The following is a 57,146-nucleotide window of genomic DNA, read 5'->3' as shown; positions in this document are numbered from 1 at the left end:
AGCCGCTGCTGTGCCACCGTCAGGAGCATTTCCGGCGAACTGTTGCGGGTCGCCGTGACCGTGGCGTTAATACCGCCGCCCTGCGCGCTAATGGTCTGATACGACACGCCGTTAAGCCGTTGCTCCCATTCCGCTGCGCGATCGCCGCCGAACACCAGATGGGTGTGGCAATCGATCAGGCCGGGAGTAACCAGACGCCCGTCGAGATCGACACACTGACGATGCCCGGAGGGGATCTCGGCTTCAGGAATAACGGCCGCAATCGTCTGGCCGCGCACGACGAGGGCATGTTGTTCTTTCAGGCCGTAGGGTTCCGGCTCACCTGTCGCCAGGGTCGCCAGTCGCGCATTTCGCCATATCACATCATCGGGATGAAGCTGCTGCATGTGCCTTCCGCTTGTCATGAGTTGTATAGACATTTATTTTCATCTGTCACCTGCTGTCAACCGCCTTGCAGGAAAATGTTATTTATTTGTGATGACTTTCCCGTCGCCTGCGGGCAAAAATGCAACTTTTCCCGTTTTTATCTTCCCGTTTCGCTCAACTTAGTATAAAAAAGCAGGCTATTTCGTCTATTCAGATAAGACTTGCATACCCAGGAGCATTACCTTGAATATTTCCAGGATTTCCCGTCTGGCGTTGGCACTCGCCTTTGGCGTGACTTTATCCGCTTGCAGTTCAACACCACCGGATCAGCAACCTTCTGAGCAGGTTGCTCCGGGCACCGCTTCCCGTCCGATCCTGTCAGCGGCTGAAGCGAAGAACTTCACCCGTGCGCACTATTTCTCGGCGATGGATCCCAATGCAGCCCCATGGACGCCTTCTTCTATTAACCTGCCGAAACAGCCAGACTTCGTTGTCGGCCCGGCCGGAGCAGAGGGCGTTACGCACACCTCAATTCAGGCAGCTGTTGATGCCGCAATCACCAAACACAGCGCATCTCGTCAGTACATTGCCATCCTGCCGGGTGAATACGAAGGAACCGTTTATGTTCCGGCTGCACCGGGAAGCATTACGCTTTACGGACTTGGCGAAAAAGCGGTCGACGTGAAAATTGGCCTGGCGATTGATTCAGAGATCGACAGCACCACCTGGCGCCATCTGGTGAACCCGGCCGGTAAATACATGCCAGGTAAACCGGCGTGGTATATGTTTGATAACTGCCAGCGCAAACGTGCCGCCACCATTGGCGTGATGTGCTCGGCAGTATTCTGGTCACAGAACAACGGCCTGCAATTGCAGAACCTGACCATTCAGAACACCCTGGGCGACAGCGTTGACGCCGGTAATCACCAGGCCGTGGCGCTGCGTAGCGATGGCGACAAGGTACAGATTAACAACGTCAATATCCTGGGCCGCCAGAATACCTTCTTCGTGACCAATAGCGGCGTGCAGAATACCCTTCAGAACAATCGTCTGACGCGTACTCTGGTCACCAACAGCTACATTGAAGGCGACGTGGATATGGTCTCCGGTCGCGGCGCGGTGGTATTTGATAACACCGACTTCCGCGTGGTGAATTCACGTACGCAGCAGGAAGGTTACGTCTTTGCCCCGGCCACGCAGTCCAATCTGTTCTATGGCTTCCTGGCCGTGAATAGCCGCTTTACTGCTGCTGGCGATGGCGTGGCGCAGCTTGGCCGCTCTCTGGACGTGGACTCCGCCACTAACGGCCAGGTCGTGATCCGCGACAGCGTGATTAACGAAGGCTTTAACATGGCGAAACCGTGGGCGGATGCGGCGATCTCGAAACGTCCTTTCTCCGGCAACACCGGCACGGTGGATGATAAAGACAACGTGCAGCGTAACCTGAACGACGCTAATTTCAACCGCATGTGGGAATACAACAACCGCGGTCTGGGTAGCAAAGTGGTTGCTGAACCGAAGCAGTAAAATGCCTGCTGCCGGGTGGCGGCTACGCCTTACCCGGCCTACCTCATGCATTAACCACGCATAAAAAAACCTCGCATGTGCGAGGTTTTTTTTCGTCTACGGATCAGTGAGCGTTAATCACAACCCACATCGGCCCTTGTCCGACCGCATAGCGTCCTTTCTCTTCCAGTAGACCCTGCACGCCTTTGATTTCATAGAGCGCGATGTGGTGGGATTTCTGCCCCGCCGCAATCAGGTATTTGCCGCTGTGATCGACATTAAAGCCGCGCGGCTGGGTTTCTGTCGGCTGGAAGCCCTCAACTGCCAGAACGCTGCCGTCTTCTGAGACGCTGAAGATGGTGATCAGACTGGAGGTACGGTCACAGGCATACAGGTGGCGGCCATCCGGCGTGATGTGAATGTCTGCCGCCCAGCGTGTGTCGGAGAAATCAGCTGGCATCATGTCCAGCGTCTGTACGCACTCGATCTGCCCGTTAGGATCGTTCAGCTCCCAGACATCTACCGAGCTGTTCAGCTCGTTAACGACATAGGCATACTGCTGATTCGGGTGGAAGACCATATGGCGCGGGCCTGCGCCTTCCACGGTGGTGACTTCCGCCGGGCTCTGCGCGACCAGATGACCGTCATCGCTCAGGGTAAACAGGCAGATGCGATCCTGCTTCAGCGCTGGCACCCACAGCGTGCGGTTATCCGGCGAAATGTTGGCGGAGTGGCAACCTTCAAGCCCTTCTACCACGTCGACGGTTTCAACGGGAATACCGTCTTCCAGGCGGGTGACGCTCACGCAGCCTGCATTGTAGGAGCCGCTGAAGATAAAGTTGCCTTTATGGTCGGTAGAAATATGGGTCGGGCTGCCCGGCAGCGGCGCTTCTGCGGTATAGGTCAGCGCGCCGTCATCCGGGGAGATGCGGTATGCGAGTACGCGGAATTCCGGGCGTACCCCGACATAAAGAAAACGTTTATCCGGGCTGACGACCATCGGCTGCACCTGGCCTGGCACATCAACAACCTGAACCAGCGTAAGCGAACCTTCTGTATTCAAACGCCAGACATGGATCTGCTGACTTTCAGGACTGGCGGTATAAACGGTTTGTTTCATGAATACTCCTGATTATTTTTAACGGTGAATGCTGAATTGTAGTCCGGGATTTTGCAGGGTTCCGCTCTCGGTGTACCATCCCGACAGACCTTAAATTCAACATTAACCCGGAAGAAAAAATGACCTCGCGAGTGATTGCCCTGGATTTAGACGGAACACTGCTTACCCCTCAGAAAACCCTGCTCCCCTCTTCTCTTGAGGCCCTCAAACGAGCCCGGGAAGCGGGGTATCAACTTCTCATCGTAACGGGTCGACATCACGTAGCCATTCATCCTTTTTATCAGGCACTGGGCTTAGATACACCTGCAATTTGTTGTAATGGCACTTATTTGTATGATTATCAGGCAAAAAAGGTTTTAACCTCTGATCCGCTTCCCGTTCCGCAGGCGCTGCAATTGATTGATTTACTGGATGAGCACGCGATTCACGGCCTGATGTATGTGGATAACGCCATGCTGTATGAACGCCCTACCGGCCATGTGATCCGCACCAGCAACTGGGCCCTGTCTTTGCCGGAAGCGCAGCGACCGGTGTTCACTCAGGTTTCCTCCCTGCGCCAGGCGGCGGAAGACGTCCAGGCAATCTGGAAATTTGCCCTGACCGATGAAGACACCGCCAAACTGAACACCTTCGCAAAACATGTCGAGCATACGCTGGGTCTGGAATGTGAATGGTCCTGGCACGATCAGGTGGATATCGCCCGTAAAGGCAACAGCAAAGGAAAGCGTTTGACCCAGTTCGTTGAGCCACAGGGCTGGTCAATGCAGGACGTGATTGCCTTCGGCGATAACTATAACGACATCAGCATGCTGGAAGCGGCCGGAACGGGCGTGGCGATGGGCAACGCCGATGATGCGGTGAAAGCGCGTGCTAACGTGGTGATTGGCGATAACACCACCGACAGCATCGCGCAGTATATTTATACCCACCTGCTGTAATCAGGCGGTGATAGAGACGCTCTTGATTTGCGCGTAAAGCCACAGGCCAGGCTTGATGCCCAGCTCATCCCTGGCCCACGGGCTGATGCGCGCCCACAGCGTTCTGTTGCCCACTTCCAGTTGCACTTCTACCTGGCCGTTATCATCAAAACACTGCGCCACTTTTGCGCGCAAAATATTGCGGATACTGGTTTGCAGCGGCGGTTGCAGCACCAGGGAGACATCCGACGCCTGAATGCGGATCCGTAACGTGGACTGAATCGGCGTATCGATTTTATTCACCCACAAATGCTGGTCACCCAGCGCCAGCGCGGTCATCGCATAATGTGGATGGTGCTCCAGCACGCTCACCTTCAGAATGCTGCTCTGCTGCTCCTTTGGCAGCCACGGATGCATAACGCTGCTGCCCCATACCTCTTCCAGATTGCCGAATGCCTTCACCCTGCCCGCCTCCAGCACCAGCACTTTGTCGGCCAGATGTAAGATCTCATCCAGCGAATGGCTGACGTACAGCATGGGCACGTTGATTTCCCGCGCCAGACGTTGCAGATACGGCAGCAACTCGCGCTTGCGCGGAATATCCAGCGAGGCCAGCGGCTCATCCAGCAGCAACAATTCCGGCGCGGTTAACAGGGCGCGGCCAATTGCCACGCGCTGTTTTTCACCACCCGACAGCGAAGACGGGAGACGATCGAGCAGCGGTTCGATGCCCAGCAGCGCCACCAGCTTATCGAACTGTCCGGCCATGCTTTTTGACATGCCATAGCGCAGATTTCCGCGCACGCTGTAGTGCGGAAACAGGCGCGCATCCTGAAACACATAGCCGATGCGGCGCTTATCCGGTGACAGGCAGACCTTCTTCTCCGCGTCGTTTAAGACGCGGTTATTTAACACAATTCTGCCAGACTGGGGACGCGTCAGGCCGCTAATCGCATTAATCAGCGACGTTTTCCCTGCCCCGGAAACGCCAAAAATGGCGGTGATACCGCTGGCAGGCAGCGTTTCGTTAAGCGTCAGAGTGTGGCTGCCCAGGGTTTGCGTAAAGTTGAGTTCCAGCATCACGGTTTCCCCATCCGTTCACGGCTAAGGCGCGCCAGCCATTCAGACACCAGCAGCGAGACCAGGGCGAGTACAATCGAAATAATACACAGCCGGGCCGCCGCACCTTCGCCACCCGGGGTTTGAATCAGGGTATACATGGCCGACGGGATGGTCCGCGTCTCGCCGGGAATGTTGGACACAAAGGTGATGGTCGCGCCGAACTCACCCAGTGAGCGGGCGAAGGCTAACACCGTACCGACGATAATGCCCGGTAAGGTGAGCGGAAGCGTAATGGTCAGGAATACCCGCCAGCGGCCTGCACCCAACGTGCGGGCGGCCTGCTCTAGCCGGATATCCACCCCTTCCAGCGCCAGGCGGATAGCGCGCACCATTAGCGGGAAGGACATTACTGCCGCGGCCAGAACCGCGCCGCGCCAGCTGAAAGCAAAGGTCAGGCCGAACCAGTCGTACAGCCATTCGCCGATAAAACCGCGTCGCCCCATGGAGATCAGCAGCAGATAGCCGACCACCACAGGCGGTAACACGAGCGGAAGATGGAGAACACTGTCGAGCAGGGCTTTGCCTGGAAACTTCACGCGAACCAGTAACCAGGCAAAGAACACCCCAAAGGGCAAACTCAGCGCAACCGCCAGGGAAGAGACTTTCAGGCTCAGCAGCACGGCCTGCCATTCAGGTTCGGTCAATATCATTCGTGAGTCGTAAATCCGTAACGTTTAAAGATAGCGGACGCTTCAGGCCCCTTCAGGTAGTCAACGAAGGCCGTCACGGTCGCATTTTTATGTCCATCAACTATCGCAACAGGATATTCTACTTTCTTATGCGAGTCTTCCGGGAAGGTACCGACCACCTTCACACCTTTACTGGCGACGGCGTCGGAGCCGTAAACGATCCCGAGTGGCGCTTCGTTACGCTCCACCAGCGCCAGCGCGCCGCGCACATCTTCTGCGGGAGCCAGCTTCGGTGATAAGGTCTCCCATGCGCCCAGTTTTTGCAGCGCTTCTTTCGCATAAATCCCGGCAGGAACATGCTCCGGATCGCCCACCGCCAGACGGCCACCGTTGAGCAGACGGGTCCAGTCCGTCTGTTTGTTGATGGCGATGTCGCCCTGCTTGCTGTTTGCGGGCGCGACCACCACCAGGCTATTTCCCAGCAGGGTTTCGCGGCTAGCCGTATCAACAGATTTTTTCTCCACCGCGTAGTCCATCCATTTCTGATCGGCAGAGATGAACAGATCAGCCGGAGCCCCCGCTTCGATCTGGCGGGCCAGCGTCGACGAGGAGGCAAACGACGAAACGACCTCGACGTTTTTCTCTTTTTTGTATACCGCAGCAATATCCTGCATCGCGTTAGTCAGCGACGCCGCCGCAAAGACCGTGATTTTTCCTTCATCCGCCAGCGCGTGGCCGGTGAGTGAGAGAGTCAGCGTTGCTCCTGCGAAAAGGCGTACCCATGAACGTGCCATTTGAAGCTCCTGTGCGTATCGTTATATACAAATAAATATAACGACATATCGCAGGTGTTCCTAGCGCTAAATCGTACCCATTAATGCGTAAACTCAAGGAACGTTGTAAAAGATATCGGCGGGAGAGGAATAAACTTGAGAGCAAAACGCCCGGGCTGGCCGGGCGTTTTGGAGGAAATCATTGCTGCTTTTTAGGCTGGTCACGACGATGACCAATATTCGAAAAGACGTTGAACACTTCACCCAGGCCGTAGATGGCACCGAGGATGATAGCCATCACTACTGGCACCATGATTACCGCGAATACCAGACTTTTCAACAACTCTAACATGGTTTTCTCCAGATCTTGTGAACGGCTTATTCTACCCTGAAAAGTAAGAAAAACATCCCCTTTTGTGCGGTGCGCTTTCCGCCCCCGGACATTTGGGTCACAATAACCTTTTTGCCGGGACATTGTTATGCAGGCCGAAATTCTCCTCACCCTACGACTTCAGCAGAAGCTTTTCGCCGATCCGCGACGCATCGCCCTGTTAAAACAAATAGAACAAACTGGCTCGATTAGCCAGGGAGCCAAAAACGCCGGCATCAGCTATAAAAGCGCCTGGGATGCGATTAACGACATGAACACCCTGAGCGAACAAACGCTGGTAGAGCGCGCCACCGGCGGAAAAGGCGGCGGCGGTGCCGTGTTGACGCGTTACGGGCAACGCCTGATCCAGCTCTATGACTTACTGGCGCAGATCCAGCAAAAAGCATTTGATGTGCTGAGCGATGACGACAACCTGCCGCTGGACAGCCTGCTGGGCGCCATCTCCCGTTTCTCTTTGCAGACCAGCGCCCGCAACCAGTGGTTTGGTACGGTGACGGGGCGCGATCATTCGCAGGTGCAGGAGCATATTGAGATCCTGCTCGCGGACGGCACAACGCGCCTGAAAGCCGCCATCACCGCGCAAAGTGGTCAACGCCTTGGGCTGAACGAAGGTCAGGAGGTGCTGGTATTACTCAAAGCGCCCTGGATCAGCATCACGCTTAACCCTGAGCAGGCCTCCGAGGCCGACAACCAGCTACGCGGGCGTATCAGCCACATCGAGCGCGGCGCAGAACAGTGTGAAGTGCTGATGACCCTGCCGGATGGACAGTCGCTCTGCGCCACCGTTCCGGTGAACGACGCGACCGAATTAGATGAAGGTGCTGTGGTGACCGCATATTTCAATGCAGACCGGGTAATTATCGCCACATTGTGCTAAGCGCATTGACAACCCCACCAACACTGAGTATCCCTGACATCTGTTGCTGCAAAAAATGGGATAACACATGTCATCATTGCATATTTCGCAAGGCACGTTTCGTCTTAGCGATACCCGTACCTTATCGCTGCCAGAGTTAACCCTTCGCGCCGGAGAAAGCTGGGCGTTTGTGGGCACGAATGGCAGCGGAAAATCCGCGCTGGCCCGCGCTCTGGCAGGCGAATTAACCCAGCTGAAGGGTGAGCGTCAGTGCACCTTTACCCGGCTGACGCGCCTTTCCTTTGAACAGCTGCAAAAGCTGGTCAGCGATGAGTGGCAGCGTAACAATACCGATTTGCTCAGCCCCGGCGAAGAAGATACCGGCCGCACGACGGCGGACATTATCCAGGATGAGATAAAAGATCCTGCCCGCTGTCAGCAGCTGGCGGAGCAATTTGGCATTACCGCCCTGCTTAACCGCCGCTTTAAATATCTCTCTACCGGCGAGACGCGCAAAACGCTGCTGTGCCAGGCGCTGATGAGCGAGCCGGAACTCCTGATTCTGGATGAACCGTTTGACGGACTGGATGTGCAGTCCCGCGCGCAGCTGGCAGCGTTGCTGGCGTCGCTTAACCAGCAGGGATACACCCTTGTGCTGGTCCTTAACCGCTTTGATGAGATCCCGGATTTCGTACATTACGCGGGCGTGCTGGCGGACTGTAGCCTGACCGAAACCGGCGAGAAAGCCGTACTGCTCCGGCAGGCGCTAATTGCACAGCTGGCCCACAGCGAGAAACTGGACGGTATTGCGCTGCCGGAGCCGGATGCCCCTTTTGCACGCCACGGGCTGGATCCTGACCAGCCGCGCATTGTGCTGCGCGATGGGGTGGTTGCTTACGACGATCGCCCTATTCTTAATCATCTCAGCTGGACGGTTAATCCTGGTGAGCACTGGCAGATCGTCGGCCCCAACGGGGCGGGTAAATCCACGCTGCTAAGCCTGATCACTGGCGATCACCCGCAGGGTTACAGCAACGATTTGACCCTCTTCGGCCGCCGCCGCGGCAGCGGGGAAACCATCTGGGATATCAAAAAGCATATCGGTTATGTCAGCAGCAGCCTGCATCTGGACTACCGGGTGAGCACTACGGTGCGAAACGTGATCCTCTCTGGCTTCTTCGATTCCATTGGTATTTATCAGGCGGTATCTGACAAGCAGCACAAGCTGGCGCAGCAGTGGCTGGATATTCTGGGTATGGACAACCGGGTAGCCGATGCGCCATTCCACAGCCTGTCGTGGGGGCAGCAGCGGCTGGCATTGATCGTCCGCGCGCTGGTTAAGCATCCTACGCTGTTGATTCTTGATGAACCGTTGCAGGGGCTGGATCCCCTCAACCGTCAGCTGATCCGCCGCTTTGTGGATGTCCTGATTAGCGAAGGTGAAACCCAGTTGCTGTTTGTCTCCCACCATGCTGAGGATGCCCCATCCTGCATCACCCATCGGCTGGAATTTGTGTCTGACGGCGAGCATTACCGCTACCTGCTGAGCAAAATCGATTAACGCGTGGAGGGCGCTGCCCTCCGCTTTTCAGACAACCTGCAACAATACATCTCTATCTCTTTGATCTACAATGCACTCAGTCTGTGAAAAAGCGCCTGTGAAAACCAGTGTAAACGATACCACTATTTTATCCCATGTCACACTTTTCGCGTCTCTGATATGCTATGGTTAATTCATACCATAAGCCTAATGGAGCGAAATATGCGAGTTCTGGTAACAGGTGGTAGCGGTTACATAGGAAGTCATACCTGCGTACAACTTCTGCAAAGCGGCCACGATGTCGTCATTCTTGATAACCTGTGCAACAGTAAGCGCAGCGTGCTGCCGGTCATTGAACGCCTTGCGGGTAAACAGCCGACTTTCGTGGAAGGCGATATCCGCAATGAAGCATTGATGACTGAAATCCTTCACGATCACGCGATTGAAACCGTTATCCACTTCGCGGGCCTGAAAGCGGTGGGCGAATCGGTAGCAAAACCGCTTGAGTACTACGACAACAACGTCAACGGTACCCTGCGTCTGATCTCCGCCATGCGTGCGGCGAACGTTAAAAACTTTATCTTCAGCTCTTCCGCGACCGTCTACGGCGATCAGCCAAAAATTCCTTACGTTGAAAGCTTCCCGACCGGAACGCCACAAAGCCCGTATGGCAAAAGCAAGCTGATGGTAGAGCAGATCCTGACCGACCTGCAAAAAGCCCAGCCTGAGTGGAGCATCGCGCTGCTGCGCTACTTCAACCCGGTTGGCGCGCATCCGTCAGGCGACATGGGTGAAGATCCGCAGGGCATTCCAAATAACCTGATGCCGTATATCGCGCAGGTTGCCGTAGGGCGTCGCGACTCCCTGGCGATTTTTGGTAACGATTATCCCACCGAAGACGGCACCGGCGTGCGCGATTACATTCACGTGATGGATCTGGCCGACGGCCACGTGGCGGCGATGCAGCAGCTGGCGGATAAACCGGGCGTGCATATTTACAACCTCGGCGCCGGCGTCGGCAGCAGCGTGCTGGATGTGGTGAATGCCTTCAGTAAAGCCTGCGGCAAGCCAGTGAAGTATCACTTCGCGCCGCGTCGTGATGGCGACCTCCCGGCTTACTGGGCCGATGCCACCAAAGCGGATAAAGAGCTTAACTGGCGTGTTACCCGCACGCTTGATGAAATGGCACAGGATACCTGGCACTGGCAGTCACGCCATCCGCAGGGTTATCCGGATTAAGGATTTGTCATGACACAATTCAATCCCGTTGATCACCCGCATCGTCGTTTTAACCCGCTCAGCGGGCAATGGATTTTAGTTTCACCGCATCGCGCCAAGCGCCCCTGGCAGGGGGCGCAAGAGACGCCTGCCAAACAGTCGCTGCCGCAGCACGATCCGGACTGCTTCCTCTGTCCGGGCAACACGCGCGTGACGGGCGATACAAACCCGAACTACAAAGGCACCTTCGTTTTCACTAACGATTTTGCGGCGCTGATGACCGACACGCCGGACGCGCCGGAAAACCACGACCCGCTGATGCGCTGTGAAAGCGCCCGCGGCACCAGCCGCGTGATCTGCTTCTCTCCCGATCACAGCAAAACGCTGCCGGAGCTGAGCGTTGAGGCGCTGAAAGAGGTGGTCAGCACCTGGCAGGCGCAAACGGCGGAGCTGGGCCAGACCTATCCGTGGGTGCAGGTATTTGAAAATAAAGGCGCGGCGATGGGCTGCTCTAACCCGCATCCGCACGGCCAGATCTGGGCGAACAGCTTCCTGCCGAACGAAGCCGAACGTGAAGACCGGCTGCAAAAAGCCTATTTCGCCCAGAACGGTTCGCCGATGCTGGTGGATTACACCCAGCGTGAACTGGCGGACGGCAGCCGCACTGTGGTGGAAACCGAGCACTGGCTTGCGGTAGTCCCTTACTGGGCGGCGTGGCCGTTTGAAACGCTGCTGCTGCCAAAGGCCCATGTTCAGCGTATTACGGACCTCAGCGACGCCCAGCGAGACGACCTTGCCCTGGCGCTGAAAAAACTGACCAGCCGCTACGACAACCTGTTCCAGTGTTCCTTCCCCTACTCCATGGGCTGGCACGGTGCGCCGTTTAACGGCGAAGAGAATCAACACTGGCAGTTACATGCACACTTCTATCCGCCGCTGCTGCGTTCTGCGACGGTACGTAAATTCATGGTGGGCTATGAAATGCTGGCGGAAACCCAGCGCGACCTGACGGCGGAACAGGCGGCAGAACGCCTGCGTGCCGTTAGCGACGTCCATTACCGCGAATCAGGAGTTTAAAAATGAGTCTGAAAGATAAAACACAATCCCTGTTTGCTGAAAAATTTGGCTACCCTGCCACCCATATTATCCAGGCGCCAGGCCGCGTTAATCTGATCGGCGAGCACACCGACTATAACGACGGTTTTGTCCTGCCGTGTGCCATCGACTACCAGACGGTGATCGCCTGCACGAAACGTTCAGATCGTAACGTGCGAGTGATCGCCGCGGATTACGGCAACGAAATTGACGAATTTTCCCTTGATGCGCCGATCGTGACCCACGACAGCCAGCAGTGGTCGAACTATGTTCGCGGCGTGGTGAAGCATCTTCTGAAGCGTAACAAGAATTTCGGCGGGGCCGATCTGGTGATCAGCGGCAACGTGCCGCAAGGGGCGGGATTAAGCTCTTCCGCATCGCTGGAAGTGGCGGTCGGCACCGTGTTCCAGCAGCTTTATCATCTGCCGCTGGACGGGGCGCAAATCGCCCTCAACGGTCAGGAAGCGGAAAACCAGTTCGTGGGCTGCAACTGCGGCATTATGGATCAGCTGATTTCCGCGCTGGGCAAGAAAGAACATGCTTTGCTGATTGACTGCCGCTCCCTGGGGACCAAAGCGGTTCCACTGCCAAAAGGTGCGGCTGTGGTGATCATCAACAGCAACTTCAAACGCACACTGGTGGGGAGCGAGTACAACACCCGCCGCGAGCAGTGTGAAACCGGCGCGCGCTTCTTCCAGCAGCCAGCCCTGCGTGATGTCTCACTTGACGAATTTAACAAGGTTGCCCACGAACTGGATCCGGTTGTCACGAAGCGCGTGCGTCACGTGCTGACGGAAAATGCCCGTACCGTAGAAGCCGCCTCCGCGCTGGCGAAAGGTGACCTGAAACGGATGGGCGAGCTGATGGCCGAATCGCATGCCTCCATGCGCGACGATTTCGAAATCACCGTGCCACAAATCGACACCCTGGTTGAAATTGTGAAAGCCACGATTGGCGACAAAGGCGGCGTGCGTATGACCGGGGGGGGATTTGGCGGCTGTGTCGTCGCCCTGGTGCCGGAAGAGCTGGTCCCTGCCATTCAGGACGCGGTGGCTAAACAGTACGAAGCCAAAACGGGCATCAAAGAAACTTTCTATGTCTGCAAAGCATCACAAGGAGCCGGACAGTGCTAAACGAAACACCTACTCTCGCACCGGATGGTCTGCCGTATCGCCTGTTAACCCTGCGCAACAGCGCCGGGATGGTGGTTACGCTGATGGACTGGGGCGCAACGTTACTTTCTGCCCGCGTACCAATGCCTGACGGCAGCGTGCGCGAAACCCTGCTCGGCTGCGCATCGCCCGAGCAGTATATCGAGCAGACCGCTTTTCTGGGCGCATCCATAGGCCGCTACGCCAACCGCATCGCCAGAAGCCGGTTTACGCTGGACGGCGTAACCTATTCCCTGCTTGCCAGCCAGGGTGAAAATCAGCTGCACGGCGGCCCGGAAGGGTTTGATAAACGTCGCTGGAAGATTGTGCAGCAAAATGACGGTGAGGTCTGGTTCTCTCTGGACTCCCTCGACGGAGACCAGGGCTTCCCGGGCAATCTCACCGCAACCGCACGCTTTACCCTGACCGAAGATAATCGTATCGCCATTGAGTACCGCGCGACCGTCGACAAGCCGTGCCCGGTCAACCTGACTAACCACGCCTATTTCAACCTTGACGGCAATCAGACCGATGTCCGCAGCCACAAACTCCAGATCCTGGCGGACGCGTATCTGCCGGTCGATGAGATGGGGATCCCTTATCAGGGGCTGAAACCGGTAAGCGGTAATAGCTTTGATTTCCGTCAGCCGAAAACCATCGCCCAGGATTTCCTGAGTGATGACGATCAGCGCAAGGTGAAAGGCTACGACCACGCTTTCCTGTTGCAGGCGAAAGGCGATCTTTCTCAACCTGCCGCACAGGTCTGGTCTGCGGATGAGAAGTTACAGATGACGGTCTACACCACCGCCCCTGCCCTGCAGTTCTACTCCGGTAATTACCTGGAGGGGACCACGGCGCGTGAACATAACGACTACGCCGCCTGGCAAGGTCTGGCGCTGGAGAGCGAGTTCCTACCGGACAGTCCTAACCATACTGAATGGCCGCAGCCGGACTGCGTGCTGCGTCCGGGTGAAGAGTACGTAAGCGTCACAGAGTATCATTTCATTCCGCGCGCATAATGTCCGGCGGCGCTACGCGTGCACGGGCCTACGAATGTAGGCCGGATAAGCGAAACGCCATCCGGCAAAAAGCCTGGCCCTCACCGCGAGGGCTTTTTTCCGCTCAGCTTGCTGAAAATAGCGGCGATCGCAGACAAAATCATAACCCTGGATTCACATGCATCTTACACTCTCGAACTATTTTCGCTATGGTTAGGGTTAAGCGTTGCTGCTGGCACAGTCACGGCAATATAATGAGAATTGTTATCATTCAAAATGCTTGAGGAGTAAGAAATGGCTAATACTAAGCTTGTCCTGGTGCGCCACGGCGAAAGCCAGTGGAACAACGAAAACCGCTTCACCGGTTGGTATGACGTTGATCTGTCCGAGAAAGGCGTGAGCGAAGCAAAAGCGGCAGGTAAACTGCTGAAAGAAGAAGGCTTCACCTTTGACTTTGCTTACACCTCTGTGCTGAAACGTGCCATCCATACCCTGTGGAACATTCTGGACGAGCTGGATCAGGCCTGGCTGCCGGTTGAGAAATCCTGGAAACTGAACGAGCGTCACTACGGTGCGCTGCAAGGTCTGAACAAAGCAGAAACCGCAGAAAAATACGGTGACGAGCAGGTTAAGCAGTGGCGTCGTGGTTTTGCGGTCACGCCTCCAGAGCTGAGCAAAGATGACGAGCGCTACCCGGGCCACGATCCGCGTTACGCGAAGCTGACTGAGGCTGAACTGCCGCAGACCGAAAGCCTGGCGCTGACCATCGACCGCGTTGTGCCTTACTGGAACGAAACCATTCTGCCACGCCTGAAAAGCGGCGAGCGCGTCATTATCGCTGCTCACGGTAACTCCCTGCGTGCGCTGGTGAAATACCTGGACAACATGGGTGAAGATGAAATCCTCGAGCTGAACATCCCTACCGGCGTGCCGCTGGTGTACGAGTTCGACGAAAACTTCAAGCCAGTTAAACATTACTACCTGGGTAACGCCGACGAAATCGCTGCAAAAGCGGCGGCCGTGGCGAACCAGGGTAAAGCGAAGTAATTTTCGCCGGACATAAAAAAAGCGTGGAGCAATCCACGCTTTTTTATTGCCCGCGATAAACTTAACCGCGACGCGCTTTTACCGCATCCGCCAGCTGACGCAGGATCGCATCGGTATCATCCCAGCCAATGCAGGCATCCGTCACGCTCTTACCGTAGACCAGCGGCTCGCTGCCCTCCAGATTCTGATTGCCTTCCACCAGATGGCTCTCAATCATCACCCCAATCACTGCGCGTTCACCGTTGGCGATTTGCTGACAAACGTCTGCACCAACTTCCATCTGCTTTTTGAACTGTTTGCTTGAGTTCGCATGGCTGAAATCGATCATGATCTGCGGCGCCAGTCCCGCTTTCTCCAGACCCGCCTTCACTTCCGCTACGTGTTTAGCGCTGTAGTTAGGCTCTTTACCGCCGCGCAGAATGATATGGCAATCGCCATTACCGCTGGTATTCACGATAGCCGAGTGGCCCCACTTAGTCACCGACAGGAAGCAGTGCGGCGCGCCAGCCGCATTGATGGCATCAATAGCGACTTTGATGGTGCCATCAGTGCCGTTTTTGAAACCCACCGGGCATGACAGGCCAGACGCCAGCTCACGGTGAACCTGCGATTCAGTCGTACGCGCACCAATAGCGCCCCAGCTCATCAGGTCAGCCAGATACTGCGGGGTGATCATATCGAGGAATTCTCCGGCAGCAGGCAGCCCGCTGTCGTTAATCTCCAGCAGCAGCTTACGCGCAATACGCAGGCCGTCGTTGATCTGGAAACTGTTGTCCATGTGCGGATCGTTGATCAACCCTTTCCAGCCCACGGTGGTACGCGGTTTTTCGAAATAAACGCGCATCACAATTTCCAGTTCGCCCTTCAGCTCTTCGCGCAGGGTGAGCAGACGTGACGCGTACTCTTTGGCCGCAGCAGGATCGTGAATGGAGCACGGTCCGATGACCACCAGAAGACGATCGTCGCTACCTTTCAGGATCTTGTGGATCGCCTTGCGGGCATGAGACACCGTGTTGGCGGCATTTTCGGTGGCGGGGAATTTTTCAAGGAGCGCTACGGGAGGTAATAACTCATTGATCTCTTTAATGCGTAAATCGTCGTTCTGATAATTCATCTTCTTTCCGGCTCTGCCATATCTTTAGTAATGAAAGCAATGCTTTCAATCTAACTTGTCGGTCACGAAGTGTAAACGGGCTTTTACACTTCGCGCAGATAATTCCTGGAATTCGCCTAAAATACGCAACAAAATAGCGAAAAATGAGATCTCGCCTAAGCTTTTTACTTGTAACGACTGTTTTTAAATATTTATACGCGATTCCATCCTGACATAATTCAGGAATCTGGGATCTTTCGCCACTGAACAAGATGCACTGTTGGAGAATGTTATCCAGCGTAACGATAAGAACAGGAGCACCATGATGAAAATGACGAAACTGACTACGCTTTTCCTGACGGCAACCCTTACCCTGGCAAGCGGTAGCGTACTGGCAGCCGATACAGGCTCCTCCGGCAGCAACGGCGACGCGAATGCCGCTGCCGAAGCGGGCCAGGTTGCGCCGGATGCAAAACAGAATATCGCGCCAAATAATGTTGATAACAGTAATATCAACACGGGCAATACCAACACCGGCGGTACGAATACCGGCACGATGAACCATGACGGTATGAGCACTGACGAAGTTCACAAAAACTCAATGTGTAAAGACGGGAAATGCCCGGACCCGAATGACAAAGTGGGCAGCGATGCCAATACCAAAACGGACGGTACTACCCAGTAACCTTCCGTAAGGTAAAAGAGGGAGAGCGAATGCTCTCCTTTTTTATTTAAGCTCTTAAAAACGCTACACTAAAAATAATAATAAATCAGGAACGATACCATGGCGCACTCCCACTCCCATTCCCACTCCACTGGCGATGAAAATGCCAAACGGCTTCTGCTGGCTTTTGGCGTCACTGCCACCTTTATGATTATTGAGGTGACAGGCGGACTGATCTCCGGATCGCTGGCGCTGCTGGCCGATGCCGGGCATATGCTGACCGACGCTGCCGCGCTCCTGTTTGCTCTGCTGGCCGTGCAGTTTGCCCGTCGCCCTCCCAATGCCCGCCACACCTTTGGCTGGCTCAGACTGACCACACTTGCTGCGTTCGTGAATGCGATTGCACTGGTGGTTATTACCATTCTTATCGTCTGGGAGGCGTTTCAGCGCTTTCGTCATCCACAACCGGTAGCCGGAACGACGATGATGGTGATTGCTATTGCCGGGTTGGTCGCCAATATTCTGGCATTCTGGATATTGCACCGCGGCAGCAGCGAAAAAAATCTGAACGTACGGGCCGCGGCGCTTCACGTGCTGGGCGATCTGCTGGGTTCCGTAGGTGCCATCGTCGCCGCGCTGATCATTATGGGTACGGGCTGGACCCCCATCGACCCGATTCTTTCCGTGCTGGTATCGTGCCTTGTATTACGCAGTGCCTGGCGGCTGTTGAAAGAGAGCGTGAATGAACTGCTGGAAGGCGCTCCCACGTCGCTGGATATTGGCGAGCTAAAACGCAATCTGTGTCGTTCCATTCCTGAAGTCCGTAACGTTCACCACGTTCACGTCTGGCTGGTGGGTGAGAAACCGCTTATGACGCTGCACGTTCAGGTTATTCCGCCCCACGATCACGATGCGTTGCTTGAACGTATTCGGCACTTCCTTGAGCATCACTACGAAATTGCGCACTCCACCATCCAGATGGAGTATCAGCCTTGTAACGGGCCAGACTGTCACCTGAACGAGGCGCAGTCCGGCCACTCACACGAGCATCACCATTAGCGGGAAAGCGCGCGAGAGCCACGCTCACGCGCGCTGTTGATCCACATGCGGCTACCGTTCAGGGCAATGACGGTCAGCAGCATATACTCCAGCGACATGGCATAAACGCCCTGACGGGCAAAAATCACCACGCTAATCACGTTGATGACCACCCACAGCAGCCAGTTTTCAACGTATTTACGGGTCATCAGGATCATTGCGGCAATCGAAAGCACCATCATGCAGGAATCCCAGAACGGGAAGGCATCAGGCTGAAGCTCAGGCATCGTCACGTTTAATCCCAGACCCGACATGACCGAGACCGCCACGCGCGTCAGGAAGGCAAATACCGGGTCAATAAAGACGGTCATAAAGCCGATTGCCACCACGCAGGCCGCGAGCCAGGCAATGGCTTTTGGCAACGGCAGCCAGCGGATTTGCAGCTCCGCCTCCTGCTGACTGTTTTGCCGCGACCAGGCGTACCAGCCATAGATATTGGCCGCGAAGAAGAACAGCTGCAGAAGCAAGCTGGCGTAGAGCTGGATCTGGAAGAAGATGATCGCAAACAGCGTGACGTTTATCAGCCCGAACGCATAGTTACTGATCTTCTCAAGGCTGGCCAGCCAGATACAGAGTAAACCGGCCAGCGTACCTACCGCTTCAATCCACGACAGGTCATAGCCGCCCGCACCAATCGGGATATGAACCAGGATGTTCTGTGTGCTAAAAAAATCCATTTTTTCTCCGGGGCGTAATAAGTTAAGTACGTAGTGTAGCCGCAAAATCCAGCATACGGTTAAGCGGAATTAACGCGCCTTCGCGCAGGGCGGCGTCTACGTGGATCTCATGCGCTGCGCCCCCGATCTCCAGCCCCTCCGCTATCGCCTTAAGTCCATTCATCGCCATCCACGGGCAGTGCGCGCAGCTTCGACAGGTCGCCCCTTCTCCGGCGGTTGGCGCTTCGAGCAGCTCTTTTTCTGGTACGGCCTGCTGCATTTTATAGAAGATACCGCGATCGGTCGCCACGATGAGCTGCTTGTGCGGCAGGGTTTTTGCCGCGTTTATCAACTGGCTGGTTGAGCCGACGGCGTCCGCCATCTCAACAATCGACTGCGGCGACTCCGGATGCACCAGAATTGCGGCCTGCGGGTATAAGCGTTTCATCCTGGTCAGTGCCTGGGTCTTAAACTCGTCGTGAACGATACAGGCGCCCTGCCAGCACAGTACATCCGCACCGGTCTGTTTTTGTACGTAGTTTCCCAGGTGACGATCGGGCGCCCAGATGATTTTCTCCCCCAGGCTGTCCAGATGTTCAATCAGCTCAACGGCAATACTGGACGTTACTACCCAGTCTGCCCGGGCTTTCACCGCCGCAGACGTATTGGCATAGACCACCACGGTACGGTCAGGGTGGGCATCACAGAAGGCGGTGAACTCATCAATCGGGCAACCGAGGTCAAGAGAACATTCGGCATTCAGCGTAGGCATCAGAATCGTTTTTTCCGGGCTGAGGATTTTTGCCGTTTCACCCATAAAACGAACCCCCGCGACCAGCAGCGTGGAGGCTGAATGCTTAGCACCGAAACGCGCCATCTCCAGGGAGTCTGAGATACAGCCGCCCGTCTCTTCTGCCAGCTGCTGAATTTCTGGGTCGGTGTAGTAATGCGCCACCATCACCGCATCACGCTCTTTAAGCAGGCGCTTAATTTTTTCACGATAGAACTGTTTTTCATCCCGGCTTAGCGGAGCGGGCTTCGGCGGGAAGGGATAGATTGCGGTTTCGGGATCAAACATCACACTCATTATGGCTTCTCGTTTTACTGGCTTAACAATATTGCCTTTGTTTTGCATGAGATAACAAAAATGAGGCAATGGTGTTTTGTATACTAAACAAGATAGCGAATTTGAGGGGGAATGTCATCGGGAATTGATGCCGGTAGCATCTGTCGGGTGGCGGCTTCGCCTTACCCGACCTACAAGGCACTGGCGAACGACAGATAGCAAAAAGGCGCCTTTAGGGCGCCTTTCTACACTGGTGGGTCGTGCAGGATGACTCGGCTTCGCCTCGCCCTTCGGGCCGTTGCTAAAGCAACGTTATCCTTCACGTGTAATATCTGAGTAAGACATTAAAATTGGTGGGTCGTGCAGGATTCAAAATCCCGACCAATTGATTAAAAGTCAACTGCTCTACCAACTGAGCTAACGACCCATTCGGGTGTTGCCTGAATTATCACTCGGAACCAATAAAATTGGTGGGTCGTGCAGGATTCGAACCTGCGACCAATTGATTAAAAGTCAACTGCTCTACCAACTGAGCTAACGACCCATTCGGGTGTTGCCTGAATTATCACTCGGAACCAATAAAATTGGTGGGTCGTGCAGGATTCGAACCTGCGACCAATTGATTAAAAGTCAACTGCTCTACCAACTGAGCTAACGACCCGAGTGGTGGGTGATGACGGGCTCGAACCGCCGACCCCCTCCGTGTAAAGGAGATGCTCTACCAACTGAGCTAATCACCCACTCTGTACTGCCGGAACTGCTTTAAGTGGTGGGTCGTGCAGGATTCGAACCTGCGACCAATTGATTAAAAGTCAACTGCTCTACCAACTGAGCTAACGACCCACTTTTGCGCTGCTTTCACGTTGTTTGATATCCCGTGGCAACGGCGGCATATATTACTGATTTAAGAATTCTGCGCAACAAAAATTTCGATGAAGATCACTTAACTGCTTAGGAATCATGCTGCACGACCAGAAATAACGCGATTTCTGGTCATGCGATAATCAACCCATCGAACTCAAACGTTTTTGCGCTTGTTTGGCGCCGTCTGTACCCGGGAATTTCGCAACCACCTGCTGATAAACCGCTTTGGCTTTTGCAGTGTCGCCTTTGTCCTGCATGATCACGCCGACTTTATACATCGCATCAGGTGCTTTCGGTGATTTCGGGTAATTTTTCACCACAGAGGCAAAATAAAACGCCGCATCATCCTTTTTACCCTTGTTGTAATTCAACTGACCCAGCCAGTAGTTCGCATTTGGCTGGTAAGTAGAATCAGGGTACTTCTTAACGAAGTTCTGAAACGCAACGATAGCATCGTCCTGGCGCGATTTGTCCTGTACCAGGGCAATGGCCGCGTTATAGTCCGTATTCGCGTCACCGCTCTGTACAGGCGCACCTGACGACGCGGAGGCATCTGCCGCAGGTGCAGGCGTCGCCGCACCGCTTTGATCGCCTGCTGCGGGCTGTGCAGCCGCACCGCCGCTGCTCAGGCTATCCATCTGCGACAAGATTTGCTTCTGGCGTTCCACAACCTGATTAAGCTGATACTGACTCTCCTGGATCTGACCACGAAGGGAATCGATATCGTTCTGGTTGTCAGAAAGTTGCTGCTGGAGTTGAGTTAAAAGCTGGCTGTGAGCGTTAGAGATACGCTCGAGTTGAGTGACCCGGTCTTCTACCGAGCCTGAGCCGACACTACTGATTGGTGCCTGAGCAAAAGCGGCCCAGGGGGCCGCTATTCCAACCAGTAACGACAGACTCATCAGATGATGTCTGAAGTTACTGCTCATGCAATTCTCTTAGTAAACGAGTACGGCACGACGGTTTTTGGAGTAAGCCGCTTCGTCGTGACCCAGTACTGCTGGTTTTTCTTTACCGTAAGAAACGATGGAGATCTGGTCAGCAGAAACGCCTTTACCCTGCAGGTACATTTTAACAGCGTTCGCACGACGTTCACCCAGGGAGATGTTGTACTCTGGAGTACCACGTTCGTCCGCGTGACCTTCTACGGTGACTTTGTAAGACGGGTTGCTACGCAGGAAGTTTGCGTGCGCATCCAGCATTGCAGCGAAGTCAGAACGGATGTCGTATTTATCCAGATCGAAGTAAACGATGTTGTTCTGCTGCAGCTGCTGCATCTGAAGACGCGCTTGCTCTTCAGAAGACATGTTGCCATTGCCGTTAGCGTCCATACCGGTGCCGGCACCCATCATGCCTTCGCCGCTCTGGTCATTGCTTGCGTTCTTGTTAGAAGAACACGCTGCGATTGCCATTACAGGCAGAGCGATCATCAGCCCCTTCAGCACTTTGTTCAGTTGCATTTCTAAGATTCCTTTAGTAATCAATTAATTATTATTACAGATACGGCGACCAGGCAGGTGATTTTACCTGTCCATCAGTTGCCGGAAGACGCGCTTTGAAACGCCCATCTGTAGAAACCAGATTCAGCACGGATCCCATCCCCTGAGAAGAGCTGTAGATTACCATGGTGCCGTTAGGTGCCAGACTTGGCGTTTCATCCAGGAACGTTGACGACAGTATTTGTACGCCTCCCGTTACCAGATCTTGTTTGGCAATGTGCTGCTGACCACCCGCAGTGCTGACCATTACCATTGTTTTACCATCGGCACTGACGTCAGCATCCTGGTTCTGAGAACCTTCCCAGGTAATACGCTGCGCTGCTCCGCCGTTGATATTCACTTTATAAACTTGTGGACGACCCGCCTGGTCGGACGTAAAGGCCAGATTCTGGCTGTCCGGGAACCAGGTTGGTTCAGTGTTATTGCTACGACCATCCGTGACCTGACGGATCTGACCAGAACCAATATCCATTACGTACAGATTCAGGCTACCGGTTTTAGACAGGGCAAACGCCAGTTTGGTACCGTCCGGAGAGAACGCAGGTGCACCGTTGTGACGTGGGAATGACGCAACCTGACGAACGGCACCGTTAGAGAGCGTCTGGATGACCAGCGCGGAGCGGCCGCTTTCGAAGGTCACATACGCCAGCTTTGAGCCGTCCGGAGACCATGCCGGAGACATCAGCGGCTGCGGTGAACGGTGTACGGTGAACTGGTTGTAACCATCGTAGTCAGAGACGCGCAGCTCATAAGGGAACTGGCCGCCGTTGGTCTGTACCACGTACGCGATACGGGTACGGAACGCACCTTTAATACCGGTCAGCTTCTCAAACACTTCGTCACTCGCCGTGTGGCCTGCGTAACGCAGCCACTGCTTGTTCACTTTATAGGTGTTTTGAGCCAGAACGGTACCCGGCGCACCGCCGGTATCCACCAGCTGATAAGCGACGTTATAGCCGCCGTCTGGCGCAGGGGTAACCTGCCCGACAACCACGGCATCAATACCCAGCGCAGACCATGCAGCAGGCTGAACGTCCTGCGCAGTACCCGGCTGCTGAGGCAGACGAGAACGATCTAAGGGGTTAAATTTACCGCTGTTACGCAGGTCAGCGGCAACGATGCCGCCAATATCTTCAGGCGCAGCGCCCGGGCCTGCCCACTGGAACGGAACGACACCAATCGGACGCGCCGAGTCCACCCCTTGGGTGATTTCGATACGTACTTCTGCGTGCAGTACAGCTGCCCACAGCATTAAAAAACTAACTGCTACACGTAATGCCTGCTTCATCATATCTCCCTTATCTGGGTAACCTTACCCACGATAATTTAGCAGAATGTTAACAAACTCAAATAGACAAAACTACTTATCCTGCTTACGACCATAGACTGTTTTTCATACTTCCGTTAGAAGAGTTGATTACAGCTTAAAGTCCAGTTTGGCATCTTTTATCCTTTCATAAACAGCCTCGCTGGGCGGTTTAGGAATGTTCGCCGATCTGGCTGCGGCCAGCGCAGCCTGACAGAGCGCAGGATCGCCCCCTTCAGACGTCACGCTTTTCAACCTGCCGTCTGGCGCAAGATTGATGTGCAGTACGCATTGCTTGCCCTGATACAGGCCTGCATCAAAGAGTCGGCTCTGAATCGCAACCTGGATCTGTTTGGCATAAGCACTGATATCTGCACCTGTTGCCCCACCGTTGGCTCCGGAGGTACCGCTGTCTTTTGACGGCTGTCCATTTCCTTTCGCCCCACCGCCCGTTTTCGGTGCATTCTTACCGGAACTCAGGTCGCCCAGCAGATCGTCAACTCCTGCGGCTGCGGCAGCTTTCTCAGCGGCAGCGGCCTTTTTAGCAGCGGCTTTTTCGGCTGCTGCTTTCTTATCGGCAGCGGCTTTCTCAGCTGCAGCTTTTTTATCAGCAGCGGCTTTTTCTGCCGCAGCTTTCTCAGCGGCAGCCGCTTTTTTCGCAGCATCAGCAGCCGCTTTCTTCTCGGCTTCCTGCGCAGCTTTTTTAGCGGCTTCCGCTTCGGCTTTCTTCTGTGCGTCGGCAGCAGCCTTTTTCGCCGCTTCCGCTTCTGCTTTCTTCTTCGCATCAGCAGCCGCTTTCTTCGCCGCCTCGGCTTCCGCTTTCTGCTGAGCATCAGCAGCCGCTTTCTTCGCCGCTTCTGCGGCTAACTTAGCCTGAGCATCTGCCTGCGCCTTCGCATCTGCTGCGGCCTTGGCTGCCGCCTCTTCCGCTTGCTTCTGCTGTTCCTGAGCTTTCTTCGCGGCGGCTTCAGCCTGTTTCTGCTGCTCCGCCTGCTCTTTCGCCGCTTCCTGTGCCTGCAAACGCTCTTTCTCAAGCTGCTTCAGACGCTCCTGCTCGGCGGCCTGCTTTTCACGTAGCTCTTCCGCCTGCTGTTGCGCCTGTTTTTCACGCTGTTCTTCCGCACGTTTTGCACTCGCCTGCTGCTGTTGCTGGCGATTATAGTTCTGCACTACCGCACCGGGATCCACCATGACGGCGTCGATGGACGAGCCCCCACCGCCGCCTGATGCATCAAGGTGCTCATCGAACGAACTCCAGATCAGCGCTGCAAAAAGAATCACGTGCAGCACTGCGGAGACGATTATCGCTCGCTTAAGCTTGTCGTTCTGTTCGGTTGCCTTTGACACTATCGGTTCCCAAAAACTACGCAGATGATCAAATAGGCTGAGTCATTAAGCCAACTGACTTAACGCCCGCGCTATGTAGCAAGTTCAGCGCTTTGATAATTTCATCATATGGTACGTCTTTCGCACCACCGATTAAGAAGACCGTCTTCGGATTTGACTCCAGGCGTCGTTGCGCTTCAGCAATAACCTGCTCGGGCGGAAGCTGATCCATACGATCTTTCTCGACCACCACGCTGTACTGCCCTACGCCGGAAACCTCAATGATGACCGGAGGATCGTCATTGGTGCTTACCGCCTGTGATTCTGTCGCATCCGGCAGATCAACTTCTACGCTCTGGGTGATGATGGGGGCTGTCGCCATAAAGATCAGCAGCAGCACCAGCAGCACGTCCAGTAACGGAACGATATTGATTTCGGACTTGAGCTCGCGACGACCTCGTCCACGCGATCTGGCCATGGTTTACCCCTTGTTGCTCTCGGTGCTGGTAAACGCCTGACGATGCAGAATCGCGGTGAACTCTTCCATAAAGTTGTCGTAGTTCAGTTCCAGTTTATTCACGCGCTGGTTCAGACGGTTGTACGCCATTACCGCCGGAATTGCCGCGAACAGACCGATTGCGGTCGCGATCAGTGCTTCTGCGATACCCGGTGCCACCATCTGCAAGGTTGCCTGCTTCACCGCCCCCAGGGCGATAAAGGCGTGCATGATCCCCCACACCGTACCAAACAGGCCGATATACGGGCTGATGGAGCCAACGGTACCGAGGAAAGGAATATGCGTTTCAAGATTTTCCAGTTCGCGATTCATGGAAATGCGCATCGCACGCGACGCACCTTCTACCACGGCTTCCGGCGCATGGTTGTTAGCACGGTGTAAGCGAGCGAACTCTTTGAAACCACTATAAAAAATTTGTTCGGAGCCTGAAAGGTTATCACGGCGTCCCTGGCTTTCCTGATAGAGACGAGAAAGCTCTATACCCGACCAGAACTTATCTTCAAACGCTTCGGCTTCGCGGCCAGCGGCATTGAGGATACGCGTTCTCTGGATGATGATGGCCCAGGATGCGATTGAAAAACCAATCAAAATCAACATGATAAGTTTAACCAGAAGGCTTGCCTTCAGGAACAAATCAAGGATATTCATGTCAGTCACTGCTTAAACTCCGCGACAATAGACTTAGGAAGCGCACGAGGCTTCATTATGGTTGGATCAACACAGACAATCAGGACTTCAGCTGAGTTCAGTACCGTGTTCTCTGCATTGACTATCCGCTGCGTGAAAACCAGTGAAGTTCCGCGCATTGATGTAATTTCTGTTTGGACTTCGAGCATATCGTCGAGTCTGGCAGGCGCAAAATACTCAAGCGTCATCTTGCGTACCACGAAGGCAACTCGCTCAGCCAACAGCACCTGTTGACTAAAGTGATGATGGCGCAGCATCTCTGTGCGTGCCCGTTCATAAAAAGCAACGTAGCTGGCGTGGTAGACCACACCACCGGCATCGGTATCTTCGTAATAGACACGTACCGGCCATCGAAACAGCGTTGTATTCACTTTACATCCCGGTAATACAAGAAAAGTTGGAGCTTTCAAACTTCGCTACTATACGCGCGGGAATGATGGTTTGGAATGGGGGAAAGTAAACGGAGAGTAAATTTTTATGGGCTCGGGTAAGCCCATATCATTAACGGACATTTCTTATTCAGAAGAAGAAGAAAATCAAACCGGCGAGAAGAACCAGATCGGCAATCAGCGGGCAGAAGATGCCCTGCCAGTGAAGCGCTTTCGGACGAAAGCCGACACCGTGAATCACACCTGCACACACCGCCCACATAATCAAGAAGCCGTGCCAGATCTCAAGCTCGCTGGTTTTAGCCGCGAAGCGCGACGGGTCCCAGAAGATACAGCCCGCCAGCAGTAATGCCATAATGAGGGAAAGCGCCCGCAGGGGGCGCTTGTCCATTACCGCATATAACGTTGCGATAATATTCATTAGTGCTTATCTTCACCTGCTTTAGACGCTTCTACATGCTCAAGCGCCAGGGCAGTGATGACACCAAATGCACAGGCAAGAAGCGTCCCTAAAATCCATGCGAAATACCACATATTCAGCTCCTTACTTAATACATAGAGTGGGTGTTGCTTTCGATATGTTCTTTAGTGATGCGACCGAACATTTTCCAGTAACACCAGGCGGTGTAGAGCAGGATAATCGGCACGAACACGCAAGCAACGTACGTCATCAGGTTCAACGTCAACTGGCTGGACGTTGCATCCCACATGGTCAGGCTAGCATTCATCATGGTGCTGGATGGCATCACGAATGGGAACATAGCAATACCTGCCGTCAGGATAATGCACGCCAGCGTCAGGGAAGAGAACACGAACGCCATAGCGCCTTTCTCCAGACGAGACATTAACACTGTCAGCAGTGGCAGCAGCACACCCAGAGCAGGGATAGCCCACAGCGCAGGCATATTGTTGAAGTTCACCAGCCATGCGCCAGCCTGACGCGCCACCTCTTTGGTCAGCGGGTTAGACGGTGCGGTATGGTTAATGGCGGAGGTCACCACGTAGCCATCAATACCGTACACGACCCACACGCCTGCCAGCGCGAAGCAGACCAGCGTCACCAGCGCCGCCACCTGAGCGGTCGCACGGGAACGCAGGTGCAGTTCACCTACGGTACGCATCTGGAGATAGGTTGCGCCCTGGGTGATGATCATCGCCACGCTCACCACGCCCGCCAGAAGACCAAACGGATTCAGCAGCTGGAAGAAGTTACCGGTGTAGAACAGACGCATATATTCGTCGACGTGGAACGGTACGCCCTGTAACAGGTTACCGAACGCCACACCAATGACCAGCGGTGGAACGAAGCTACCAATGAAGATGCCCCAGTCCCACATGTTACGCCAGCGGGTGTCTTCAATCTTGGAACGGTAGTCGAAACCCACCGGACGGAAGAATAAAGAGGCCAGCACCAGAATCATCGCCACATAGAAGCCGGAGAACGCAGCCGCGTAAACCATCGGCCAGGCAGCGAACAGCGCGCCGCCTGCGGTGATCAGCCACACCTGGTTACCGTCCCAGTGCGGGGCGATGGAGTTGATCATGATTCGACGCTCGGTGTCATTACGACCGAGGAAACGGGTGAGCATGCCCACGCCCATATCGAAACCATCGGTGACCGCAAAACCAATCAGCAGAACGCCGATCAACAGCCACCAGATAAAACGCAATACTTCATAATCGATCATTTGATGACTCCTGTCTTAGCGTGCCGGCTGAGTAGTCGTAACAGACTGCTCGTAGTGGTAGCGACCGGTTTTCAGGCTGCTTGGGCCAAGGCGCGCGAACTTGAACATCAGGAACAGTTCAGCCACCAGGAACAGGGTGTACAGACCGCAAATCAGCAGCATGGAGAAGATCAGGTCGCCTGCGGTCAGGGAGGAGTTCGCTACCGCTGTTGGCAGCACCTCACCGATCGCCCATGGCTGACGGCCATATTCCGCAACAAACCAGCCGGACTCGATAGCAATCCATGGCAGTGGGATACCGTACAGCGCGGTGCGCAGCAGCCATTTTTTCTCACCGATACGGTTACGAATGACTGACCAGAACGAGGCCGCGATGATCAGCAGCATGATAATGCCGCAACCCACCATGATGCGGAACGCGAAGTACAGCGGCGCAACGCGTGGAATAGAGTCTTTGGTTGCCATCTGAATCTGCGCTTCCGTCGCGTCGGAGACGTTCGGGGTATAGCGTTTCAGCAGCAGACCGTAACCGAGGTCTTTCTTCACGTCGTTAAATTGATCGCGAACGGCCTGGTCGGTAGAGCCGGCGCGCAGCTGTTCCAGCAGCGAGTAGGCTTTCATCCCGTTACGGATACGCTCTTCATGCTGCACCATCAGATCTTTCAGGCCAGTCACCTGTTTGTCGACGGAGCGCGTGGCGATAATACCCAGAGCGTAAGGAATTTGAATGGCGAAGCGGTTTTCCTGCGCTTCCTGGTCAGGCACGCCGAACAGGGTAAACGCTGCCGGTGCCGGCTGGGTTTCCCATTCAGCTTCAATTGCGGCGAGTTTGGTTTTCTGCACGTCACCCATTTCGTAACCGGATTCATCACCCAGAACAATAACGGACAGAATCGCGGCCATACCGAAGCTTGCTGCGATAGCGAAAGAACGCTTGGCGAACGCGAAGTCACGGCCGCGCAGCATATAGTAGGAGCTGATGCCCAGCACGAACATCGCGCCGCACACATAGCCAGACGCCACGGTGTGCACGAATTTAACCTGGGCAACCGGGTTCAGGACTAGCTCAGCGAAGCTGACCATCTCCATACGCATGGTTTCGAAGTTGAAATCAGATGCGATTGGGTTTTGCATCCAGCCGTTCGCCACCAGGATCCACAGTGCGGACAAGTTGGAGCCTAATGCCACCAGCCAGGTTACCGCCATATGCTGGACTTTACCCAGACGGTCCCAACCGAAGAAGAACAGACCTACAAAGGTGGATTCGAGGAAGAAGGCCATCAGACCTTCAATGGCCAGCGGCGCACCGAAAATATCCCCTACATAGTGGGAATAGTAAGACCAGTTTGTCCCGAACTGGAACTCCATGGTCAGACCGGTTGCCACGCCCAGCGCAAAGTTGATACCAAACAACTTGCCCCAGAACTTGGTCATATCTTTATAAATCTGTTTGCCGGAGAGGACGTAAACCGTTTCCATGATGGCCAGCAGGAACGCCATACCGAGCGTCAGCGGCACAAAAAGGAAGTGGTACATCGCGGTCAAGGCAAACTGTAAGCGCGACAGTTCGACTACGTCTAACATTATGACTCCTTGCTCATCGCATGAAGACTCCGAGAGTGAACCCCGTTAGATAAGGATCCACACGCATGCCCCAATACAAAGTTATCTGCTTCCCTTCTTCGTTGCTTATTCTCTACAGGAGGAAAAAGCAATGATGAAAGGTTACAAATACGTTAAGAAAAAACCAAATTGATCCCGTAAATATAATACGCTGCAAAACCCTTACAATAAACAGGTTTTTATTCGAACAGATTTACGTTTTTCGACGGCGATCAATTTATAGCAAAATTACCACTTTTCGGCCATTTTGATCGGGAACAATTTAACGCCTTTTGGAGCCTTTTTCCAAGGATTAAACATTGATTTAAATCAAAAACAGCCGGCACTGTTAATGATGTTTCTTTGTGACATGGATAGTAAAAACCTTGTTAATAACATGTATATTTAAAGGCATTAATGGTTATAAAAGCCAGAAGATAATATAAACAGTTGTGATTTTTATTAACGCGTGTGAAAAAAGACCTTTTTGCAGGAAGAGAAACATATAATGTTATCCGCTTCACAGTATTTTTCTTTCGTTTTACTACCCGCCTAAAAGATTACATTTCATTCACCTTCGCTAATCTTAAAATTAACACCCTTTAGTGACTATTTGATGAAATAAAGGCCGCAGGGGATGCGGCCTTGATATTGTTCTTGAGATTACCTTTCAATTTTTATGCTGAAGGTCCGTGACTGGCCTGGCCTGAAAGGCCCCGTAATGGCTGAGCCCTCCTCCCCTTGCGCTTTGCACACCTCATTCATGTCCGTTTCGCAACAGGCCTGGACCTCACGGTTCACAGACAAAGCCACGTCACAGGAGCGGGTCTCCGAAGGGTTGTACAGACGAAGAATCATCTCGTCACGATCCTCCGCTTTTTTCAGCGCACTGAGTACACATCCGTTAGGCGCCAGCGTTAGCAGGCTATAGCTACAGGGTGTGGTGAAAGAGGCACGGTTAAGCTTCATCGCATCCCACGGAATTTTGTTATAACAGTGCACTGGCGTTAACCACGACTTCGCCTGCTGCGCAACGCCAGCACTGACGGGCGTACCATTAAAACTGAACAGGCTAAAGCGACAGGTTAACTGACCCCGCATCTGCGAATCAGGCACCGGCATTTTGATCCCGGACGGTCTGCCAGGGCGCAGAAGTAAGTCTTCCTTCCCAAGCAACCCGACGCCGCGAAGCAACGTCAGGGCAAACGTGTTTTGACGCTCACCTGTTACTTCAAATTCGCGCAACCCTTCGGTAAATAGCGCCATCCCGTTACGCCGTTCCTGGAGCACCGCGTAGTTGAGCAGATTCCACACCGGCAGCGGCGCTTCCTTCCATCCCTCCTCCTGCCAGTCTGCCATCGCTTCATCCTGTACAGGGCGCGTCAGCGAACCAAACTGGGTATCGGCTAAGACCGTCTCTGTGGTGAATGGTGTCGGGATCAGCACCCGCACACGGTGGTCATCCGCGTGATTTCCGAGACGTGCCTCGACGTCGATACGTCGGCTGTTATGGCTGAGCGTGACCGTGAGTTCTGCCTCAAGCGTTCCCGTCTGCTGACGCGCAGAACGTTCAGCGAGATCCGCTGGCACCGCCATTCGATGGCGGATCACCGCCCTGCTCTGCCAGGCCTCGTGGATCACCTCAACCTCATGTTCGCCCTGCGCGGAAGAGAGTCTCCACTCTTCCCGTGAAGGCGAGTAGTCGTACTCATCGCCATCATCCGAGCTCTCTTCAATTTCCAGCGCGCGGTCATAGATAAGCCCGGACGCTTTATCGAGCAGACGCAAAGTACCGTCCTCGTTTAACGTTACTTCCCAGAAAGCATTTTCCAGTAACGCCTCCGGCGATTTATCTGGCGTCTGCAGTTTGCCGGCCACGTGCGGCTCGATATAGAGCGTGCGGTAACCCATAGATGGCAGGATCTGTTTGAGCTGGATGTCAAACTCCATGAAGGGATCGTAGTTGCCGTAATGCACTATCTGCCGGTCAATCAGCCCGGGGTCTATCTCACGCGCGCTGCGGAGATAATAAGGGATTTCATTTCCCTTTTCGTCCAACAGGCGGAACTGGCTGGCGCGCAGACGTATCGTGGTGTTGATCACTTCCTCACGCGGCCAGGGCGTGAGGTTAAACATCACCAGTTTGTCTTCCTCGCTCTGCGGCATGTTGTCGACAATCTTGCGCATATAGAAGCACGTCAGGTTATCGGCCATGTCTTCCGCCAGCTCAAAGCGTGACATCACCTCGCGATGCACTTTATCGCTGCAGCAGCAGCCGATACTGTCGTGGGCGTGATTCTTGAGGATCTCTTTCCACATTTTTTCCAGCAAGCCGTGGTGATAGTCAAAGCCCAGCGTCCAGGCAAGCGTAGCCAGCGGCTCGAGGACGTTGACGATTTTATTCTCTATCCGGGCGTGGGCGATTTTGATGTCCATCCGCGTGGAGCCGATCGTCCGGTGCACCCGCATATATTTACCGTCAATAAATTCCCCTTTCAGCGTCGCCAGTTCATCGCGGTGCGCATCGATATGGTCAAACACCTCCTCGAAGCGGCTCATCACAAACTGACGCTGCGGGTAGATTTTGCGCAGCTTATCCATCACCGCAAATATGTTCTGCTGGAGCGGCATCTGATCATGGCCGTTAGGCAGCAAAATTTCTTTCGTCACGGAGGCTTTTTCGAGCACCTCGAAGTAGTTGTCGAGCCGTTTGCGCAGTCCGGCTTCATCCTCCGGTAAATACTTACCAATCGCGTAGCCCAGCGGCAGTACCTGTGCCGTCACTTCGCTGCCGTCCTGGCTTTGCCAGAGAAATTCGGTTTTATCGGTACCGTGCCGCTCGGAACAGCCGCGCCAGAACATGGTGCGCGTGATGCCAAAACCGTTGTAAATGTGTGGCAGCTGGGAAGACATGCCGAAGGAGTCCGGCAGATAGCCAATTTTCATCGGCTCGCCAAAGGCCAGACAGTCGCGCATGCCGTACATCAGATTGCGCACAATCGACTCGCCGGAGACAAGGGTGGTGTCCGTCTGGGTATACCACGGCCCGATAATCAGCTTCCCGGCCGCCACCAGCGCCTTCACGCGTGGCCTGTTTTCCGGTTTCACGGCAAAATAATCTTCCAGCACCGCCGTCTGGCCGTCGAGAACGTAGTATTTATACTCTGCGTCCTGCTCAAGACGGGTGAGGATCTCTTCCATATTATTGACCAGAAGAATACGTGACGCTTCGGTGGTGAAGTACCACTCCCGGTCCCAGTGCATATGTGGCGTGATATGAACGCGAGATACAGCTTTCATCTTCGTTTCCTGTCAGTGCGTGTTTAGGATGGTATGTCTTCAGTCACGTAGGTACCGCTCTTCACGGCCTGGCGTCGCCAGAGCAGTAAAATGAGCGTAGAGATTGCGGCGCCCACCAGCGCGGCGCCAAACCAGCCGGCAGCGGCTATCACGCCGCCCAGCCCGGCATCATGCAGTAAGAAGAGAGAGAAAATGCCCGCGCCCGGGGTGGAGAGCCCAATACCCATCGCTCCGACAATCGCTCCGGTCGCCATTGACCCCAGAACAAATGAGCCGATGACTCGCAACGGATCCTCGATAGCCATCGGAATTGCCCCTTCGGTGATGCCCGCCAGCCCCAGCAGCCAGGTGGATTTGCCGGTCTCAATTTCGAACTGTTTAAACAGATTCGGAGCCAGCATCGTTGATGCCGTCACGGTAAAGGCCGAAACCATTTTGACGGAGGCGAAGATCGCATAAGGCCCGTATACGCCGTTGGCCATCGCGCCCAGACAGAACGCGTAAGAGGCTTTGTTGACCGGACCGCCCAGATCGAACGAGCACATAAAGCCCAGGATCGCCCCCAGCAGCAACGCGTTCGCACCGGAGAGACCATTAAGCCAGGCGGTCAGGGCGTTATTGATCCAGGCCACCGGTTCGCCGATCACAAACAGCATCAGGCTGCCTGCGCCCAGTACGCCAATCACCGGATAGAGGTAAAAGGTTAGAAAGCCGTTGTAGCGGCTACTCAGCCGGATGTGGTTTTTCACCCAGCGCATCAGGTAGCCCGCAATCAGCCCGCCGACGATGGCCCCCAGAAAGCCGGAGCCGATCATATTGGCGGCAAGGCCCGCCGCAAATCCCGGCGTAAGCGCAGGTTTATCCGCCAGCGAGTAAGCGGTATAGGCCGCCAGAACAGGAACCATCAGAATGCCGAGCATCCCACCGCCCAGTTTGCGGTACATCCACAGCCACGAGTTTTCCTGATCGAACAGGTGCTGCAAGCCCAGGATTTGCGCCAGGAGTACCGACACGGCCAGCACCGTGCCGCCAGCGACGATCAGCGGCACCGCAAAGGAGATACCGCTGAGCAGCGCTTGCTTGAGTTCGGTTTTAACGGACTTTTTCGCGTCCGTGTCGACGTGCGCAGGACGCGCATCGGATACAGGCTGTAGCGCCAGCGCACGCTCAATGAGCGCTTCCGCATGGCGCAAGGGTTCCGCGACGGGCACGGAAATGGCGGGGATCCCCTGAAAACGCTCACGCTCTTTGATCGCCACTTCCGCCGCGAAGATACACGCTTTTGCCTCCTGCAAATGCTGCGCGGTGATGCGCCCCTCAATACCGTTTGCCCCCTGCTTTTCGACCACTACATTGACGCCGAGCTTACGTCCCGCTTTTTCGAGATATTCCGCTGCCATGTAGGTATGGGCGATCCCGGCCGGACAGGCGGTAACGCAGACGATCGTCGGGGCATTCTCTGCGACGGCGGTTTCTTGCGCCTCAGGCGCCGTTTCCAGCGCAGCAAGCACCGCTTCCGCGCTGGTCGCCGTCATCACGTGCGCCCTGAGATCGTCATCCGCCAGGCGGGACGTCAGTTCCGTCAGCACCTGAATATGCGTTGATCCCGCTTGTGCGGGAGGAATGGCGAGCAAAAAAATCAGCTCGACCTCCTCCGGTCCGTCCACGCCTTCCCAGGCCAGCGGCTCGCGCAGTGTTGCCACGGCAAAAGCCGCTTCCTTTACTGCCGCTGATTTACCATGGGGTACGGCCAGCCCCTCGCCCAGCGCCGTCGGGCCAAGCGATTCGCGATGGAAAACCTCTGCCAGAAACGTATCGGCGTCGGCTATTTTGCCCAACGCTACCAGCCGCGTCGCAAGCTGACGGATTGCCTCATCACGGCTGGTAAACTGCGCCTGCACGCAGACAGCACGGGGGTCGGTCAGAGTCGTCAGGTTCATAAGATCCTCACCTATCCAAAGTTATTGTCTGGGGAGGATTGTGGCAGACTGGATAATACATTTATGTGATCACTTTCACTAACAACGATATTTGTATTTAATTTGTATTATTTACAAATCAGTCACTGAAGGCATAATTCCCCTAAAAAGGTATTAAAAAGGCGTAACACAATGGGCAATAAACCGATGTACCGGCAGATCGCCGATGCGTTCCGCGAGAAGATTAACGCCGGGGAATTAAAACCCGGAGACGCGCTGCCGACGGAATCCAGCCTTCAGGAGGCATTTAACGTTAGCCGTGTCACCGTGCGGCAGGCTTTGAAGCTGCTCGCCGACGAGCAGATCATCGAAAGCATTCAGGGCAGCGGCTCGTATGTAAAAGAGGAGCGGGTGAATTACGATATTTATCAGCTTACCGGCTTTTACGAAAAACTGGCGGATCGCAACGTTGATACGCACAGCGACGTCAGCGTCTTCGAAGTGGTGAAAGCCGATGAGCGGCTCGCGGCAAAACTGGCGCTCAATCCGGATGATAAGGTCTGGCACGTCAAGCGCGTACGCTTCATCAGGGAAAAGCCGGTGAATCTGGAAGAGACATGGATGCCGCTGGCGATGTTCCCCGACCTCACCTGGGAAGTGATGGAACAGTCGAAATACCATTACATTGAGCAGGTCAAAAAGCTGGTTATCGATCGCAGCGAGCAGGAGCTGGTGCCAGTCATGCCATCGGACGAGGCGATTGCCGCCCTGGCGCTCGATCCGGCAAAACCAATTCTTGAAAAAGTTTCCCGCGGCTTCCTGAAAGACGGCCGGGTATTTGAATACAGTCGCAACGTGTTTAACACCGACGACTATAAATTCACTCTGGTGGCTAAACGCAGGCAATAAAAAAAGGCCGCTTTACAGCGGCCAACCATGTCGAAACGGACATTTTTTATACTTCAACGCGCCCCATTCGGAGAGCAGAGAGGACTTACTTAATGATGGATTTCAGTGCTTCACCGATATCCGCCAGGCTGCGAACGGTTTTCACGCCTGCGGCTTCCAGTGCTGCGAATTTCTCATCAGCCGTACCTTTACCGCCAGCGATAATCGCACCCGCGTGACCCATACGTTTGCCTTTCGGCGCGGTCACACCCGCGATGTAACCCACCACCGGCTTGGTCACATGATCTTTGATGTAAGCAGCCGCTTCTTCTTCCGCGCTACCACCGATCTCACCGATCATCACGATCGCTTCGGTCTGTGGATCTTCCTGGAACAGCTTCAGGATGTCGATAAAGTTAGAGCCTGGGATCGGGTCACCGCCGATGCCCACGCAGGTGGACTGGCCGAAGCCGTAATCGGTGGTCTGCTTAACCGCTTCATAGGTCAGGGTACCGGAACGGGACACGATGCCCACTTTGCCCGGTTTGTGAATGTGGCCCGGCATGATGCCGATTTTGCATTCGCCCGGGGTGATAACGCCTGGGCAGTTCGGACCGATCATGCGCACGCCTGCTTCGTCCAGCTTCACCTTCACGGTCAGCATATCCAGCGTCGGGATACCTTCGGTGATGGTGATGATCAGCTTAATGCCTGCGTCGATCGCTTCCAGAATAGAGTCTTTACAGAACGGCGCTGGAACGTAGATCACGGTCGCGGTTGCGCCCGTCGCTTCTACTGCTTCACGCACGGTGTTGAACACCGGCAGGCCCAGGTGCGTGGTGCCGCCTTTACCTGGCGTTACGCCGCCAACCATCTGCGTACCGTAGGCAATCGCCTGTTCGGAGTGGAAAGTCCCCTGGCTACCGGTGAAGCCCTGGCAGATAACCTTGGTATCTTTATTAATTAAAACGGACATTATTTCCCCTCCACTGCGGCAACAACCTGCTGAGCTGCATCCGTCAGACTTTTCGCTGCAATAATATTCAGGCCGCTGTCAGCCAGTTTTTTCGCGCCGAGTTCAGCGTTATTCCCTTCCAGACGTACAACAACCGGAACGTTAACGCCCACTTCTCCTACCGCGCCGATGATACCGTCGGCGATCAGGTCGCAACGTACGATACCGCCGAAGATGTTCACCAGAACCGCTTTTACGTTGCTGTCAGAGAGAATGATTTTGAACGCTTCGGTTACGCGCTCTTTGGTTGCGCCACCGCCCACGTCGAGGAAGTTCGCTGGCTCACCGCCGTGCAGCTTAACGATGTCCATGGTGCCCATTGCCAGGCCCGCACCGTTAACCATGCAGCCGATGTTGCCATCCAGCGCCACGTAGTTCAGCTCCCACTGGGCAGCCTGCGCTTCACGCGGATCTTCCTGAGACTGGTCGCGCATTTCGCGCAGATCCGCCTGGCGGAACAGCGCGTTGCCGTCAGCGCCCAGCTTGCCGTCGAGGCAGATCAGGTCGCCCTGGGTGGTGATCACCAGCGGGTTGATCTCGATCAGCGCCAGATCGCGCTCCAGGAAGATGGTCGCCAGCCCCATGAAGATCTTGGTGAACTGCTGAACCAGCTTGCCTTCCAGACCCAGTTTGAACGCCAGCTCACGTCCCTGGTAAGGCATTGGGCCCGCCAGCGGATCGATTGCCACTTTGTGGATCAGGTGCGGGGTCTCTTCCGCCACTTTTTCGATTTCCACGCCGCCTTCGGTAGATGCCATGAACACCACGCGACGGGAGCTACGGTCTACGACTGCGCCGAGGTACAATTCTTTCGCGATGTCGGTTGCCGCTTCAACCAGGATCTGGTTGACCGGCTGGCCATTCGCATCTGTCTGGTAGGTTACCAGACGCTTGCCGAGCCAATGTTCAGCAAACGCACGGATCTCTTCTTTGCTCTTAACAACCTTCACACCGCCCGCTTTACCACGGCCACCAGCGTGAACCTGACATTTAACTACCCACGGGCCGGAACCGATTTTAGATGCGGCTTCTTCTGCTTCACGCGGGGTAGTACAGGCATAACCCACCGGAGCCGGTAAGCCTGACCTGGCAAACAGCTGTTTGGCCTGATATTCATGTAAGTTCATGTGTTCTATCCATCCTTCAGGGTAATCGTTATCTTCAAACCTGTAGACCGGCGCTACGCTTATCCGGCCTACAGGGCAGGTGATGCTAAATAGTTACTAAACGTCCAGCAGCAGACGCGTTGGATCTTCCAGCAGCTCTTTAATGGCAACCAGGAAGCCTACGGACTCGCGGCCGTCGATCAGGCGGTGATCGTATGAGAGCGCCAGGTACATCATCGGCAGGATCTCAACTTTACCGTCTACCGCCATTGGACGATCTTTAATGGCGTGCATACCCAGGATCGCGCTCTGCGGCGGGTTGATGATCGGGGTAGACATCAGCGAGCCGAACACGCCACCGTTGGTAATGGTGAAGTTACCGCCAGTCAGGTCTTCAACGGTCAGCTTGCCGTCGCGGCCTTTCACGGCCAGCTCTTTGATTTTCTTCTCAATGTCAGCCATACCCAGGGTGTCCACATCACGCAGAACCGGGGTGACCAGGCCACGTGGGGTAGAAACCGCCATGCTGACGTCGAAGTAGTTGTGGTAAACCACGTCATCGCCATCGATAGACGCGTTCACTTCCGGGTAGCGTTTCAGCGCTTCAACTACCGCTTTCACGTAGAAGGACATGAAGCCCAGACGGATACCGTGACGTTTTTCAAACGCGTCACCGTACTGCTTGCGCAGGTCCATGATTGGCTTCATGTTGACTTCGTTGAAGGTGGTCAGCATCGCGGTGGAGTTTTTCGCTTCCAGCAGACGCTCGGCCACGCGCTTGCGAAGGCGGGTCATCGGCACGCGTTTTTCGCTACGTGCGCCCAGAGCTGGCTGTGCCGCTGGTGCTGCCGCAGGGGCTTTCGCTTCCGCTTTCGCCTCTGAAGGCGCTTTTGCCAGATGCTTGTCGATATCTTCGCGAGTCAGACGGCCACCCACGCCGGTACCTTTGATGGCTGCCGGATCGAGGCTGTGCTCAGCCAGCAGGCGACGGATCGCCGGGCTGAGCGCGTCATTGGTTTGCTCTTCCAGAGACGCCTGCTGGCGCTGGGCTGGGGTAGACGCTTTCTCTTCAGATTTCGCGCTGGACTCTTTGCCCGCGCTGTTGCCTTCACGCAGGCGACCCAGGATCTGGCGAGAAGTCACGGTCGTACCTTCGTCTTCCAGGACTGCATCCAGAATGCCATCCGCTGAAGCCGGTACTTCCAGTACCACTTTGTCAGTTTCGATTTCTACCAGCACTTCGTCACGGGTTACCGCGTCGCCTGGTTTTTTGTGCCAGGTGGCGACGGTTGCATCTGCTACGGACTCAGGCAGGTCGGGAACAAGAATATCTACGCTACTCATTATGTATCCTTTAATTAATCGACGTTCAGCGCGTCATTGACCAGATCTTGTTGCTGCTTCTGGTGAACGGACATATACCCTACCGCCGGAGAGGCGGAGGCCGGGCGACCTGCATAACGCAGGGCAGACCCAAATGGAATCACTTCACGGAAATGATGCTGGCTGCAATACCATGCGCCCTGGTTGAGCGGCTCTTCCTGGCACCAGACAAAATCATGAACGTGAGCGTACTGTTTCAGCACTTCCTGCATCGCCTGATGCGGGAACGGATAAAGCTGCTCGATACGCACGATGGCGACATCTTTCTGATCGTTCTTACGGCGCTGTTCCAGCAGGTCGTAATAAACCTTACCAGAACACATTACGACACGCTTAACGGCCTGCGGATCCAGCTCGTCAATTTCACCGATGGCTGGCAGGAAGGTGCCGTTAGCCAGTTCATCCAGGCTCGAAACCGCCAGCGGATGACGCAGCAGGGATTTTGGCGACATGACCACCAGCGGACGGCGCATACCGCGCAGCGCCTGACGACGCAGCATGTGGTACACCTGAGCCGGGGTGGACGGCACGCAGACCTGCATGTTCTGCTCGGCGCAGAGTTGCAGATAACGCTCCAGACGCGCGGAGGAGTGCTCCGGCCCTTGCCCTTCATAGCCGTGCGGCAGCAACATCACCAGACCACACATACGGCCCCACTTCTGCTCACCGGAGGAGATGAACTGGTCGATGACGACCTGCGCACCGTTGGCGAAGTCACCGAACTGCGCTTCCCAGATAGTCAGGGTGCGAGGTTCTGCGGTGGCGTAGCCGTATTCGAAGGCCAGAACCGCTTCTTCTGACAGCACGGAGTCCCAGACCTTGAACTGGCCCTGACCGTTATGCACGTGCTGAAGCGGAGTATAGGTTGAACCGTTAGACTGGTTGTGTACAACCGCATGACGGTGGAAGAAGGTGCCACGACCCGCATCTTCACCGGACAGACGAACCGGAATACCTTCGTCAACCAGCGTCGCATAGGCCAGCGTTTCCGCGCCGCCCCAGTCGAACAGCTTTTCACCCGCCGCCATGGCCTGGCGGTCGCCATAGATCTTGGCCACGCGGGATTGCATCTCGATCGCTTCCGGCACGGTGCTGATGCGTTTAGCCAGCTCCTGCAAACGCTTCATCTCAACCTTGTTCGGGTAGCTCTCGTCCCACTCGTGGTTGAGGTACGGCGACCAGGTAAAGGAGTGCATGTTCATTGGGCGCAGCTCTTTGACCACGCATTCACCCGCGTCCAGCGCGTCGCGATAAAGATTGACCATTTCGGTCGCATCTTCCAGCGTCGCCACTTTTTCGCTTTCCAGCTTGTCAGCATAGATTTTACGCGGCGTCGGGTGTTTTTTGATTTTCTGGTACATCAGCGGCTGGGTTGCACTTGGCTCATCCGCTTCGTTGTGGCCGTGACGGCGGTAGCAGAAGAGGTCAATGAACACGTCGCGCTTAAAGGTGTTACGGAAGTCCAGCGCCAGACGGGTAACGAAAGCAACGGCTTCCGGGTCATCCGCGTTTACGTGGAAGATTGGCGCCTGAACCATTTTACCGATGTCGGTGCAGTACGGGGTAGAACGCGCATCCAGCGGGTTAGAGGTGGTGAAGCCCACCTGATTGTTGATTACGATGCGAACGGTACCGCCCACTTCATAACCACGCGCTTTCGACATGTTCAGGGTTTCCTGAACCACGCCCTGCCCTGTGACTGCCGCATCACCGTGAATGGTGATTGGCAGCACTTTATTGCTGCTCGGCTCGTCCAGACGATCCAGACGCGCACGCACGGAACCGATAACCACCGGGCTGACGATTTCCAGGTGCGACGGGTTAAACGCCAGCGCCAGGTGAACCTGGCCGCCCTCGGTTTCGATATCCGACGAGAAGCCCATGTGGTACTTCACGTCACCGGTGCCGAGGTGCTCTTTATGTTTACCCGCAAATTCGTCGAACAGATCCTGCGGTTTTTTACCCAGCACGTTAACCAGCACGTTCAGACGGCCACGGTGCGCCATGCCCAGCACCACTTCGCGCGTGCCGCTCTTACCGGCATGACGAATCAGCTCTTTCAGCATCGGGACTAACGCATCGCCGCCCTCCAGTGAGAAGCGTTTTGCGCCCGGGAATTTCGCGCCAAGATAGCGCTCAAGGCCTTCGGCTGCCGTCAGTTCGCTCAGGAAACGTTTTTTCTCGTCTGCTGAGAAATTCGCGTGACCCGCCACGGATTCGATACGCTGCTGGATCCAGCGTTTCTCTTCGGTGGAGGTAATGTGCATATATTCCGCGCCGATGGAGCCGCAGTAGGTTTGCTTGAGCGCATCAATCAGATCGCCCAGCTTCATCGTGTCTTTGCCGATGGCAAAGGAACCTACGTTAAAGCTTTCCTGGAAATCGGCCTCGGTCAGATCGTGATAAGCCGGATCGAGATCCGCTACACGTTCCTGCTGCCACAGTCCCAGCGGATCGAGATTCGCATGCTGGTGACCACGGAAGCGATAAGCGTTGATAAGCTGCAGGACTTTTACCTGCTTCGCATTGGTGTCAGGGTCGGAAATCGCAGAAGAGTAACGTGAGGCATCCTTCGCCAGACGACGGAAATAATCACGTGTTTTTGAATGGAATTGATCCGGTTTGACCCCTGTACCAGGCAACTGCTGGAACATGGAACGCCAGTTTGCGTCCACTGAGTCAGGATCGGTTAAGAAGTCTTCATAGAGCTGTTCTATCCAGCTCTGGTTTGAACCAGAGAGGTAAGAAGAGTCCAGCCAGGCTTTCATTGCGCCGTTCTGCATCGTGATCCCTTAAGCATTTTTATGCTTACTTTCGCCGTAGAAACTACCACGCACACCACGTGTACGTGCCGGGGTTCACCTGCGAGCTCTTTTCATTTGGCCCGCGAAGGAACCTTTAGAAACTGTCTAAACTTCAGGGCAGTTTTTAAAGGTTTCTGCAATTTGCCCGGTGGCGCTACGCTTACCGGGCCTACTGTTACGTAGGCCGGATAAGCGCAGCGCCATCCGGCGTTGTTACTTACGCACTGCGCTGCAACAACATCGACTTAATATGGCCGATGGCGCGCGTCGGGTTCAGCCCCTTAGGACACACACTGACGCAGTTCATGATGCTATGGCAGCGGAATACGCTGAAAGCGTCACTTAACCCTTCCAGACGATTCTCGGTTTCGGTATCGCGGCTGTCGATCAGGAAGCGATAGGCAGCCAGCAGACCCGCAGGGCCGATAAATTTATCCGGGTTCCACCAGAATGACGGGCATGACGTTGAACAGCATGCACAGAGAATACACTCGTACAACCCATCGAGTTTTTCACGCTGCTCAGGCGACTGTAAGTGCTCGCGAGCGGGTGGATTTTGCCCATTATTCAATAAGTAAGGCTTAATCTTCTCATATTGTGCATAGAATTGCCCCATGTCCACCACCAAATCACGCACGACCGGCAGGCCAGGCAGAGGACGGATGACAATTTTCTGGCCTGCACGCTGTAGCGCTGAAATTGGCGTGATACAGGCCAGACCGTTTTTGCCGTTCATGTTTACACCGTCAGAGCCACATACCCCTTCACGGCAGGAGCGGCGGAACGACAGCGTAGGATCTTTTTCTTTCAGCTGGATTAAAGCATCCAGCAGCATCATGTCACGACCTTCTTCCGCTTCGAGGGTGTAATCCTGCATACGCGGAGCATCGTCTACATCCGGGTTATAACGATAAACTGAGAATTCGAGTTTCATTATCCTGTCTCCGCATTAGTAAGTACGAATCTTCGGCGGGAACGCCGGACGCAGTTTCGGTTCCATGTTAACGCTACGACGCGTCATGGTTTCCGACTCTGGCAGATACAGGGAATGGCACAGCCAGTTTTCGTCATCACGATCCGGGAAGTCGAAGCGGCTATGGGCGCCACGGCTTTCGGTACGGAAGTTTGCCGACATCGCGGTCGCGAACGCGGTTTCCATCAGGTTATCCAGCTCCAGGCACTCAACGCGCTGGGTGTTGAACTCGCTCGAGGTATCGTCCAGACGGGCATTCTTCAGACGCTCGCGGATCGCTTTCAGTTGCTCCAGCCCTTTGGCCATCGCGTCACCTTCACGGAATACCGAGAAGTTGTGCTGCATACACTCTTGCAGCGCTTTACGGATTTCCACCGGATCTTCGCCGTTACGGTTGCCGTTCCAGCGGTTGAGGCGCTCAAGAGAGGCATCAATTTCGTCGTCGGTCGCATCACGCAACGCGCCCTGCTCGGCAATAGATTCCTGGAGATGCAGCCCCACCGCACGGCCAAATACCACCAGGTCCAGCAGGGAGTTGCCGCCCAGACGGTTTGCGCCGTGCACGGATACGCAGGCAATTTCGCCTACCGCGAACAGACCAGGGATGACCACGTCTTCACCCTGCTCGTTCACGGTCAGCGCCTGACCGGTCACTTTGGTCGGAATACCGCCCATCATGTAGTGACAGGTTGGGATAACCGGAATCGGCTCTTTTACCGGGTCGACGTGGGCGAAGGTGCGGGACAATTCCAGAATGCCCGGCAGACGGGATTCCAGCACTTCTTTACCCAGATGGTCGAGTTTCAGCTTCGCATGCGGGCCCCAAGGGCCGTCGCAGCCGCGGCCTTCACGGATTTCGATCATGATGGAACGCGCCACCACGTCACGACCCGCCAGGTCTTTCGCATTCGGGGCATAACGCTCCATAAAGCGCTCGCCATGTTTGTTCAGCAGATAGCCACCTTCACCACGGCAGCCTTCTGTCACCAGCACGCCCGCACCGGCGATACCGGTTGGGTGGAACTGCCACATCTCCATGTCCTGCACCGGCACGCCAGCGCGGATAGCCATCCCAACGCCGTCACCGGTGTTGATGTGGGCGTTGGTAGTGGACTGATAGATACGGCCTGCGCCGCCGGTGGCTAGCACGGTTGCGCGCGCTTTGAAATAGACCACTTCACCGGTTTCAATGCACAGTGCGGTACAACCCACCACCGCGCCATCGGCGTTTTTCACCAGATCCAACGCATACCACTCGGAGAAGATGGTGGTGTGGTTTTTCAGGTTTTGCTGATAAAGGGTGTGCAGCAAAGCGTGACCGGTACGGTCAGCCGCTGCTGCGGTACGTGCCGCCTGTTCGCCGCCGAAGTTTTTCGACTGGCCGCCAAACGGACGCTGATAGATGGTGCCATTTTCCAGACGGGAGAACGGCAGACCCATGTGGTCCAGCTCCAGAATCGCTTCCGGGCCGGTTTTACACATATATTCGATGGCATCCTGGTCGCCGATGTAGTCGGAACCTTTTACCGTATCGTACATGTGCCATTCCCAGTTATCTTCATGGGAATTACCCAGCGCAACGGTGATACCGCCCTGCGCAGACACAGTGTGGGAACGGGTCGGGAATACTTTAGAGAGCAGCGCACAGGTCTGGCCGCTCTGGGAAATTTGCAGTGCGGCGCGCATACCTGCGCCACCCGCACCAATCACAACAGCATCAAATTCTCTGACTGGCAGTTTCATTACACACCCCACACCACAACAAATCCATAAATGACGTAAACCAGCAGAGCAACAACAATAATCAGTTGCAGCGGAAGGCGAATCGCCAGCGGTTTAACGTAATCGGTCAACACCTGCCACATGCCAATCCAGGCATGAATAAGGATGGAGAACAGGGCCAGCAGGGTGAACACTTTGGTGAAGGCCGATCCGAAGAAACCACTCCAGATTTCCCACGTCAGTGTGCCGCTAGTGGCGAAGAAACCGATCATATAGATGATGTAGAGCGTGAGGACGATGGCGGTAGCGCGGACCAGGATGAAGTCATGTACGCCGTTGCGTCCTAATGCGGAGGCGTTGCTTACCATACGAGAACTCCTGCGAGAAGTGAAAGCACGACAGTGATCACAAATGAAATGTTAGCGGTACGTTTACCGGCCTCGAACGTCTCTTCCAGGTAGCCAAAGTCCATCAGCATATGGCGAACGCCGCCAACCACGTGATAGGCCAGTGCGGTCAGAATGCCCCACATGATAAATTTCACGAAGAAGCTGTTCATGATGGCTGAGGCCTGGAGGAATCCTTCAGGGGATGAGAGGCTGGTTCCCAGTAACCACAGCAAGATACCGACCGCCACAAACGTAATCACACCAGAAACACGGTGCAGAATGGACGCTATTGCTGTTACAGGGAATCGGATCGTTTTGAGATCCAGATTGACAGGTCTTTGTTTTTTCACATTTCTTATCATGAATAACGCCCACATGCTGTTCTTATTGTTTCCTTCCTCCGGACTGCGATGCGGGTCAGACAGCGTTCCTTTTCTATAACTACGCGTCATGCAAAACATTGCTTCCAAATGCTAAAACGACACGTTACAACGCTGGGTGGCTCGGGATTGCAGGGTGTTCCGGAGACCTGGCGGCAGTATAGGCCGTTCACAAAATCATTACAATTAACCTACATACAGTTTGTTGGGTTTTCTCTGGAACAGTGATCGGGGTCACGATAACAACATCTTTTTAATTTTTAATCATCTGATTTGACAAATGTTAAACAATATTGTTACAAACGTCATCAGAAAAGGCATATAATGCGCAAAAGTTATGAGGTCTCTCTTTCACCTGACAAATAGTTATGTAACAGTGTGATGGTATTGACCGAAGTTATCAGGACAGTTATTAGTGATATACAGGTTTGAATAATTCGGACTGCAAAAACGCTGATTTGCTGTTGTTTCACTGATATTTCATTCGTTTACCTGCAAGGCGCCATAGCTCTGTACCCTGGTTTCTCCTCGTGAGCTGAGCGGTAAGCCAAATAACAATCTGGTAACGATGATTAACAGCTGAAAGCAAATCCGGTAAAGCGCAGTCTTAAGCATAAGGCGCTAAGGAGACCGTAAATGGCTGATACAAAGGCAAAACTCACCCTAAATGGTGATGATGCTATTGAACTGGATGTGCTAAAAGGCACGCTCGGTCAGGATGTTATTGATATCCGTACGCTGGGTTCCAAAGGGGTATTCACCTTTGACCCTGGATTCACCTCTACCGCATCTTGCGAATCCAAAATCACCTACATTGACGGTGACGAAGGTATCCTGCTCCATCGCGGCTTCCCCATCGATCAGTTAGCCACCGAATCCAACTATCTGGAAGTGTGCTACATCCTGCTGAACGGCGAAAAACCGACGCAGGCCCAGTACGATGAATTTAAAACCACCGTGACCCGTCACACCATGATCCATGAGCAGATTACCCGTCTGTTCCATGCGTTCCGTCGTGACTCTCATCCGATGGCGGTCATGTGCGGTATTACCGGTGCGCTGGCGGCGTTCTACCACGATTCTCTGGACGTGAATAACCCACGTCACCGTGATATCGCGGCGTTCCGTCTGCTGTCCAAAATGCCTACCATGGCGGCGATGTGTTACAAATACTCTATCGGTCAGCCGTTTGTGTATCCACGCAACGACCTCTCCTACGCAGGTAACTTCCTGCGCATGATGTTCTCCACGCCGTGTGAAGAGTACGAAGTGAACCCGGTGCTGGAACGCGCGATGGACCGTATTCTGATCCTGCACGCTGACCACGAACAGAACGCCTCGACCTCTACCGTCCGTACCGCGGGCTCTTCCGGCGCGAACCCGTTCGCCTGTATCGCTGCGGGTATCGCCTCCCTGTGGGGACCGGCGCACGGCGGCGCGAACGAAGCAGCACTGAAGATGCTGGAAGAGATCAGCTCCGTTGAGCACATTCCTGAGTTCGTGCGCCGCGCGAAAGACAAGAATGACTCCTTCCGTCTGATGGGCTTCGGTCACCGTGTTTACAAAAACTACGACCCTCGCGCGACCGTTATGCGTGAGACCTGCCACGAAGTGCTGAAAGAGCTGGGCACCAAAGATGATCTGCTGGAAGTGGCGATGGAGCTGGAACACATCGCGCTGAACGACCCGTACTTCATCGAGAAGAAACTCTACCCGAACGTCGATTTCTACTCCGGTATCATCCTGAAAGCGATGGGTATTCCGTCTTCCATGTTCACCGTGATCTTCGCCATGGCGCGTACCGTGGGCTGGATTGCGCACTGGAACGAAATGCACAGCGAAGGCATGAAAATCGCCCGTCCTCGTCAGCTGTATACCGGCTACGAGCAGCGTGACTTTAAGTCTGATATTAAGCGCTAAAAAACACGCCCGGCGGCGCTTCGCTTGCCGGGCCTACAAGTGCGAGATGTAGGCCGGGTAAGGCGTAGCCGCCACCCGGCTTTTTTACATCTGGCACCCTGGACACCAGTAAAACGGTCTGGAAGAGATCGTCGCCTTCTCAATCACCCCGCCACACCGCTCACACTTTTTACCCGCCCGATGAAACACCTTGAAGCGAAACAACGCCCCGTGATGCTTGTTCTCATCCACCATGCCGCGCGTGTTGTACGACAGCCGTGGAATATCCAGCAACGCGTGCGACAGCGCCTCCAGCTTTTCATCGCTTAGCTGCGACGCTTTGTGCTGCGGCGCCAGCCCCACTTCCCAGAGGATCTCCACCCGCAGGTAGTTTCCCAGCCCCGCCAGAAATGCCTGATCGAGCAACAGCCCGGAAAACTGCCGGTTGCGGAATGTGGGCGATAACAGCCGGGCTTTCACATCGCTTGCCGTCAGGCGCATATCCAGCACGTCCGGCCCAACCCGCTGTAAGAACGGGTGCGTGAGCAACTGCTCCGGCGTTAACATTTCGATATCAGAAGCGCTGTAGAGCAGGATCGCCTTATCCGCCGTTTGTAGCCGCACTCGCAGCACGCGGGTCGTTTGCGGCTGCTCGTCCGCCTTTACCACCCGCCAGACGCCGTAAAGCTGATTGTGGCTATATAACGTCAGGTTATGGGAAAAGTGGGTGAGTAACGCTTTGCCGCGCGTTTCAATGTGGGTCACCGTCTGTCCCACCAGCTGCGATTCAAACGGTTTGAGTTGAGGAAAGGCAAACCAGACGTGTGTCAGAGGTTTGCCCTTTATCGCCGCCTCCAGGCTATCCGCCGCGCGGCGGATCTCCGGACCTTCTGGCATGTTATTGTCCTTTCATGATTATTCTGCGCTGACAACAATGCCCTCTTCCGAGAACGCCGCCCGCAGGCGTCGTGCAAACTGGAGCGCATGCTCGCCGTCACCGTGTAAGCACACCGTATCAGCCTGAACGTTTGCCGTTGTACCCTCCGTTGAGGTTACTCGCCCGAAGCGCACCATCTCCAGCGTCTGCGCCAGCGCTTTACCTTCGTCGGTGATCAGCGCACCGGCCTGCGTACGCGGAACCAGGCTACCGTCCGGCAGGTATCCCCGATCGGCAAACACTTCCTGCCGCGTAATCAGCCCCAGCCGTTCGCCGGCACGGATAAGCTCGCTGCCCGCCAGGCCAACCAGAATCAGACGCGGATTGCAGTCCCGTACCGCGCGGGCAATGGCGTCTGCCAGCCCCGGAGCTTTCGCCGCCTGGTTATAGAGCATGCCGTGCGGCTTGACGTGGCGCATCTCGCCCTGCTCAGCGCGCACTATCGCCTCCAGGGCGCCGATCTGGTAGAGCATTTGCGCGTAAACCGTCTCAGGCGGCAGATCCATCGCCGTGCGACCAAAGTTTTCCCGGTCCGGAAAGCTGGGGTGAGCGCCTATCGCCACGCCGTTTTTCACGGCATTGCGCACGCTCGCCAGCATGGTCTGCGCATCGCCGGCATGAAACCCACAGGCGATGTTCACCGAGGAGACCAGCGTCATCAGCGCCGCATCGGCGCTGCTGCCCTCCCCCAGATCGGCGTTTAAATCAATCTTTACCATCGAGCCTCCACGCCAGCTGTTCGAGATAACGCTGCTGATCCTGACGGGCTTTCAGCGCCTCCTCCAGCGAACACTGCACAAAATGAATTGGCTGACCGAGAGGAATTTGCGCCAGATGGTAGCGATCCGCTTCGATAATGCAGGCAATACGCGGATATCCTCCCGTGGTTTGCGCATCGTTCATCAGTACGATAGGCTGGCCGTTGCCCGGCACCTGAATCACCCCCGGCAAAAGACCATGGGAAAGCAGCTCCCGGTCAGTCGTGCGGGTCAGCGGCTGGCCCTGAAGCCGGTAACCCATGCGGTTACTCTGCGGGCTGATCTTCCATGGCGAGCGCCAGAAAGACTCTTTTGAGGCCTCATCGAACTCATGATATTCCGGCCCCGGCAGGGCGCGGATCAGGTTCCCCCACAGCAGCTGCTTCACGCCCTGCGTGGTGGTGAAATGGCGAGCTGATGGCTTAATCGCCAGGCGATCGCCGTCGCGCAGCAGCCGTCCTTCATGTCCGCCCATTCCCGCTTTCTGGTCGGTGCTGGATGAGCCCAGCACCTCCGGCACGTCGATACCTCCCGCCACCGCAAGATAGCTGCGCACGCCGTGCAGAGGACGCTTGAGCGTCAGACGCTGTCCGGCTTTCGCCCGCAGGCGCCAGCCGGTCCACACCGCTTTGCCGTCCAGCGTCGCGTCACAGCCCGCGCCGGTTAAGGCAAACCAGGTTTCCTGACCAAACTCAATCACGCACTGACCCAGCGTAATTTCTAACGCCGCCGTGCTGCCGGCGTTGCCTACCAGCAGGTTGGCAATCTCCAGCGAGGGACGATCAAGCGCACCGCAGTAGCTCACGCCCGACTGACGCAGGCCAAAGCGCCCGGCATCCTGTACCGAGGTGTAAAGCCCTGCGCGAATAAGCGTTAACATATCCCCTCCTTTTGCGGGATAAAGCGCAGGGTATCCCCCGGACGCAGGAGTATGGGCGCGTCCTGGCCTGGTTCAAATAACGGCGTGGACGTGTGCCCGATAAGCTGCCAGCCTCCCGGCGAGGCGAGTGGATAAATTCCCGTTTGCTCACCACCAATCGCCACGCTGCCCGCCGGTACGCTCAGGCGTGGCTCAGCCCGGCGCGGCGTATGCAACTGGGGCGATAACCCGCCCAGATAGGGGAAACCCGGCTGAAATCCCAAAAACCAGACGACATAGTCGACTGAGCTATGCAGCTCCACAACCTGCTTCTCCGTTAATCCACAGTGTTCGGCCACGACGCCAAGGTCGGGGCCTCCCTTGCCGCCATAGACAACCGGGATCTCAATCGTCCGCGATTCCGGCTCCAGCGCCTCGCTCTCCTCCCACCAGCGTTGCAGGCGCTCAATGGCATCCAGCGCCCCCGTGTGCGGATCACGCAGCACCACGGTGATATTATTCATACCCGGAATAGCTTCAACCACGCCAGGTAGCTCGGGCAGTCGTTGAGCCAGACGCCAGATACGCTTTTGCGTGGCAAGCGTCACCGGAGGCTCAAGTTCCAGAACCACTGCGGTTTCACCCAGAAGATAACAACGCGCTCGCTGCACTTAACTACCTCTCATCAGGCCGGATTAGGGATATCAATAAACGTCACATCCAGATCGGTATTTTCCGTCAGCCACTCGCTGAGGGCGCGGATGCCGCCACGCTCGGTGGCGTGATGGCCTGCCGCGTAAAAATGCAGGCCTTGTTCACGGGCAGAGTGAATGGTCTGCTCGGAAACCTCGCCGGTAATGAAGGCGTCGACACCGAAACGCGCCGCGCTATCAATAAAGCCCTGGCCGCCGCCGGTGCACCATGCCACGCGCTTCACGGTATCCGGCCCGGTGTCGCCGCACCACAGCGGACGACGCCCCAGGCGTGCTTCGATCCACGATGCCAGCTCCAGACCCGGAACCGGCATCGACAGTTCACCCCACGGCACCAGGGGTTCAATTTCGCCCATCACGGTAATCCCCAGCAGCTGCGCAAGCTGAACGTTATTCCCCAGTTCAGGATGCGCATCGAGCGGCAGGTGATAGCCGTACAGGTTGATGTCATTCGCCAGCAGCGTTTTGAGACGGTTGCGCTTCATGCCGCGAATAATCGGTGATTCGTTTTTCCAGAAATAACCGTGATGGACAATCACCGCGTCGGCTTCCTGACGCACCGCCTCATCCAGCAGCGCCTGGCTTGCCGTTACGCCGGTGATGATTTTTTGCACCGTCTCGCGACCCTCCACCTGTAAGCCATTCGGACCGTAGTCGCTAAACGAGGCGGTGTTGAGTTTTTCGTTAATCAGGCGTTCCAGTTCACTGTTTTTCATCATCATTCTCTCAAACTTTTCGGGCTGCTTCATACGCCGCCAGCGTGGCGACGCGCGCCTGTTTATGGTCGACAATGGGACGGGGATAGTTCAGGGTAACACGCTGTTTATCCGCCCATGCCCAGGGTTCATGAATGGCTTTGGCGGGGACATCCTTAAGTTCAGGCAGCCAGCGACGGATAAACTCGCCGTCGACGTCAAATCGTTGTCCCTGCGTGGTCGGATTAAAGATCCGAAAATAGGGAGCCGCATCCGTGCCGGTGGAGGCCGCCCACTGCCAGCCGCCGTTATTTGCCGCCAGATCGCCATCGATCAGCTGAGAGATAAAATAACGCTCTCCGGTTCGCCAGTCGATAAGCAGATCCTTTACCAGGAAGCTGGCGGTAATCATACGCAGACGGTTATGCATCCACCCGGTTTCATTGAGCTGCCGCATAGCCGCATCAACAATCGGGAAGCCGGTGAGCCCATGCTGCCATGCCTTAAGCAGCTTCTCATTCGACTGCCACTGTACCTTATCGGTCCAACGAATGAAGGGGCGATGTTTACATAAATCAGGATGATACGTCATCAGATGGCGATAAAACTCACGCCAGATCAGTTCGTTCAGCCACACTGCGCCCGCCCCCCCGTCTACCGCCTGAGGCTGTTCCGCCAGTAGCCGATGTAAACACTGGCGCGGGGAGAGCGCGCCCAGCGCTAAACAGGCCGACAGGCGGCTGGTGCCTTCAATCGCTGGAAAATCCCGCCGCGCCTCGTAATCCGCCGCCCCCTGCGCGCAGAACTGACGCAACCGGGCGATAGCCGCTTTCTCGCTGGCGGGGAATACCGTTTCATCAAACGACTGCTGGGGATAATTCAGCCTGATGTCCTGCAGATCCGTTATCGTTTCCCCTCTTATGGCCGGGGCGGGAACGCATTCTGGCAGCCCCTCTTTCAGGCGTTTGATAAAAGCATTTTTAAACGGCGTGAAAACTTTATACATTTCGTGACTGCCGGTCATCACGCTGCCCGGTGCGAGCATCACGCTGTCATCAAAGCCTTCACAGACCACGCCCGTAAGGTTTTTCTCCAGCTGACGATCCCGCTGCTGCTCGTTAAATTCATACTGGTAGTTGTAAAAAAGACGCGTTACCGCGTGCTGCTTACAGATTGCCTGCACCATCTCAAGCTGTGCGGCAAAATCATGGGCCTCTTTATAGATCAGCGGAATGCCTTTTTCGGCCAGTGAATGTTGCAGGTCATTCAGATACGCGCTGAGTAATGCCGCTTGCCGGGGCGCCATGTCATGCTGCCGCCACTGTTCAGGCGTGGCGATAAACAGGGCCAGCACATTCGCGTCTTTAGCGCGGCAGGCGGCCGCGAGAGCGAAGTTGTCGTGAATGCGTAAATCCGCGCGAAACCAAACCAGATGGGTGGGCATAAAACTCCAGGCAATTGTCCATTATGTCCGTAAGGGCATGCCGTAAAAGGAAAAAGGCACGCATTGAACTACTTTGCCATGAAGTGTAGACGGGATGAAATAAAAAAGGCCGCCCGAGGCGGCCTTAACGCTACTTGTCCTGCGCTATCGGGGTAAAGGCAATAAACACATCCGGTTTATCACTCTTTACAACGAGTGCGCTGGCGACAATGAACGCGATGCATAAATAGCGTTTCACTATGCGGTCCCTGCTGCTAACCGCTCCACCTATCACCACCGGTGATAAATCGGTGGACACAAGCCCGGGTAGGCGCGCTGCTTTACGGCTATGGATACACCTTTCCCAGGACCGATGCCCATTTGCGAGATGGCGGAAAGGGACGTGGCATCATAATTAACACCAACGCCAAAAGTAAGTTATTTCAGTAAAATTAGGAATTTATAAAGGTGAAGTGGATTGCGAACTTTTTAAAGAAGGGTATGATAAAAATCCCGGGTAGGGGCTGCAAGATTACCCAACGGACCGCGAATCCCGAGGGACAAAAAAACCGCCACTTTGCTGTAGGCGGTTTTTTTATGGCTACGATGTCACACCGTATCAGTAGAAATCGCAGGTTGCTTTCTCGGCCTGATCCATCCACACCGGCTTTTCGCTGGTTTTCGCCCAGACGCGGTGCAGATAGCTGTAAAAACGTGCGCGATCTTTCCAGAACAGCATCACCGGCAGGGCCAGCACGCCAGCCACTACGGCGAAAGTGCGACGCATGAACACGATATGAGCCGGATACTCTTTATAAAGATCCATATTTTTCTCCCCTGTAGTTGGCCGGAAACCGTCTCCGGAAAATGTGAAATCTGTGACCTGGTTAAAATAATACCGCTTTGTTTGTAATTTTACTACTCATCCGACCACTTATTTTCATCCATTTCGTGAATATTTACATTCACGCCTGTAATTAAGTTACAAAAAAGTTAACAATTTACTTAACAATAGTTAAATTGTGGTCTTTCCCATTTTTATACTTTTTTTACACCTGCCCTTCTGATTTTTGCGAAATCTTTGCGCCACAAATCCTACCGTTTGTACAACAACAAAAGTCACCCGGAGGTGGAGTGTGAGTGCAGGTCTGATTGCCGGCATCGTGCTGGTGTTCCTGTTATTGGGTTATCTGATTTATGCCCTGATTAATGCGGAGGCATTCTGATGGCTGCTCAGGCGTTTTTGCTTATTGCCAGCTTTTTACTGCTGCTGCTTGTGCTCGCCAGGCCGCTGGGAACAGCGCTGGCACGGCTGATAAACAACGTGCCACTGCTGGGTACGCGAAAAATTGAAAACGTGCTCTGGCGCATTTCAGGTATCAGCGACCGCGAAATGAGCTGGGGCCAGTACCTGATGGCGATACTGCTTCTGAATATCGTGGGGCTTATTGCCCTCTTTACGCTGCTCATGCTCCAGGGCAATTTGCCGTTGAATCCGCAGCAGTTACCAGGTTTATCCTGGCATCTGGCGCTGAACACGGCGGTCAGCTTTGTCACCAATACCAACTGGCAGTCTTACGCCGGTGAAACCACGCTCAGCTACTTCAGCCAGATGGCCGGGTTAACCGTGCAAAACTTTCTGTCTGCAGCCAGCGGTATCGCGGTGATCTTCGCCCTGACGCGCGCGTTTGCCCGTCAGAATGTCAGCACGCTCGGCAACGCGTGGGTTGATGTCACGCGCATCACCCTTTGGATCCTGGTGCCTGTTGCGCTGATTATTGCCCTGTTCTTTATACAGCAAGGCACTCTGCAAAACCTGCTGCCTTATACCCCTTACACCTCGCTTGAAGGGGGCAGGGAACTCCTGCCAATGGGGCCAGTGGCGTCGCAGGAAGCAATCAAGATGCTGGGCACCAACGGGGGCGGCTTCTTCAACGCCAACTCATCGCATCCGTTTGAAAACCCAACGGCATTAACCAATTTTGTACAGATGCTGGCGATCTTCCTGATCCCCGCCGCGCTCTGCTTCGCCTTTGGCGATGTGGTTAACGATCGCCGCCAGGGCCGTACGCTGCTGTGGGCCATGTCGTTAATCTTCGTGGTCTGCGTAGCACTGGTGATGTGGGCCGAATGGAACGGCAACAGCCACTTCATGCAGCTGGGGGCTAACAGCAATATCAACCTGGAAGGCAAAGAGAGCCGCTTCGGCATTCTTGCCAGCAGCCTCTATGCGGTGGTCACCACGGCGGCCTCCTGCGGGGCGGTGAACGCCATGCACGACTCTTTCACCGCGCTTGGCGGCATGATCCCGATGTGGCTGATGCAGATTGGCGAGGTAGTCTTCGGTGGGGTCGGTTCGGGGCTGTACGGCATGCTGTTGTTCGTTCTGCTCGCCGTGTTTATCGCCGGGCTGATGATCGGCCGCACGCCGGAATATCTCGGCAAAAAAATCGACGTCCGCGAAATGAAATTAACCGCGCTGGCAATCCTGGTCACCCCCACCCTTGTGCTGCTCGGTACCGCGCTGGCGCTGATGACCGACGCCGGGCGCAGCGGCATCTTTAACCCGGGCATTCACGGCTTTAGCGAAGTGCTTTACGCCGTTTCGTCTGCCGCAAACAACAACGGCAGCGCCTTTGCAGGGTTAAGTGCCAACTCACCGTTCTGGAACTGTCTGCTGGCGTTCTGCATGTTCTTCGGTCGTTTCGGCGTGATTATTCCCGTCATGGCGATCGCCGGAACACTGGTGAATAAGAAGATCCAGCCGACCACTACCGGTACGTTACCGACTCACGGCGCGCTTTTCGTCGGCCTGCTGATTGGCACCGTTCTGCTGGTAGGTGCCCTGACCTTTATCCCCGCCCTCGCGTTAGGCCCGGTTGCGGAATATCTCTCTTTACGCTGATTTTGCGGAGAATTTGTCATGAGTCGTAAACAACTGGCCCTGCTCGAACCAACCTTAGTTCGTCAGGCCCTCATGGATGCGGTAAAAAAACTGAGCCCGCGCGTGCAGTGGCACAACCCGGTGATGTTTATTGTCTGGACTGGAAGTTTACTCACCACCGCATTGGCGATTGCCATGGGAACGGGACACCTTTCAGGAAATGCAACCTTTACCGGCGCCATCAGCCTGTGGCTGTGGTTTACCGTGCTGTTCGCCAACTTTGCCGAAGCGCTGGCGGAAGGCCGCAGTAAGGCGCAGGCCAACAGTCTGAAAGGGGTCAAAAAAACCGCCTTTGCGCGCAAATTACGCGAACCTAAATACGGCGCGCAGATGGACCACGTTCCGGCGGATGAACTGCGCAAAGGTGACGTGGTGCTGGTGGAAGCCGGGGACATCATCCCCTGCGACGGGGAGGTAATTGAGGGCGGCGCGTCGGTAGACGAAAGCGCTATTACCGGGGAATCCGCGCCCGTGATCCGTGAGTCGGGCGGAGATTTCGCCTCAGTTACTGGCGGAACGCGCATTCTTTCCGACTGGCTGGTGATCCAGTGCAGCGTTAACCCGGGCGAAACCTTTCTCGACCGGATGATCGCCATGGTGGAAGGCGCACAGCGTCGTAAAACGCCGAACGAGATCGCCCTGACCATTCTGCTGGTGGCGCTCACCATTGTGTTCCTGCTGGCAACGGCGACCCTGTGGCCCTTCTCCGCCTACGGCGGTACAGCGGTCAGCATCACCGTACTGATCGCCCTGCTGGTCTGTCTGATCCCCACCACTATCGGCGGCCTGCTTTCCGCGATTGGCGTGGCGGGGATGAGCCGTATGCTTGGCGCGAACGTCATCGCCACCAGCGGACGCGCCGTTGAAGCGGCGGGTGACGTAGACGTACTGCTGCTGGATAAAACCGGGACCATCACCCTGGGTAATCGTCAGGCCTCTGACTTTTTACCTGCTCCCGGCGTGGATGAAAAAACGCTGGCCGACGCGGCGCAGCTTTCTTCGCTGGCCGATGAGACGCCGGAAGGTCGCAGTATCGTGATCCTCGCCAAGCAGCGCTTTAACCTGCGCCAGCGCGACGTACAAAGCCTGCACGCCACGTTCGTGCCCTTTACGGCGCAAACCCGCATGAGTGGAATTAACATTCAGGACCGAATGATCCGTAAAGGGTCCGTTGATGCCATTCGCCGTCATATTGAAGCCAATAATGGACATTTCCCTCCGGAAGTCGACCATCTGGTGGAAAGCGTAGCGCGTCAGGGGGCAACCCCGCTGGTGGTGGCGGAAGGTGCAAGCGTTCTGGGGGTTATCGCCCTGAAGGATATCGTTAAAGGCGGTATAAAAGAGCGTTTCGCCCAGATGCGTAAGATGGGCATTAAAACGGTGATGATCACCGGGGATAACCGTCTGACTGCGGCGGCCATTGCCGCCGAAGCGGGCGTGGATGATTTCCTTTCCGAAGCGACACCGGAAGCAAAGCTGGCGCTCATTCGCCAGTATCAGGCGGAAGGTCGTCTGGTGGCGATGACCGGCGACGGCACCAACGACGCCCCGGCGCTGGCGCAGGCCGACGTGGCGGTGGCGATGAACTCCGGTACCCAGGCGGCAAAAGAGGCGGGCAACATGGTGGATCTCGACTCGAACCCGACCAAGCTGATCGAAGTGGTGCATATCGGGAAGCAGATGCTGATGACGCGCGGCTCGCTGACCACGTTCAGTATCGCCAACGACGTGGCGAAATATTTCGCCATTATCCCGGCGGCCTTTGCGGCAACCTATCCGCAGCTGAATGCCCTGAATGTGATGCACCTGCACTCTCCAGCCTCGGCCATTTTGAGCGCGGTGATCTTCAACGCGC

53 protein-coding genes and 5 tRNA genes (2 of these 58 running past the window's edge) are annotated in these 57,146 nt (G+C 55.2%); 16 read left to right on the top strand and 42 right to left on the bottom strand.

Features of this window, described 5'->3' with window-relative positions; all coding sequences use genetic code 11:
• Positions 1 to 386, bottom strand: the beginning of a protein-coding gene (gene hutI / locus ACOT0L_RS12235; protein ID WP_022647489.1) for an imidazolonepropionase. The gene continues 838 nt to the left of window position 1, outside the view; 386 of the gene's 1,224 nt are visible here — the first part of the coding sequence; its start codon is at positions 384 to 386; the stop codon falls past the left edge of the window.
• Between the two features lie 223 nt (positions 387 to 609).
• On the opposite strand from hutI, the gene ACOT0L_RS12230 reads away from it, so the two are divergent.
• On the top strand, positions 610 to 1,893 hold the full coding sequence (locus ACOT0L_RS12230) for a putative acyl-CoA thioester hydrolase (RefSeq protein WP_017384948.1): 1,284 nt from the start codon (positions 610 to 612) through the stop codon (positions 1,891 to 1,893).
• Positions 1,894 to 1,996: 103 nt separating this feature from the next.
• Here the strand turns inward: ACOT0L_RS12230 and pgl are convergent, their stop codons facing one another.
• The gene (gene pgl / locus ACOT0L_RS12225) at positions 1,997 to 2,992 is read right to left on the bottom strand and encodes a 6-phosphogluconolactonase (RefSeq protein ID WP_022647487.1); all 996 of its coding nucleotides are present in this window, start codon (positions 2,990 to 2,992) and stop codon (positions 1,997 to 1,999) included.
• 119 nt (positions 2,993 to 3,111) lie between these two features.
• Between pgl and ACOT0L_RS12220 the strand changes: the two genes are divergently transcribed.
• Positions 3,112 to 3,930 carry a pyridoxal phosphatase gene (locus ACOT0L_RS12220; protein WP_126503752.1) on the top strand — a complete coding sequence of 273 codons (819 nt, stop codon included), beginning with the start codon at positions 3,112 to 3,114 and terminating at the stop codon, positions 3,928 to 3,930.
• On the opposite strand, the gene modC is transcribed toward ACOT0L_RS12220, so the two are convergent.
• The 4 genes from modC to ACOT0L_RS12200 all read right to left on the bottom strand — a co-directional run bounded on the left by modC (position 3,931) and on the right by ACOT0L_RS12200 (position 6,785).
• Positions 3,931 to 4,989 (bottom strand): molybdenum ABC transporter ATP-binding protein ModC, encoded by a 1,059-nt coding sequence (gene modC / locus ACOT0L_RS12215; RefSeq protein WP_063163811.1) that lies wholly within the window; start codon positions 4,987 to 4,989, stop codon positions 3,931 to 3,933.
• Positions 4,989 to 5,681, bottom strand: a complete 693-nt coding sequence (gene modB / locus ACOT0L_RS12210) for a molybdate ABC transporter permease subunit (RefSeq protein ID WP_006809548.1) — start codon at positions 5,679 to 5,681, stop codon at positions 4,989 to 4,991. Before modB ends, modC begins: the two co-directional genes overlap by 1 nt.
• Positions 5,678 to 6,454: a molybdate ABC transporter substrate-binding protein gene (gene modA / locus ACOT0L_RS12205; protein ID WP_023299624.1), complete on the bottom strand. Its 777-nt coding sequence runs from the start codon at positions 6,452 to 6,454 to the stop codon at positions 5,678 to 5,680. The genes modB and modA overlap by 4 nt, the downstream gene beginning before the upstream one ends.
• Before the next feature lie 178 nt (positions 6,455 to 6,632).
• Positions 6,633 to 6,785, bottom strand: coding sequence for an AcrZ family multidrug efflux pump-associated protein (locus ACOT0L_RS12200; RefSeq protein ID WP_003858549.1), 153 nt, complete (start codon positions 6,783 to 6,785; stop codon positions 6,633 to 6,635).
• A 127-nt stretch (positions 6,786 to 6,912) separates the two neighbouring features.
• Here ACOT0L_RS12200 and modE point away from each other — a divergent pair, with 127 nt between their 5' ends.
• The 7 genes from modE (at position 6,913) to gpmA (ending at position 14,729) form a co-directional block, all read left to right on the top strand.
• Complete coding sequence (gene modE, locus ACOT0L_RS12195; protein WP_045309133.1) at positions 6,913 to 7,701, top strand: molybdenum-dependent transcriptional regulator; 789 nt, start codon at positions 6,913 to 6,915, stop codon at positions 7,699 to 7,701.
• A gap of 67 nt (positions 7,702 to 7,768) precedes the next feature.
• Entirely contained in the window at positions 7,769 to 9,241 is a 1,473-nt protein-coding gene (gene modF / locus ACOT0L_RS12190) for a molybdate ABC transporter ATP-binding protein ModF (protein ID WP_126503754.1), read from the top strand.
• 201 nt (positions 9,242 to 9,442) lie between these two features.
• Positions 9,443 to 10,459, top strand: coding sequence for a UDP-glucose 4-epimerase GalE (gene galE / locus ACOT0L_RS12185; protein ID WP_022647482.1), 1,017 nt, complete (start codon positions 9,443 to 9,445; stop codon positions 10,457 to 10,459).
• Positions 10,460 to 10,468: 9 nt separating this feature from the next.
• Entirely contained in the window at positions 10,469 to 11,515 is a 1,047-nt protein-coding gene (gene galT / locus ACOT0L_RS12180) for a galactose-1-phosphate uridylyltransferase (protein ID WP_022647481.1), read from the top strand.
• A gap of 2 nt (positions 11,516 to 11,517) precedes the next feature.
• A complete protein-coding gene (gene galK / locus ACOT0L_RS12175; protein WP_045309135.1) occupies positions 11,518 to 12,666 on the top strand; it encodes a galactokinase in 1,149 nt (382 codons plus the stop codon).
• Positions 12,660 to 13,703, top strand: a complete 1,044-nt coding sequence (gene galM / locus ACOT0L_RS12170) for a galactose-1-epimerase (RefSeq protein WP_126490583.1) — start codon at positions 12,660 to 12,662, stop codon at positions 13,701 to 13,703. Before galK ends, galM begins: the two co-directional genes overlap by 7 nt.
• Before the next feature lie 273 nt (positions 13,704 to 13,976).
• Positions 13,977 to 14,729: a 2,3-diphosphoglycerate-dependent phosphoglycerate mutase gene (gene gpmA / locus ACOT0L_RS12165; protein WP_003858562.1), complete on the top strand. Its 753-nt coding sequence runs from the start codon at positions 13,977 to 13,979 to the stop codon at positions 14,727 to 14,729.
• A 61-nt stretch (positions 14,730 to 14,790) separates the two neighbouring features.
• On the opposite strand, the gene aroG is transcribed toward gpmA, so the two are convergent.
• A complete protein-coding gene (aroG, locus tag ACOT0L_RS12160; RefSeq protein ID WP_022647478.1) occupies positions 14,791 to 15,843 on the bottom strand; it encodes a 3-deoxy-7-phosphoheptulonate synthase AroG in 1,053 nt (350 codons plus the stop codon).
• 304 nt (positions 15,844 to 16,147) lie between these two features.
• On the opposite strand from aroG, the gene ACOT0L_RS12155 reads away from it, so the two are divergent.
• A complete protein-coding gene (locus tag ACOT0L_RS12155) occupies positions 16,148 to 16,507 on the top strand; it encodes a protein YbgS (RefSeq protein WP_022647477.1) in 360 nt (119 codons plus the stop codon).
• Between the two features lie 99 nt (positions 16,508 to 16,606).
• Complete coding sequence (gene zitB / locus ACOT0L_RS12150; protein WP_022647476.1) at positions 16,607 to 17,545, top strand: CDF family zinc transporter ZitB; 939 nt, start codon at positions 16,607 to 16,609, stop codon at positions 17,543 to 17,545.
• On the opposite strand, the gene pnuC is transcribed toward zitB, so the two are convergent.
• From pnuC to mngA, 20 genes are all read right to left on the bottom strand, one after another.
• Positions 17,542 to 18,261: a nicotinamide riboside transporter PnuC gene (gene pnuC / locus ACOT0L_RS12145; RefSeq protein ID WP_022647475.1), complete on the bottom strand. Its 720-nt coding sequence runs from the start codon at positions 18,259 to 18,261 to the stop codon at positions 17,542 to 17,544. The two genes, zitB and pnuC, sit on opposite strands and share 4 nt — an antisense overlap.
• A 22-nt stretch (positions 18,262 to 18,283) precedes the next feature.
• Positions 18,284 to 19,327, bottom strand: coding sequence for a quinolinate synthase NadA (nadA, locus tag ACOT0L_RS12140; protein ID WP_032676358.1), 1,044 nt, complete (start codon positions 19,325 to 19,327; stop codon positions 18,284 to 18,286).
• Positions 19,328 to 19,657: 330 nt separating this feature from the next.
• Positions 19,658 to 19,733, bottom strand: a tRNA-Lys gene (locus ACOT0L_RS12135).
• Positions 19,734 to 19,774: 41 nt separating this feature from the next.
• Positions 19,775 to 19,850: transfer RNA gene (locus ACOT0L_RS12130), tRNA-Lys, on the bottom strand.
• Positions 19,851 to 19,891: 41 nt separating this feature from the next.
• Positions 19,892 to 19,967: transfer RNA gene (locus ACOT0L_RS12125), tRNA-Lys, on the bottom strand.
• Between the two features lie 3 nt (positions 19,968 to 19,970).
• A tRNA-Val gene (locus ACOT0L_RS12120) sits at positions 19,971 to 20,046 on the bottom strand.
• A 27-nt stretch (positions 20,047 to 20,073) separates the two neighbouring features.
• Positions 20,074 to 20,149, bottom strand: a tRNA-Lys gene (locus ACOT0L_RS12115).
• A 161-nt stretch (positions 20,150 to 20,310) separates the two neighbouring features.
• On the bottom strand, positions 20,311 to 21,099 hold the full coding sequence (gene cpoB / locus ACOT0L_RS12110) for a cell division protein CpoB (RefSeq protein ID WP_022647473.1): 789 nt from the start codon (positions 21,097 to 21,099) through the stop codon (positions 20,311 to 20,313).
• Positions 21,100 to 21,108: 9 nt separating this feature from the next.
• Positions 21,109 to 21,630: a peptidoglycan-associated lipoprotein Pal gene (pal, locus tag ACOT0L_RS12105; RefSeq protein WP_003858578.1), complete on the bottom strand. Its 522-nt coding sequence runs from the start codon at positions 21,628 to 21,630 to the stop codon at positions 21,109 to 21,111.
• 34 nt (positions 21,631 to 21,664) lie between these two features.
• Positions 21,665 to 22,957, bottom strand: a complete 1,293-nt coding sequence (tolB, locus tag ACOT0L_RS12100; protein WP_022647472.1) for a Tol-Pal system beta propeller repeat protein TolB — start codon at positions 22,955 to 22,957, stop codon at positions 21,665 to 21,667.
• 129 nt (positions 22,958 to 23,086) lie between these two features.
• A complete protein-coding gene (tolA, locus tag ACOT0L_RS12095) occupies positions 23,087 to 24,322 on the bottom strand; it encodes a cell envelope integrity protein TolA (protein WP_126503756.1) in 1,236 nt (411 codons plus the stop codon).
• A gap of 28 nt (positions 24,323 to 24,350) precedes the next feature.
• A complete protein-coding gene (gene tolR, locus ACOT0L_RS12090) occupies positions 24,351 to 24,779 on the bottom strand; it encodes a colicin uptake protein TolR (RefSeq protein WP_003858589.1) in 429 nt (142 codons plus the stop codon).
• 3 nt (positions 24,780 to 24,782) lie between these two features.
• A complete protein-coding gene (gene tolQ, locus ACOT0L_RS12085; protein WP_022647470.1) occupies positions 24,783 to 25,475 on the bottom strand; it encodes a Tol-Pal system protein TolQ in 693 nt (230 codons plus the stop codon).
• Positions 25,472 to 25,876, bottom strand: a complete 405-nt coding sequence (ybgC, locus tag ACOT0L_RS12080; protein WP_003858593.1) for a tol-pal system-associated acyl-CoA thioesterase — start codon at positions 25,874 to 25,876, stop codon at positions 25,472 to 25,474. Before ybgC ends, tolQ begins: the two co-directional genes overlap by 4 nt.
• 148 nt (positions 25,877 to 26,024) lie before the next feature.
• Positions 26,025 to 26,315 carry a cyd operon protein YbgE gene (gene ybgE / locus ACOT0L_RS12075; RefSeq protein WP_003858596.1) on the bottom strand — a complete coding sequence of 97 codons (291 nt, stop codon included), beginning with the start codon at positions 26,313 to 26,315 and terminating at the stop codon, positions 26,025 to 26,027.
• Entirely contained in the window at positions 26,315 to 26,428 is a 114-nt protein-coding gene (cydX, locus tag ACOT0L_RS12070; RefSeq protein WP_014169181.1) for a cytochrome bd-I oxidase subunit CydX, read from the bottom strand. Before cydX ends, ybgE begins: the two co-directional genes overlap by 1 nt.
• A gap of 14 nt (positions 26,429 to 26,442) precedes the next feature.
• The gene (cydB, locus tag ACOT0L_RS12065) at positions 26,443 to 27,582 is read right to left on the bottom strand and encodes a cytochrome d ubiquinol oxidase subunit II (RefSeq protein ID WP_022647469.1); all 1,140 of its coding nucleotides are present in this window, start codon (positions 27,580 to 27,582) and stop codon (positions 26,443 to 26,445) included.
• 15 nt (positions 27,583 to 27,597) lie between these two features.
• On the bottom strand, positions 27,598 to 29,166 hold the full coding sequence (gene cydA, locus ACOT0L_RS12060) for a cytochrome ubiquinol oxidase subunit I (protein ID WP_032624645.1): 1,569 nt from the start codon (positions 29,164 to 29,166) through the stop codon (positions 27,598 to 27,600).
• Between the two features lie 681 nt (positions 29,167 to 29,847).
• Positions 29,848 to 32,484 carry a mannosylglycerate hydrolase gene (gene mngB, locus ACOT0L_RS12055; protein WP_126490584.1) on the bottom strand — a complete coding sequence of 879 codons (2,637 nt, stop codon included), beginning with the start codon at positions 32,482 to 32,484 and terminating at the stop codon, positions 29,848 to 29,850.
• Positions 32,485 to 32,507: 23 nt separating this feature from the next.
• Positions 32,508 to 34,424 carry a PTS 2-O-a-mannosyl-D-glycerate transporter subunit IIABC gene (gene mngA / locus ACOT0L_RS12050; protein ID WP_023299613.1) on the bottom strand — a complete coding sequence of 639 codons (1,917 nt, stop codon included), beginning with the start codon at positions 34,422 to 34,424 and terminating at the stop codon, positions 32,508 to 32,510.
• 171 nt (positions 34,425 to 34,595) lie between these two features.
• Between mngA and ACOT0L_RS12045 the strand changes: the two genes are divergently transcribed.
• Positions 34,596 to 35,312: a GntR family transcriptional regulator gene (locus ACOT0L_RS12045; RefSeq protein WP_022647465.1), complete on the top strand. Its 717-nt coding sequence runs from the start codon at positions 34,596 to 34,598 to the stop codon at positions 35,310 to 35,312.
• Positions 35,313 to 35,397: 85 nt separating this feature from the next.
• Here the strand turns inward: ACOT0L_RS12045 and sucD are convergent, their stop codons facing one another.
• The 8 genes from sucD to sdhC all read right to left on the bottom strand — a co-directional run bounded on the left by sucD (position 35,398) and on the right by sdhC (position 45,060).
• The gene (sucD, locus tag ACOT0L_RS12040) at positions 35,398 to 36,267 is read right to left on the bottom strand and encodes a succinate--CoA ligase subunit alpha (RefSeq protein ID WP_006809578.1); all 870 of its coding nucleotides are present in this window, start codon (positions 36,265 to 36,267) and stop codon (positions 35,398 to 35,400) included.
• On the bottom strand, positions 36,267 to 37,433 hold the full coding sequence (gene sucC / locus ACOT0L_RS12035; RefSeq protein ID WP_022647464.1) for an ADP-forming succinate--CoA ligase subunit beta: 1,167 nt from the start codon (positions 37,431 to 37,433) through the stop codon (positions 36,267 to 36,269). The genes sucD and sucC overlap by 1 nt, the downstream gene beginning before the upstream one ends.
• Positions 37,434 to 37,529: 96 nt before the next feature.
• Complete coding sequence (odhB, locus tag ACOT0L_RS12030; RefSeq protein ID WP_023299612.1) at positions 37,530 to 38,756, bottom strand: 2-oxoglutarate dehydrogenase complex dihydrolipoyllysine-residue succinyltransferase; 1,227 nt, start codon at positions 38,754 to 38,756, stop codon at positions 37,530 to 37,532.
• Positions 38,757 to 38,770: 14 nt separating this feature from the next.
• Positions 38,771 to 41,578, bottom strand: coding sequence for a 2-oxoglutarate dehydrogenase E1 component (sucA, locus tag ACOT0L_RS12025; RefSeq protein ID WP_022647462.1), 2,808 nt, complete (start codon positions 41,576 to 41,578; stop codon positions 38,771 to 38,773).
• Between the two features lie 238 nt (positions 41,579 to 41,816).
• A complete protein-coding gene (locus ACOT0L_RS12020) occupies positions 41,817 to 42,533 on the bottom strand; it encodes a succinate dehydrogenase iron-sulfur subunit (protein ID WP_022647461.1) in 717 nt (238 codons plus the stop codon).
• Between the two features lie 15 nt (positions 42,534 to 42,548).
• Positions 42,549 to 44,315 carry a succinate dehydrogenase flavoprotein subunit gene (gene sdhA, locus ACOT0L_RS12015; RefSeq protein WP_003858619.1) on the bottom strand — a complete coding sequence of 589 codons (1,767 nt, stop codon included), beginning with the start codon at positions 44,313 to 44,315 and terminating at the stop codon, positions 42,549 to 42,551.
• Positions 44,315 to 44,662 (bottom strand): succinate dehydrogenase membrane anchor subunit, encoded by a 348-nt coding sequence (gene sdhD, locus ACOT0L_RS12010; protein WP_003858621.1) that lies wholly within the window; start codon positions 44,660 to 44,662, stop codon positions 44,315 to 44,317. Before sdhD ends, sdhA begins: the two co-directional genes overlap by 1 nt.
• Positions 44,656 to 45,060: a succinate dehydrogenase cytochrome b556 subunit gene (gene sdhC, locus ACOT0L_RS12005; protein WP_026080740.1), complete on the bottom strand. Its 405-nt coding sequence runs from the start codon at positions 45,058 to 45,060 to the stop codon at positions 44,656 to 44,658. The genes sdhD and sdhC overlap by 7 nt, the downstream gene beginning before the upstream one ends.
• A 639-nt stretch (positions 45,061 to 45,699) precedes the next feature.
• Here sdhC and ACOT0L_RS12000 point away from each other — a divergent pair.
• Complete coding sequence (locus tag ACOT0L_RS12000; RefSeq protein WP_006809584.1) at positions 45,700 to 46,983, top strand: citrate synthase; 1,284 nt, start codon at positions 45,700 to 45,702, stop codon at positions 46,981 to 46,983.
• An 84-nt stretch (positions 46,984 to 47,067) separates the two neighbouring features.
• Here ACOT0L_RS12000 and nei read toward each other — a convergent pair whose 3' ends face one another.
• The 7 genes from nei to ACOT0L_RS11965 all read right to left on the bottom strand — a co-directional run bounded on the left by nei (position 47,068) and on the right by ACOT0L_RS11965 (position 53,173).
• The gene (nei, locus tag ACOT0L_RS11995) at positions 47,068 to 47,859 is read right to left on the bottom strand and encodes an endonuclease VIII (RefSeq protein ID WP_023305704.1); all 792 of its coding nucleotides are present in this window, start codon (positions 47,857 to 47,859) and stop codon (positions 47,068 to 47,070) included.
• 18 nt (positions 47,860 to 47,877) lie between these two features.
• Entirely contained in the window at positions 47,878 to 48,618 is a 741-nt protein-coding gene (pxpA, locus tag ACOT0L_RS11990) for a 5-oxoprolinase subunit PxpA (protein ID WP_108367362.1), read from the bottom strand.
• A complete protein-coding gene (gene pxpC / locus ACOT0L_RS11985) occupies positions 48,605 to 49,537 on the bottom strand; it encodes a 5-oxoprolinase subunit PxpC (protein ID WP_022647458.1) in 933 nt (310 codons plus the stop codon). Before pxpC ends, pxpA begins: the two co-directional genes overlap by 14 nt.
• On the bottom strand, positions 49,531 to 50,187 hold the full coding sequence (pxpB, locus tag ACOT0L_RS11980) for a 5-oxoprolinase subunit PxpB (protein ID WP_022647457.1): 657 nt from the start codon (positions 50,185 to 50,187) through the stop codon (positions 49,531 to 49,533). The genes pxpC and pxpB overlap by 7 nt, the downstream gene beginning before the upstream one ends.
• Positions 50,188 to 50,201: 14 nt before the next feature.
• Positions 50,202 to 50,945 carry a type 2 GTP cyclohydrolase I gene (locus ACOT0L_RS11975; RefSeq protein ID WP_003858635.1) on the bottom strand — a complete coding sequence of 248 codons (744 nt, stop codon included), beginning with the start codon at positions 50,943 to 50,945 and terminating at the stop codon, positions 50,202 to 50,204.
• Positions 50,946 to 50,955: 10 nt separating this feature from the next.
• Complete coding sequence (phrB, locus tag ACOT0L_RS11970) at positions 50,956 to 52,368, bottom strand: deoxyribodipyrimidine photo-lyase (RefSeq protein ID WP_126503760.1); 1,413 nt, start codon at positions 52,366 to 52,368, stop codon at positions 50,956 to 50,958.
• Between the two features lie 598 nt (positions 52,369 to 52,966).
• Entirely contained in the window at positions 52,967 to 53,173 is a 207-nt protein-coding gene (locus ACOT0L_RS11965) for a YbfA family protein (RefSeq protein ID WP_014069366.1), read from the bottom strand.
• Between the two features lie 310 nt (positions 53,174 to 53,483).
• Between ACOT0L_RS11965 and kdpF the strand changes: the two genes are divergently transcribed.
• The 3 genes in view from kdpF to kdpB are tightly spaced (at most 18 nt apart) and all read left to right on the top strand, a layout consistent with a single transcriptional unit that may run on beyond the window.
• Positions 53,484 to 53,573 (top strand): K(+)-transporting ATPase subunit F, encoded by a 90-nt coding sequence (kdpF, locus tag ACOT0L_RS11960; RefSeq protein WP_003858638.1) that lies wholly within the window; start codon positions 53,484 to 53,486, stop codon positions 53,571 to 53,573.
• A complete protein-coding gene (kdpA, locus tag ACOT0L_RS11955; protein ID WP_126503762.1) occupies positions 53,573 to 55,252 on the top strand; it encodes a potassium-transporting ATPase subunit KdpA in 1,680 nt (559 codons plus the stop codon). Before kdpF ends, kdpA begins: the two co-directional genes overlap by 1 nt.
• 18 nt (positions 55,253 to 55,270) lie before the next feature.
• On the top strand, positions 55,271 to 57,146 hold the 5' portion of the coding sequence (gene kdpB, locus ACOT0L_RS11950; protein ID WP_023305699.1) for a potassium-transporting ATPase subunit KdpB. The gene runs 173 nt beyond the window's last position; the window shows 1,876 of its 2,049 coding nt (coding positions 1-1,876); its start codon is at positions 55,271 to 55,273; its stop codon lies off the right edge, out of view.

This window comes from Enterobacter cloacae complex sp. XAL002 (assembly GCF_049236805.1).
In the GTDB taxonomy this organism is placed as follows: domain Bacteria; phylum Pseudomonadota; class Gammaproteobacteria; order Enterobacterales; family Enterobacteriaceae; genus Enterobacter; species Enterobacter intestinihominis.
The sequence above is the reverse complement of the archived record's forward strand: the minus strand, read 5'-3'. Positions and strand labels throughout refer to the sequence as shown.

What these genes read in the sequence shown, in the direction of transcription:
- pgl (WP_022647487.1), bottom strand. Translation starts at nt 2,992, where the DNA reads ATGAAACAAACCGTTTATACCGCCAGTCCTGAAAGTCAGCAGATCCAT.
- ACOT0L_RS12220 (WP_126503752.1), top strand. Translation starts at nt 3,112, where the DNA reads ATGACCTCGCGAGTGATTGCCCTGGATTTAGACGGAACACTGCTTACC.
- modC (WP_063163811.1), bottom strand. Translation starts at nt 4,989, where the DNA reads ATGCTGGAACTCAACTTTACGCAAACCCTGGGCAGCCACACTCTGACG.
- modB (WP_006809548.1), bottom strand. Translation starts at nt 5,681, where the DNA reads ATGATATTGACCGAACCTGAATGGCAGGCCGTGCTGCTGAGCCTGAAA.
- modA (WP_023299624.1), bottom strand. Translation starts at nt 6,454, where the DNA reads ATGGCACGTTCATGGGTACGCCTTTTCGCAGGAGCAACGCTGACTCTC.
- ACOT0L_RS12200 (WP_003858549.1), bottom strand. Translation starts at nt 6,785, where the DNA reads ATGTTAGAGTTGTTGAAAAGTCTGGTATTCGCGGTAATCATGGTGCCA.
- modE (WP_045309133.1), top strand. Translation starts at nt 6,913, where the DNA reads ATGCAGGCCGAAATTCTCCTCACCCTACGACTTCAGCAGAAGCTTTTC.
- modF (WP_126503754.1), top strand. Translation starts at nt 7,769, where the DNA reads ATGTCATCATTGCATATTTCGCAAGGCACGTTTCGTCTTAGCGATACC.
- galE (WP_022647482.1), top strand. Translation starts at nt 9,443, where the DNA reads ATGCGAGTTCTGGTAACAGGTGGTAGCGGTTACATAGGAAGTCATACC.
- galT (WP_022647481.1), top strand. Translation starts at nt 10,469, where the DNA reads ATGACACAATTCAATCCCGTTGATCACCCGCATCGTCGTTTTAACCCG.
- galK (WP_045309135.1), top strand. Translation starts at nt 11,518, where the DNA reads ATGAGTCTGAAAGATAAAACACAATCCCTGTTTGCTGAAAAATTTGGC.
- gpmA (WP_003858562.1), top strand. Translation starts at nt 13,977, where the DNA reads ATGGCTAATACTAAGCTTGTCCTGGTGCGCCACGGCGAAAGCCAGTGG.
- aroG (WP_022647478.1), bottom strand. Translation starts at nt 15,843, where the DNA reads ATGAATTATCAGAACGACGATTTACGCATTAAAGAGATCAATGAGTTA.
- ACOT0L_RS12155 (WP_022647477.1), top strand. Translation starts at nt 16,148, where the DNA reads ATGAAAATGACGAAACTGACTACGCTTTTCCTGACGGCAACCCTTACC.
- zitB (WP_022647476.1), top strand. Translation starts at nt 16,607, where the DNA reads ATGGCGCACTCCCACTCCCATTCCCACTCCACTGGCGATGAAAATGCC.
- pnuC (WP_022647475.1), bottom strand. Translation starts at nt 18,261, where the DNA reads ATGGATTTTTTTAGCACACAGAACATCCTGGTTCATATCCCGATTGGT.
- nadA (WP_032676358.1), bottom strand. Translation starts at nt 19,327, where the DNA reads ATGAGTGTGATGTTTGATCCCGAAACCGCAATCTATCCCTTCCCGCCG.
- cpoB (WP_022647473.1), bottom strand. Translation starts at nt 21,099, where the DNA reads ATGAGCAGTAACTTCAGACATCATCTGATGAGTCTGTCGTTACTGGTT.
- pal (WP_003858578.1), bottom strand. Translation starts at nt 21,630, where the DNA reads ATGCAACTGAACAAAGTGCTGAAGGGGCTGATGATCGCTCTGCCTGTA.
- tolB (WP_022647472.1), bottom strand. Translation starts at nt 22,957, where the DNA reads ATGAAGCAGGCATTACGTGTAGCAGTTAGTTTTTTAATGCTGTGGGCA.
- tolR (WP_003858589.1), bottom strand. Translation starts at nt 24,779, where the DNA reads ATGGCCAGATCGCGTGGACGAGGTCGTCGCGAGCTCAAGTCCGAAATC.
- ybgE (WP_003858596.1), bottom strand. Translation starts at nt 26,315, where the DNA reads ATGAATATTATCGCAACGTTATATGCGGTAATGGACAAGCGCCCCCTG.
- cydX (WP_014169181.1), bottom strand. Translation starts at nt 26,428, where the DNA reads ATGTGGTATTTCGCATGGATTTTAGGGACGCTTCTTGCCTGTGCATTT.
- cydB (WP_022647469.1), bottom strand. Translation starts at nt 27,582, where the DNA reads ATGATCGATTATGAAGTATTGCGTTTTATCTGGTGGCTGTTGATCGGC.
- cydA (WP_032624645.1), bottom strand. Translation starts at nt 29,166, where the DNA reads ATGTTAGACGTAGTCGAACTGTCGCGCTTACAGTTTGCCTTGACCGCG.
- mngB (WP_126490584.1), bottom strand. Translation starts at nt 32,484, where the DNA reads ATGAAAGCTGTATCTCGCGTTCATATCACGCCACATATGCACTGGGAC.
- mngA (WP_023299613.1), bottom strand. Translation starts at nt 34,424, where the DNA reads ATGAACCTGACGACTCTGACCGACCCCCGTGCTGTCTGCGTGCAGGCG.
- ACOT0L_RS12045 (WP_022647465.1), top strand. Translation starts at nt 34,596, where the DNA reads ATGGGCAATAAACCGATGTACCGGCAGATCGCCGATGCGTTCCGCGAG.
- sucD (WP_006809578.1), bottom strand. Translation starts at nt 36,267, where the DNA reads ATGTCCGTTTTAATTAATAAAGATACCAAGGTTATCTGCCAGGGCTTC.
- sucC (WP_022647464.1), bottom strand. Translation starts at nt 37,433, where the DNA reads ATGAACTTACATGAATATCAGGCCAAACAGCTGTTTGCCAGGTCAGGC.
- odhB (WP_023299612.1), bottom strand. Translation starts at nt 38,756, where the DNA reads ATGAGTAGCGTAGATATTCTTGTTCCCGACCTGCCTGAGTCCGTAGCA.
- sucA (WP_022647462.1), bottom strand. Translation starts at nt 41,578, where the DNA reads ATGCAGAACGGCGCAATGAAAGCCTGGCTGGACTCTTCTTACCTCTCT.
- ACOT0L_RS12020 (WP_022647461.1), bottom strand. Translation starts at nt 42,533, where the DNA reads ATGAAACTCGAATTCTCAGTTTATCGTTATAACCCGGATGTAGACGAT.
- sdhA (WP_003858619.1), bottom strand. Translation starts at nt 44,315, where the DNA reads ATGAAACTGCCAGTCAGAGAATTTGATGCTGTTGTGATTGGTGCGGGT.
- sdhD (WP_003858621.1), bottom strand. Translation starts at nt 44,662, where the DNA reads ATGGTAAGCAACGCCTCCGCATTAGGACGCAACGGCGTACATGACTTC.
- sdhC (WP_026080740.1), bottom strand. Translation starts at nt 45,060, where the DNA reads ATGTGGGCGTTATTCATGATAAGAAATGTGAAAAAACAAAGACCTGTC.
- ACOT0L_RS12000 (WP_006809584.1), top strand. Translation starts at nt 45,700, where the DNA reads ATGGCTGATACAAAGGCAAAACTCACCCTAAATGGTGATGATGCTATT.
- nei (WP_023305704.1), bottom strand. Translation starts at nt 47,859, where the DNA reads ATGCCAGAAGGTCCGGAGATCCGCCGCGCGGCGGATAGCCTGGAGGCG.
- pxpA (WP_108367362.1), bottom strand. Translation starts at nt 48,618, where the DNA reads ATGGTAAAGATTGATTTAAACGCCGATCTGGGGGAGGGCAGCAGCGCC.
- pxpC (WP_022647458.1), bottom strand. Translation starts at nt 49,537, where the DNA reads ATGTTAACGCTTATTCGCGCAGGGCTTTACACCTCGGTACAGGATGCC.
- ACOT0L_RS11975 (WP_003858635.1), bottom strand. Translation starts at nt 50,945, where the DNA reads ATGAAAAACAGTGAACTGGAACGCCTGATTAACGAAAAACTCAACACC.
- phrB (WP_126503760.1), bottom strand. Translation starts at nt 52,368, where the DNA reads ATGCCCACCCATCTGGTTTGGTTTCGCGCGGATTTACGCATTCACGAC.
- ACOT0L_RS11965 (WP_014069366.1), bottom strand. Translation starts at nt 53,173, where the DNA reads ATGGATCTTTATAAAGAGTATCCGGCTCATATCGTGTTCATGCGTCGC.
- kdpA (WP_126503762.1), top strand. Translation starts at nt 53,573, where the DNA reads ATGGCTGCTCAGGCGTTTTTGCTTATTGCCAGCTTTTTACTGCTGCTG.